The organism is Pseudomonas sp. NBRC 111143 (genome assembly GCF_001320965.1).
GTDB classification, from domain to species: Bacteria; Pseudomonadota; Gammaproteobacteria; order Pseudomonadales; family Pseudomonadaceae; genus Aquipseudomonas; species Aquipseudomonas machongensis.
In genome coordinates this window covers 55,867-107,531 of sequence record NZ_BCBT01000017.1, presented here as the reverse complement: position 1 = coordinate 107,531, position 51,665 = coordinate 55,867, and the positions used below count along the sequence as shown (strand labels likewise).

Genomic DNA, 51,665 nt, shown 5'->3' with positions numbered 1-51,665 from the left:
CTGGCGTTCGCCAGGTCGCATCGCTCCCCCCACCGACAACACCCACGCCACGGGACAAGCCTGCCTCTACAGGGTATGGTGCACCTCTATTCCTCCCTGACCCGGCCCGCATGCGCTACGACCTCACCAGCCTGGACCTGTTCATCACTGTCGCCCAAGAGCGTAATCTGACGCGCGCTGCGGGTATCAAGCACCTTGCAGTCTCCGCGATCAGCAAGCGCATCAGCGAACTTGAGGCGCAGATCGGATCGCCGCTTCTGATTCGCAACGCGCGCGGTGTCGAATTGACGCCTGCCGGCCAGTCCCTGCTCTATTACGCCCGTCAGCTCAAGCAGACCATGGCACAGCTGGACAACGAACTCAGCGAGTTCGCCGCAGGGGTCAAGGGTCATATCCGCATCCACGCCATCACTTCGGCGCTGTCGCAGTTCCTGCCCCAGGACATGGCTGGCTTCGTCCAGCTTTACCCACAGATCAAGTTCGATATCGAGGAAGGTATTGGCTCGGCGGTCGTCCGGGCTGTCGCCGACGATCACGCCGACCTCGGTATCATCTCCTCGCACACCGCTCCTCTGGGGCTTGAAACCCTGCCTTACCGGCACGATGAATTGGTGTTGGTGGTGCCGGCAGAACACGATCTGGCCAAGCGCCGCACCGTGCACTTCAGCGAGGTGCTGGCGTATGAATTCGTCGGCCCGCACCTGGACAGTACCCTGCACAGCCTGCTCACCGAACAGGCCAAAACAATGGGGCAACCGCTCAAGCTACGCATCCGTATCAGCAGCTTCGACTGCATGTGTCGCATGGTCGCCAATGGCCTAGGTATTACCGTTCTGCCGCGTAGCGCGGTTGAGCCCTACGTGCGCAGCCATCGCCTCAAGTGTGTGACCTTGTCGGAGCCCTGGGCCCATCGTTCATTGCTGCTGGTATTCAAGAAGTACGAGGTCGCCTCGCCGACGCTCAAGACCTTCATCGATCACCTGCGCGCACCCTCCGAGCCATAACATCCCTTCGAGCGTTCTCCGATGGAGAACGCTGACGTGGCAATCGATCAATTTTCACTCCGCGCTCCAGCGCCTAGCATTGGCCGACCTGCAGCGTCGTCGCCTGAACGACGACATGACAACGACAAGAAGCCGAGCGACACGCGCATGATCGACAATGCCCACCTGATGAGTCCCCTGCAGATCGACCAGGATCACTTCACCTATCTCGATCTCAAGAAACTGCTGGCTCCCACCCAATTGCAACGCCTGCCCTACGCCATCCGCATCCTTCTTGAGAATGTGGCGCGCTGCGCTCCCGAGGCGCTGGATGCCGTGCTTGCCCGCGCCGTCGGCGATGGACCGGACTGCGAGGTGCCATTCCAGCCCAACCGTCTGATGTTTCACGACACCACGTGCCTGCCGGCCTTGGCCGATTTTGCTGGAATGCGTGATGTGGTCGCCGAGCTCTGCGGCGACCCGGCGGCGATGAACCCGCTTATTCCTGCGGTGCTGACCATCGACCATTCGGTGATCGTCGAACACTACGCACAAGCCGATGCGGTGGAGCAGAACCTCGAGATCGATTTTCGTCGCAACAGCGAGCGCTATCGCTTCATCAAATGGGCGCAGAAGAGCCTGGACAATTTTGCTGTCATTCCACCGGGTACAGGCATCATCCACCAGATGAACATGGAGGCCCTGGCCAAGGTGGTGTGGGAAACCCGCACCGCCGAGGGTCAGCGTTTGCTGCACCCTGACGACATGGTTGCCACCGACAGCCACACGCCGATGATCAACGCCATCGGCGTGCTTGGCTGGGGTGTCGGCGGCCTGGAAGGGCAGGCGGCGATGGTGGGGGAGCCGGTGCCGATCAACTTCCCCCAGGTTATCGGTATTCGTGTCAGCAACGCCCTGCGCCCTGGGGTGACCGCCACCGACCTGTCGCTGCACGTGGCCGAGATCCTGCGTCAGCGTTCGGTGGTGGGCAAATTCGTCGAGTTCACAGGCCCGGGTTTATCGAACCTCGGCTGGGCTGCGCGTGGCACGGTATCGAACATGGCGCCCGAGTATGGTGCCACCGTGGTGTTCTTCCCCTTCGATGACCAGACCCTCGATTACCTCAAGCTCAGCGGTCGCTCCGCCGAGCTGTGCCTGCAGGCCGCCACCTACCTGCAGGTTCAGGGGCTCTATCGCCACGACGACCTGCCGGAGCCTGAGTTCGACGAACTGATCGAGCTCGACCTTGCCAGCATCGAGCCCAGCGTCGCAGGCCCCTACCAGCCGCACCAGCGTCAGCCGCTGTCGCGCGCCGGCGAGTCGTTCCGTGAGCAGGTGCTGGGCGCTAGCGAACTGATCGGTAACCGCTATTTCGAACCCAGCTTCGGCGAGGCCATCGACCATGGCGCGGTGGTGCTTTCGGCCATCACCAGTTGCACCAACACCGCCAACCCCGCGCAGATGATCCAGGCCGGTCTGCTGGCCCGTCGCGCGCGGCACTTGGGGCTCAAGCGCAAGCCTTGGGTGAAGACCTCGCTGTCGCCCGGTTCGCAGGTGGTGGCTGATTACCTGAGTGAAGCCGACTTGCTGCAGGACTTCTCCGCCCTGGGTTTCGACCTGGTCGGGTTCGGTTGCATGACCTGCATCGGCAACTCCGGCAAGCTCGAGACGCATGTCGAGGCCTTTGCCGATCAAGGCCTGAAGGGGGTGGTGGTGCTTTCGGGCAACCGCAACTTCGAAGGCCGGGTAAACCCCAAGGTACCTGCAGGCTACCTGGCGTCGCCTGCACTGTGCGTCGCCTTCGCCATTGCCGGGCGCATCGATATCGACCTGACCCGCGAACCGCTCGGTCAGGATAGCGGCGGTAACCCGATTCACCTGCACGACCTGATGCCCGCGGATGACGAAGTGCAGGCGCTGGTGGCCCAGGTGGTCAAGCCCGAGTTCTTCCAGCAGCGCCTGGCCACGGTGTGGGACGGCACCCATCATTGGCAGGCCCTTTCGGCCGAGGGCAGCGTGCAGTTCCCCTGGGACGCGCGCTCGACCTACCTGCGCCGCCCGCAGTACCTGGCCGATATCCGGGCCGAACCCAAGGCGAGCCTGGCAATCGAGAACGCCCGCTCGTTGATGGTGCTGGGGGACAACGTCACCACCGACCATATCTCCCCAGCCGGCGCTATTCCCGCCAGTAGCCTGGCTGGCCAGTGGCTGCTGGCTCGCGGCGAAGACCCACATGACCTCAACCAGTATTCGACCCGGCGCAGTAACCACGAAGTCATGCTGCGCGGTGCCTTCACCAACAAGTCGGTGAAAAACCGTCTGCTCGGTGATACCCAGCCTGGCGTCGGCGCCTGGGCCTGGAATGCCGACCACAGTCAGTGCCTGCCGCTTTACGAAGCCGCGCAGAGCTATGCCGGTACCCCCTTGGTGGTGTTCGCGGGTATCAACTACGGCGCAGGCTCCAGTCGCGATTGGGCGGCCAAGGCCCAGGCATTGCTCGGCGTGCGAGCCGTGGTGGCGCGCAGCATCGAGCGTATCCACCGCAGCAACCTGATCGGCATGGGTGTGCTGCCCTTGCTGTTCCCGGCAGGGCAGGGCGTCGAAGACCTTCAGCTCGACGGCAGCGAGCAGTTCGATTTCATCGGCCTGGACGAACTGAAGGTCGGTGACAACCGCATTCGCCTGCAGGTGCGCCGCGTCGATGGCGGTGTCGATGAGGCCGAGCTCATCGCACGGTTCGACTCGCAGCAGGAGATCCGCTACCTCAGCAATGGCGGTGTGCTGCCCTACGTCATTCGCAAGGTGGTGCAACGCACCCGCGGCTGAGGCCCCGGCACGAACGGTTGAACAGGGCGCGGACTTGCCTGGCAGCTCCGCGTCCCTGACCATGGGCAGCCAGCCAGGTGATCCACCTATCCGCAACTGGGAGAACGACCCTTATGTACGCCTATGTCGGTTCGCGCACCACCCGGGAGCGCAACGCCCGCGGCGATGGCATCACCGTGTACCGCCTCGATCAGGGCAACGGCAGCCTGGAGCAGGTCCAGGTCGTCGGCGACCTGGTCAACCCGTCCTTCCTGGCGCTGAATCGAGCCGGGGACCGGCTCTATACGGTGCATGGCGACCTCGACGAGGTCAGCGCCTTCACCGTCGAAAAGGCCACTGGTCGACTCACGTTCCTCAACCGGCAGCGCTGCGAAGGCAAGAATCCGGTGCACCTGGCACTGGACCCGAGCGAGCGCTTCCTGGTGGTCTCGAACCACCTCACGGGCACGCTTGCCGTGCTAAATGTCGAACAGGACGGCCGCCTCGGCACCCTCAACCAGTTGCTCGAGCTCGAGGGCCCGATCGGCCCGCACCGCATCGAGCAGCCCTTTGCCAAGCCGCACTTCAACCTCTTCGATGCCTCGGGCCAGTTCGTCCTGGTGCCGGACAAGGGGCTGGATCGGATATTCAGTTTTCGCTTCGACAACGGCCGGCTGCATCCCGCCGAGCAGCCTTTCGTCACTACCCGTGAAGGTGCCGGACCGCGTCATGTCGCGCTGCACCCGAAGGCGCCGTTCGCCTATGTGATCAATGAATTGGATTCGACCGTCACCACCTACCGCTTCGACCCCCACAGCGGGGCACTGCAGCCGTTGCAGGTACTCCCGTCGCTACCGTCGAGCTACACCGGCAACAGCCGTGCCTCGGAGATCGAGATCGACCGCAGCGGTCGCTTCGTCTACGCCTCCAACCGCGGCTATGACAGCCTTGCCGTGTATGCGGTCGATGTCGCCAGCGGCCTGCTGAGCCTGATCGAAGTGCAGCCCAGTGGCGGCAAGACCCCACGCTTCTTCGCCCTCACTCCCAATCAGCGGTTCCTCTTCGCGCTCAACGAAGACAGTGACAGCATCGTGGCTTTCGCCGTCGATCCCGAGCAGGGGAGGTTGCGCCAGACCGGTTTCTCGGTGCCCACCGGCAGCCCGGTGTGCATGGTCTTTTCTGCCTGAGCTGATGCTCGGATCGGTGAGGGCCTTTTCGCGGGCAAGCCCGGTCCCACAGCCAGTAGCTGTAATCATCAGTCCCACTCATAGCCCAGCGGAGTTCCAATGACTCTCACTATTCCCAAGGCCGTCCTCGAAGAACTCGCCCCCGATGGCGTCCTGCGTGCTGCCATCAACTACGGCAACCCGGTCCTCGCCCAACGCGGCCCTGATGGCGAGCCCCAGGGCGTCTCGGTCGCCCTGGCCAGGCAGTTGGCTGAAGAACTGGGCGTGCGCCTTGAGATGCGCACCTTCGACGCCGCGGGCAAGGTATTCGCCACGCTGGAGGAGGGCGCCTGGACCTTGGCTTTCCTCGCCATCGAACCGGTGCGCGAGACGCAGATCGCCTTCAGCGAGCCCTACGTGCTGATCGAGGGCACCTACCTGGTCAGGAAAGACGCTCCCTTCCAGCACGTCGACGAACTCGACCAAACCGGCTTGCGCCTGGCCGTCGGCAAAGGCGCGGCCTACGACCTCTACCTCAGCCGCACCTTGCAGCATGCCGAACTGTGCCGCGCCGACACCTCCGCCGCAGCCGTCGATCTGTTTGTCGAAGAAAATCTCGACGCCGCCGCGGGTGTGCGCCAGCCTTTGCAGAAGGTCGCCGACACTGATCCACGCTACCGTGTGCTCGACGGTGCGTTCACCGCGATCCGTCAGGCCATGGCTGTTCCGAGGGGCTGCGACAATTCGGCTGCATTCGTACGTGACTTTGTCGAGCGTTGCCTGCGTCAAGGCTTTGTTCGGGGGGCTTTGCTGGCCACCGGACAGACCGATGTCAGCGCACCGCGCTGACCGTCCCTGGACTCCACCCACGTCCAATCAATTGAGGTAACAAGCAAGATGGCCAAGGCCGCCGATGTCGTTGTGCAATGCCTGGAAAACGAAGGTGTCGAGTATGTGTTCGGCATTCCCGGCGAGGAGAACCTCGACCTGCTCGAATCCCTGCGCAAGTCGAAGATCAAGCTGGTACTGACCCGCCACGAGCAATCCGCAGGCTTCATGGCCGCCACCTATGGTCGCCTGACCGGCAAGACCGGCGTCAGCCTGTCGACCCTGGGCCCTGGTGCGACCAACCTGGTGACCGCCAGTGCCTACGCCTACCTGGGCGGCATGCCGATGATGATGATTACCGGCCAGAAGCCGATCAAGAAGTCCAAGCAGGGCCGTTTCCAGATCATCGACGTGTGCGGCATGATGGACCCCATCACCAAGTACACCCACCAGTTCGCCTCGGCCGACAACATCCCGGCGCGCATGCGTGAAGCCTTCCGCCTGGCCGAGGAAGAAAAGCCCGGTGCCGTGCACCTGGAACTGCCTGAAGACATCGCTGCCGAGCAGACCGACGCGCTGCCGATCCCGCGCAGCCTGCACCGCCGTCCGTTGGCCGAGCACGTGGCCATCGAAGCCGCCGTGCAGAAACTGCAGAACGCCCGCAACCCCATCCTGGTGATCGGTGCCGGTGCCAACCGCAAGATGACCGCCAAGGTCCTCAAGCAACTGATCGACAAGACCGGCATCCCGTTCATCACCACGCAGATGGGTAAAGGCGTGGTCGACGAGCGCCACCCGCGCTTCCTGGGCAACGCGGCGCTGTCGTCCGGTGACTTCGTACACCGCGCTGTCGAAGCCGCTGATCTGATCATCAACATCGGCCACGACGTGATCGAGAAGCCGCCGTTCTTCATGGTCCGTGGCGGCACCGAGGTCATTCACATCAGCTTCCGCTCCGCCGAAGTCGATGCCGTGTACTTCCCGCAGGTCGAAGTGATCGGCGACATTGCCAACGCCGTGTGGCAGATCAGTGAAGCGCTGACCGACACCTCGCACTGGGACTTCACCCGCCTGATGGCGATCCGTGAAGCCAACGAGGCGCAGATCGCCGAAGGTGCAGACGACGACCGCTTCCCGGTCTACCCGCAGCGCCTGGTTGCCGACATCCGTCGCGTGCTGCCCTCCGAAGGCATCGTCGCGCTGGACAACGGCATCTACAAGATCTGGTTCGCCCGCAACTACAAGGCGCACAAGCCCAACACCGTGCTGCTGGACAACGCCCTGGCGACCATGGGCGCCGGTCTGCCGTCGGCGATGGCTTCGCACCTGGTGTACCCGGAACGCCCGGTGATCTCGGTGTGCGGCGACGGTGGCTTCATGATGAACAGCCAGGAGCTGGAAACCGCCGTACGTCTGGGCATGCACATCACCGTAGTGATCCTGCGTGACGACGGCTACGGCATGATCCGCTGGAAGCAGGCCAACATGGGCTTCACCGACTTCGGCCTGGACTACGGCAACCCGGACTTCGTCAAGTACGCCGAAGCCTACGGCGCCAATGGCCACCGCGTGGAAAGCGCCGAAGGCCTGCTGCCGCTGCTCGAGCACTGCATCAAGACCCCGGGCGTGCATGTGATCGACTGCCCGGTCGACTACAGCGAGAACGACCGCATCCTCAACAGCGAGCTGCGTGAGCGCGCGCTGGCGGTGTAAGGCCTGAGGTGTCTTCGCGGGCAAGTCGGCTTCCCGGCAGGTTGGGGAAGCAGGCTTGCCCGCGATTGCATTGTGGCGGGCAACAAACGCTTCACCTTATTTTTCCCTGTGCTAGGGTGCACGCACATCCGCTTTTCAGGACACCCGCACCATGCTCCCGCCGCTCAGCGAAAAAGAACTCCACCGCCTCGAAGACCTCCTGATCACCTACGGCAACGATTACTCGGTACTCAACCTCGCCGAGCTCAACGGTTTCTTCACTGCGCTGGCCAGCTCCCCTGTCAGCGTAAATCCCGAGCAATGGCTGCCAGCCGTTGCCGGCGGCAAGGTGCCCAAGTTCAAGAAGCCCGCCCACGAGGAAGCCTACACTGCGCTGATGCTGCGCTACGCCGACCAGGTCGCCGAGCAGTTGGCCGAGAACCTCGACGGCTTCGAGCCGCTGTTCGAGGAAAGCGAGGGTGAGGAAGGGCCAGCGATCATTCTCGAAGAGTGGTGTTTCGGCTACATGCGCGGCACCCAGGTTGCCGAGTGGAGCGAGTTGCCAGCGCAGCAGGACGCCCTGCTCAAGGCCATTTCCCTGCATGGCCTGGAAGACAATTTCGAGCTGCTCGATGCGATGAGCTTCGACGAACATCAGGCCTGCGTGCCAGGCGTGATCGAGGCGGCCCGCGGTCTGTATCGCTATCAGAAGCTGATACGCAACTGATCACTGGCGCTTCATAGCGAAGTCGAGACTCAGAGCAACCGGTGGCCATCGACCTACCACCGCTGCCATCTATTGCGGTGGCTTCTTCGCGGGCAAGCCTGTTCCCACAGGGTTTTTGGGCAGTGCACCGCTTGTATTATTCCGATCAGCGAAATTATGGATTGCTGGCCACACGGATTCTGTTGAACGGCGAACAGGTGCAGGATTCACTCCAGCAGCGCCACTCTTGGATACCGGCGCTCAGACCTCAACCCTTTGAACCGGAGTCCAGACCATGTCCAACCCTATCAAACTCTATCACTTCCCCAAGTCCGGCCACGCTCATCGCGCCCTGCTGATGCTGTCGCTGCTCAAGCTGCAGCCGGAAGTCATCTTCGTCGACCTGGCCAAGGGCGAGCAGAAAAAGCCTGAGTTCCTGGCCCTCAACCCGTTCGGGCAGGTGCCTGTGATCGACGACAACGGCACCGTCATCGGCGACTCCAACGCCATCCTCGTCTACCTGGCCAAGACCTATGGCCAGGGCCGCTGGTTGCCCCAGGACGCTGCCGGCGAAGCCCGTGTACAACGCTGGCTGTCCATCGCCGCCGGCCCCGTCGCCTTCGGACCTGCCGCTGCCCGGCTGATCACCGTGTTCGGTGCAGGCTTCAATGCCGACGAAGTCATCGGTCGTGCCCACAACCTGCTCAAGGTGCTGGACGCTGAGCTCGGCAAGACGCCGTTCCTCACCGGCAGCGAGCCGAGCATCGCCGACGTCGCCAACTACTCCTATATCGCCCATGCGCCGGAAGGCAACGTGTCGCTGGAGGCCTACCCGAATGTGCGAGCGTGGCTGGCACGGATCGAGGCACTGGACGGTTTCGTGGCGATGCCGCGCACTGCGGTAGGGCTGCAGGCCGAGGCCTGATCCACGCGAGAGGAGATGAGTGATGAACGTCGTCGAACCGCTCGAGCAGTATGCCGCGTGGCCTGGGGACAGCTGCCCTGATATCGACACGCTCGATGTCCCGGCGCTGCCCTGTGCTGCAGAGTGTGAGGCCAGTTACCTGCTGCCGCAGGTCATCACTCATCCCGACCTACTCATTCGCCCCGGCTGCTGAAATAATCGCACATCGTTTCCAGGCAGAAGGGCAGGGCATGGACCACATCCACCTGATGAAGGTATTCGTCGCCGTCGGCGAGCTGGAAAGCTTCGCTGGCGCGGCACGGCGGCTGGACATGTCGCCCGCTGCGGTGACCCGTGCGGTCAGCGCCCTCGAAGAACGCCTGGGGGTCAAGCTGCTGCTGCGCACCACCCGCAGCGTGCGCCTTACCGAGGCCGGTGGCCGTTATCTGGAAGACTGCCGCAGCATCCTCGCCAGCATCGCCGAGGCCAACGAGGCGGCTGCCGGTGTCAACGCCACGCCCAAGGGTGAACTGGCGGTGACCGCGCCGATCCTGTTCGGCAAGAAGTTCGTCATGCCCAGCATCGTGCGTTACCTGCAGCAGTACCCTGAGGTTGACGTGTCGGCCTACTTCCTCGATCGGGTGGTGAACATGGTCGAGGAGGGCATGGATGTGGCAGTGCGCATCGGCCAGTTGCCCGACTCCGGGCTCAAGGCCCTGCGTGTGGGCAAGGTCAGGCGCATGCTCTGCGCCTCGCCCGATTACCTTGCCAGGCACGGCGTACCGACTCACCCCTCCGAACTGCACGAGCATGTGGTGATAGCCACCACCAACCTGTCGCCACGTGCAGGCTGGCGCTTCGGGGTGACCGACGAGCCGACCATGGTGCGCATGAAGCCGCGCCTGACCGTGACCAGCAACGACGGTGCCATTGCCGCAGCATGCGCAGGCCTGGGTATCGCCCGGCTGCTGTCTTACCAAGTGGTCGAGGAGATCGCCAGCGGTCGCCTGCAGGTGGTGCTCGCCGATTTCGAGGAGGCGCCCTGGCCTATCCATATCCTGCACCGCGAGAGCAAGTACGGCTCGGCCAAGGTGCGCGCGTTCATCGACATGCTCGCCGCCGACGTGCGCGCCAAGGGCCTGGACTGACTGTCCGTCAGCCTGGCAGATAACGCAGGCGCAACCCCAGGCTGGTCTGCTCACCTTGTTGCAGCAAGCGCAGCCCCGGGCGCCCGGGCAGGTGATGGGCGTTGATCGGGTGGCTGACCGGCTCGAAGCAGAAGAAGTCGCGATCCTGCGGACAGAACAACAGAAAGTGCTCGGCGCCGGTGGCCTGGCATTCCAGGCGATAACCCGCGTCGGGTTGTTCGATGGTGCACGTGCCTGTCCAGCCTGCGAAGGCGTGATCGATCTGAGTCGGTGGCAGGTGGCCGGGGCTGTCGAAGCGCCAGGCCTGCGGAATGGGCGCCAGCCGTGATGGCAGCTCACCGGTCTCGCCAAGCCACACTTGGCTGGCGGACGCCTGCAGGCGGGTGTCCGGATACCGCGGAAAGTACGGATGCAGGCCCAGCCCGTGCCAGGTCGCCTGAGCGGCAAGGTGAGTGACGTGCAGCTCCAGGTCAAGACGCCCCTCGTGCAGGTGCACATCCAGCATTGCCTGGTAGGCGAAGGGCTGCTGGCTGTCGAGGACCAGCCGTGCTCGCCGCTGGCTGTGGTGCTCCACGCGCCACGGCTGCTGCCAGGCGCTGCCGTGGATCGGGTAGGGATCGTGGTCGGTGTTCGCGGCCAGGGCCTGCCAGCCGTCCGGGCGGGCGAAGCCGCCAGCGGCGATGCGATTGGACCAGGGCACCAGCGGATAGCAGGCCAGGCGCCGGGGTGAGCCGCTGGCGCGTGCTGCGGCATCGCTGTGGCGCAACAACGCCTGGCCGGTGGCCTTGACCTGCCAGTTGACCAGGCTGGCGCCCAGCGCGGGGGCCAGGGTGAGGCGGGTCAGGCGGTCTTGCAGGTGTAGTTCGATCATTGCGCTGTTCTCCACCAGGGCCGTGATCATTTCGCCGCGGGCTGACGGCGGTACGTCAGCAGCACGATGCCACTGACCACCACCGCCCCCCCGAGCAGTTGCAGGCCGCTCAACTGTTGGTCGAGCAGGGCCCATCCCAGCAGCAGGGTGGCGATCGGTTCGATGTTCATCACTGGCGCGTTCTGCGCCATGTTCAGCCGTGGCACGCAAACGAACAGCAGGGTGAATGCTACCCCGTACAGCACCACCAGGCTGGCCAGGGCCATCCATCCTCCTGCGCTGCCCGGCAACGACAGCCCCGCCGGCACCCAACCACCAGCGCCTGCCACCAGCATGCTGGCGAACACGATCAGCAAGGTCAGCAGGCTGCGGACCGGGCCATGCACAGCGGCCAGCTTGTTGTCGGTGATCCACAACGCACAGGCGAATACGCAGGCGGCGCAGAAGGCCAGGCTGACCCCGAGGGTCCAGTGCGGATTGCTCGTGCCACTGTCGGCCAGGCGTCCCGGCACATCCAGGGCCAGCACCAGGCCGCAGAGGATCAGGGCCATGAACATCACTGTGCGCCCGGTTGGACGTACGCCGTTGAGCGCCCAGTTGAGCAGTGCCAGCAGGATCGGGAAGGTGTTGCCCACCAGCAGTGCCAACGCCACCGGGATGCGCGCCACCGCCGAGTACAGGCACAGGCTCTGGGTGGCGATCAGCAGCCCCAGCAGCAATTGCCAGCGCCGGGTGCCGCTGGGCAGCCCCAGGGCCTGGCGTTGCCAGAGCACGAGGCTGGCCAGGGCCAGGAAGGTGATGCCCGAGCGGCAGAGAATCGCCAGCAGCACGCCGGTGCCGTCATCGAAGGCGATGCGTGCGGCGATGTGGTTGCCGGCGAACGAGCAGGCCAGCAGCGCCAGGAGGGCGATGGCCAGCTTGCGCGGGAAGAGGGACGGTGAGACGGGAACAGCCATGTGCAGGATCCATTTGCAAAAGAGGTCGACAGTGGGGGCTTGCAGAAGCGGGGGCCTACGCCAAGGACACCGCACTGCATGGCACCCGCTCTGCCGGTGATCGCGGGACAAGTCGGGGCGCCGAACCGCCGCTCACACCGGGATAGAGCGGCTGTCCGCGAACTTATAGAACCACGCTTGGCAGCCACAGCGAGATGGCAGGGATGTAGGTCACCGCCATCAGTACCAGGAACAGCGCCAGGTAGAACGGCAGCAGCGCCTTGACCGTCGACTCGATACTGACCTTGCCGATCGCCGAGCCGACGAACAGTACTGCCCCCACCGGCGGGGTGATCAGGCCGATACCGAGGTTGACCAGCATGATCATGCCGAAGTGCACAGGGTCCACGCCGATGCCGGTGATCACCGGCAGCAGGATCGGGGTGAGGATCAGAATCAGCGGCGCCATGTCCATCACCGTGCCCAGCAGCAGGAGCATGAAGTTGATGCACATCAGGATCACGTAGCGGTTGTCCGACAGGGTCAGGAATGCCGTGGTGATCTTCGACGGGATCTGCATCAGCGTCATCACATAGCCGAAACTGGCTGCGAAGCCGATCAGGATCATCACGATGGAGATGGTCCGCACCGTGCGATGCATCAGCTTGGGCAGGTCGCGCCACTTGTAGTCGCGGTAGATGAACATGGTCACGAAGAACGACCACACCACCGCCACGGCCGCCGACTCGGTGGCGGTGAACACGCCCGAGAGAATGCCGCCGAGGATGATCACCATGGCCATCAGGCCCCAAAGCGCTTCACCGGCGATCTTCAGCGCCTGGCGCATCGGGATCACTTCGCCCTTGGGGTAGTTGCGCTTCTTGGCGAACAACAGGCACAGGCCCATCATCACCGCGCTGAGCAGCAGGCCAGGCATCACTCCGGCCATGAACAGCGAGGCGATCGATACCGTGCCGCCTGCGGCCAGCGAATAGAGCACCGAGTTGTGGCTTGGTGGGGTGAGCAATGCCTGCACCGAGCCGCTGACGGTCACCGCCGTGGAGAATTCACGCGGATAGCCCTTGCGCTCCATCTCCGGGATCAGCACCGAACCGACCGAGGCCGTGTCGGCCACCGAGGAGCCGGAAATCGCGCCGAAGAAGGTCGAGGCCATGATGTTGACCAGCGACAGCCCGCCACGCACGAAGCCCACCAGCACCCCGGCGAAAGCCACCAGGCGCCGCGACATGCCGCCCTCGGCCATGATCGCACCGGCCAGCACGAAGAACGGAATGGCCAGCAGCGAGAACTTGTTAACCCCGCTCGCCACCTGGATCATCATCGCCTGCAGCGGAATGTCGATCCACCAGGCACCGATCAGTGCAGAGAGCCCCAGGGCATAAGCCACCGGCATGCCCAGCAGGATGAGCGCGATGAAACTGCCCAACAGAATGAACGCATCCATTTATGCCGCTCCTTCGCTTTCTTCCACCAGGTCGAAGCGCACCACCTTGCGGTTGCTCTGATCGCCCAGCACGAGTTTTTCCAGCACGAAGATCAAGGTCAGCACGCCGCCCACCGGGATCGGCGCATAGGTCATGCCCACCCGCACACCCGGCAGCGAGGCCAGAAACTGGTTCCACGTCGTGATGCACAGCTTGGTGCCGTACCAGGTCATGAACAGGCACACCACGATCATCAGCACCTGCACCAGCACGCCAACCAGCTGGCGCAGTGGCGCGGGCATGCGATCGGTGAGCATCGCCACCGCCATGTGCGCGCCGGCGCGGTAGCTGGCGGCGGCGCCGACGAAGGTGAACACCACCATCAGCAGGATCGCGACCGGCTCCGGCCAACTGGAGCCGGTGCCGAGTACGTAACGGGCGAAGATGCCCCAGGGAATGATCAGCGACATGGTCAGGATCGACAGGCCAGCGATCCAGATGCAGCTGCTGTAGAGCCTGTCGTTCAGGCGCAGGAAAAACGTTTTCATGGGCATCACCAAGGCGGCGGCACGGCGGGCACCGTGCTGCCGGGGTCGTCTGGAAGAAGTGGCTTACTCGACCGCGTCGATACGCTTCATCAGGTCGGCGTACTGCGCACCGTATTTTTCGCGTACCGGGGCGGTGGCGTCATAGAACGGCTTGGTGTCCACGGCGATGAACTCGACACCCGCGGCCTTGAGCTTCTGTTCGCTGGCGGCAGACTTGGCGTCCCACAGTTCGCGCTCTTCCATCTGAGCTTCACGTGCGACTTTCTTCACCAGCGCCTGCTGGTCGGCCGTGAGCTTGTTCCAGGTGGTCTTGGACATCACCACCGGCTCCGGCAGGATCAGGTGGTTGGTCAGGGTGAAGTACTTGGCGCTCTGGTAGTGGTTGTGCTCGAGCAGGGTCGGCGGGTTGTTTTCGGCGCCATCGATCACCCCGGTCTGCAGGGCGCTGAAGATCTCGCCGGTGTCCATGGCGATGCCGTTGCCGCCCATGGCGTTGATCATGTCGATGAACAGCGGGTTGCCCTGTACGCGGATCTTCATGCCCTTGAGGTCATCGATGCTGCGCACCGGCTTCTTGGTGTAGATGCTGCGTGAGCCGCCATCCATCCAGGCCAGGGCCACCAGGTTGAATTCGGAGTTGGTGATCTTGTCGAGGATCTCCTGGCCGATCTCGCCGTCGATGATCTTGCGCATGTGCGCCTGGTCGCGGAACACGAACGGCATGTTGAACACGTTCACATCCGGCACCACCGGGCCGACGATGCCCAGGCTCACGCGGGTCATCTGCACCGCGCCGATCTGCGCCTGCTCGATGACTTCCTTTTCCGAGCCGAGCACCCCGCCGGCGAACATCTTGAAGGTGATATCGCCATTGCTGGCCTGTTCGAGTTTCTTGCCCATGTTCTGCTCGGCGACCACGGTCGGGTAGCCGGCTGGGTGGATCTCGGCGAACTTGATGTCCAGTGCGCTGGCGGCACTGGACAGACCGAGGGCCAAGGGGAGGGCGGCAAGAAGCAACGTGCGTTTGAAGGTCATGATGAAACTCCGTGGTTTTTATTATCTGGTTTCGGTCGTGCAGGTGTTGGTGAGGTGGGCGCTCAGCCCTGCCAGGGTGTTTCCTCCAGGCCCTTGACGCCGGGGTTCAGGGCGAACACGCCGCCGGCCAGGGGCTGGTCGGCGAGGTCGATGCCGCCGGGGCGGATCGAGGTGACGAACAAGGTATCGAGGTGGGTGCCACCGAAGGCGCACATCGCCGGCTTCTTCACCGGCACGCGCAGCGAGCGGTCCAGGCGGCCGTGCGGGGTGAAGCGGTGGATCACGCCTTCGTCGTTGCCGCAGATCCAGTAGCAGCCGTCCTGATCGACAGCCGCGCCATCGGGGCGGCCGGGATGCTCGCGCATGTCGACGAACAGCTGCCGGTTATGGGGCGTGCCACTGTCGATGTCGTAGTCGAACGACCAGATCGCCTGCACCGTCGGGTGCGAATCGGACAGGTACATGCGCGTGCCGTCCGGGCTGAAGGCCAGGCCGTTGGGCACGATCATGCCCTCGAGTTGGCGGTGCAGACGCTGGCCGTCGTATCGGTACAGCGCGCCGACCTGGGCGCCCTGCTGCATGTCCATCAGCATGGTGCCGGCCCAGAAACGGCCCTGGCGGTCGCAGCGCCCGTCGTTGAAGCGCATCCCCTCGCGGGCGTGCTCGACGCTGGCCAGGCGGGTGCCGAGCAGGCGCCCATCCTCGGTCGGGTCGAGGGTGAACAGGCCGCTCTCCATCGCCCCGACCCAGCCCTGTGCGCCATGGGCGATGCAGGCCAGCATTTCATCGCCCTGCCAGACGTCGTGGTTGCCATCGGCCAGGCGCCAGCGGTGCAGTTGGCGGGCGGGAATATCGACCCAGTACAGGGCCCGCTCGCCGGCATGCCACACCGGGCTTTCCCCGGTGGCGTTGCGCGCGTCGACGATCAGTTCACAGTGCTGCATGGTGCTGCTCCTTGCACGCAGTGGCGGTCAGTCGAAGGGGCCGGCAGCGACGAAGGCGCCGCCCTGGTAGACCATGCTTGGATCGTCGGCGGGAGGCGCGGGCCTTGATTCGACGTCGGCGCGGAACACCTCCGAACTGTCCTTGGGCTGGTAGCCCAGGTGTTCGGCGTGGCGGTTGTCCCACCAGACGGTGCGGTTGTCGGAGGCGCCATAGACCACGGTGTGGCCGACGTCAGGGGTGCGCAGGCTGCGCTCGATGAGTTGCAGCAGGTCGTCGTAGCTCAGCCAGGTGCAGAGCATTCGTGGGTTCTGCGGTTGCGGGAAGGACGAGCCGATACGGATGCTGACGGTCTCGATGCCGTAGCGGTCGAAGTAAAAGCTGGCCAGGTCCTCGCCGTAGCTCTTGGACAAGCCGTAGTAGCCATCGGGGCGGCGAGGGGAGTGGGCATCGAGCCGCTCGTCCTGACGGTAGAAACCGATCACGTGGTTGGAACTGGCGAAGACGACGCGTTTTACCCCGTGCTTGCGCGCCGCTTCGTAGATGTGGAACACCCCGCAGATATTGGGGCCGAGGATATCCTCGAAACTGTGCTCGGTGGACACCCCGCCAAAATGCAGGATGGCATCGACGCCTTCGACCAGCGCGTGTACCGCAGCCTTGTCGGCCAGGTCGCAGGTGATCACTTCTTCATGCGGACCGGCAGCAGGTGCCATCGGGGCGATATCGGAAAGGCGCAGGACTTCGGCGCTGCCTTTGAGGCGTTCGCGAAGCACCTTGCCCAGGCCGCCTGCCGCTCCGGTGAGCAGCAGGCGTTTGAAGGGAGTAGTGGTCATGGCCAGCTCTTGTCGTTGATTGTTGTAGGTTGTCGTACGACATGGGTCGATTATCGACAGCGAATTCGCGGCTTGTCAATGCATGGATGGCATCGCTCTACAGGATCGACAGCGGATAGTTGAAGATCAGCCGGTTCTCGTCGAACTCGTTATTGCTGAAGCTGCGGCGGATATTGGAGTTGCGCCACTTCACGCTGAGATCCTTGAACGGCCCGCTCTGGATCACATAGGCCAGCTCCGATTCACGCACCCACTCCTTGCCATCGCTCACCGCACCGCTGTGCACATCGCGGCCGCTGATGTAGCGGTTCATCATGCTCAGGCCGGGGATGCCGACGGTGACGAAGTTGAAGTCGTGGCGCACCTGCCAGGAGCGTTCGTTGGCGTTGTCGAAGCTGGCGTTGTAGCTGTCGTTGGCCAGGGTGCCGCCGCTGGTGCCGTTGACCCGCATCCAGGTATCGCCGCTGACCTTCTGCAGGCCGACCCAGAAGGTATGGCCGGCATAGCGCGCCGAGAACATGCCCGAGTAGGTCTTGTTATCCAGCTTGCCGGCGCGTTCGGCGCCGTCGTCCTCGCCCTGGAAGTAGCCGAGGTTGGCGCCCAGGGTCCAGTCGCCCAGTGGCTGGCTGTGGCTCAGTTGCAGGTACTGCTGCTGGTAGACATCCTTGAGTTGGGCATTCCATAGCCCGACCAGGGTGCGCTTGTCGTTGAAGCTGTACTCGCCGCCGACGAAGTTGAAGCGGTCGGACACCCCACGGCCGAAACTCATGTCCTCCATGCTCGCATCGTTGCGCGGGCTGTTGCCGCGGAACTGCCCGCCGTAGAGCGTCAGACCGGCGATCTCGCTGGAGGTTACCTGACCCCCGCGGAAGGTCTGCGGCAGCGAGCGGCCATCGTCGGAGCGCAGGATCGGCAGTACCGGCATCCACTCGCCGATCTTCAGCTCGGTCTTGGAGATGCGCGCTTTACCTGCCACGGCCAGGCGTCCGAAATCGTCTGCGGGGCGGCCGTCGTCATGGCGTGGCAGCAGGGCCGTGCCATAAGTGCCGCCACCACCGTCAAGCTTGACCGACCACAACCCCAGCACATCCACGCCGAAGCCGATCGGCCCCTCGGTGAATCCCGAGCGGGCGTCGAGGATGAAGCTTTGGGTCCATTCCTCGGCCTTGCTTTGCGGGTTGCTCGGGTCGACGAAGTTGCGGTTGATGTAGAAGTTACGCAGGTTCAGGGTCGCCTTGGAATCTTCGATGAAGCCGGCGGCCAGTGCAGCGTCGGGCAGTGTCCCCAGGGCGGTGGCGCCGAACAGGGCGAAGGGCAGGGTCTGGCGGATTTTCATTATTGTTGTGCTCCCAGCAGTGAGGCAGCCGCCTGCCAGGCGCGCGCAAGCGACCGATGACAGGGGCGGTGGGGTTGATGGCCCGTCGTGGGCCAAGGTGCAGCGCGCGGATCGGGCGCTCAGGTACCCGTCGCTGCCAGCGATGTGGCGCGGCGGCGAATGTTGGAAAGAGGGGGAGGCGAATAGCGTGGGTAGGATGTCGACATGATGGGCTTCACTGGTTGTTGTTTTTGTTGTGTGTTGTCGTACAACTGTGGCGATTATTAACAACCGATGAAAATGCTGTCAACGCTTTTGCGCAAAGGAATCGATGGGCTATACCGAGTGTTTCGGAGGTTTTTTTGCCATATTGCAAAGGAAGGGCACTAGATCGGTTACGGCAAAGAGATCCTATAACTATGATTTGTCTTCCGCAGTCCCATTGCTTTTTCGCGGGTAAACACCTGCACCCCGGTACAAGCTGGCCCCATCCCTGTGGGCGGGTTTACCCGCGAAAAAGCACAATTGCCCTACTGCTGATCAATCCCTGTCATGGCGCCAACAGGAAGCCTGTCACCTCGGCATTGAGGGCGCCGCTGCATTCCTCCGGCAGCCAGTGCCCGCAGCCTTCCAGCACTTTGCCGGTCACATCGGTGCCGTAGCGGCGCATCTGCTCGGCCTGGAACTCACCCAGGCCACCGTTGCCGCCACCACCGATGGCCAACGCCGGAATGCTGATGCGGGTCTTGCTCAGTTGCTTGTTGTCGCGGGCATTCTGGTTGAGCACGCGGTAGTACTCGAACGCTGCGTTGAGGCTATGCGGCTTGGCGTACGACTTGGCATAGAGATCGAGCAACTGCGGTGTGAACACCGACGTATTGGTTGCGTGCTGCTTGATGAAATGCTCGAAGAACACCCGCTCCTTGCCAGCGATCAGCGTCTCGGCCAGGTTGGGCTCGGCGGCGAAGAAGCTGAAATGCCAGACCAGCGACTCACCCTGCGGCGTGAAGGCGGGGAACTGGTAGAGGCTGTCGTCGGGAATCGGCGCTTCCATGTAGATCACCCGACGGATGTTCGCCTGGTTTTGTACCAGCATGGGGAAGGTGTTCCAGATACCGATGTCGTGGGCCACCAGGTCGAACTTCTGGCCATTGCTCATCTGTGCGGCGAGCTTGTACAGCAGCGGCGCCACATCCGTTGCGCGATACGACGGCGGTGTCTGCGACTGGCCAAGGCCAGGCAGGTCTGGCGCGACAACGGTGAAGTGCCTGGCGAGTTCCGGCATCAGTTGGTGCCATTCGTACCAGGTCTGGCCGAAGCCGTGGACCAGGTACACCAAGGGCCCCGAGCCGCCCTTGACGTAGTGCAGCTTCACGCCATCGACGGTCTGGTAGTGGCTGGTGAAGCCTTTGGGAACGGGGAACTCGTCGGCGGCGTGGGCGCCGACGGCAAGCGTGGTGGCGGCAGTCAAGGCCAGGGAGCGCAGTAATTGGCGAAGCATGGTGATGAACCTCTGGGGTGGTTGGAAATCGTGGCTTGATCGTTCAGTGGCCGCTGGCCACGCTGGCGCCGGCAGCGCGCGCGCCGGGGCGAAACCCGTGTGAGCGGGCAGTCCAGGCAATGGCGAAGGCGATCAGCAGCAAGATGAGTACGGCAGGTGCGAAGGCGCGTGCGCCCCAGCCGTCGAGCAGCGCGCCGCCCAGCAGCCCGGCGCCGGCGATGGCGCCATTCCAGGCGACGACATTCATCGACAGCGCCACATCCGCGCCGTCGCCTGCGCTATCGGCAAGGGCGGTCTGCAGCAGCGTCGCGGCGCCGCCGAACGACACGCCCCACACCGCAATGCCGACGAGCACGGCGAGGGGCGCGCTCGACAGCCAGACGAACATCAGTGCGACCAGCGCAAATGCGCCAAGGCTGCCCAGCACGGCGCTGCGCAGGTGCCGATCGACCAGGCGCCCGGTGATGGCGATGCCGACAAGCGCCGCAACCCCGAACACCAGCAGCACCAGGTCGACGCGCTGGAGCAGGCCGGCTTGGGCGGCGAATGGCGCGACGTAGGTGTAGAGGATGTTGTGCGCCAGCATCCAGGTGATTACCGTGGCCAGGACCGGTCGTACGCCCGGCGTGCTCAGCACGCGACGCAGCGGGATGGCCTGGCGGTCGGTCTGGCCTGGGTAGTCCGGCACTTTCGCCAGCACCCAGACGATCAGCACCAGGGTGAGGGCCGACATGATGGCAAAGGCGCTGCGCCAACCCACCGCACTGCCGAGCCAGGTGCCCAGCGGCACGCCCAGCGAGAGCGCAATCGGCGTGCCGACCATGGCAATCGCCATGGCCTTGCCCTGCTGGTGTGGCAGAACCATCCGCCGGGCATAGCCCGCCAGCAGGCTCCAGGCCAACCCCGCCGAAGCTCCGGCAAAGAATCGGGCGACCAGCGTCAGCCAGATGTCGGGTGAAAGGGCGGTGAGCGAATTGAACACCAGGAAGCCGATGATCGTGGACAGCAGCACGCTGCGACGCTTCCAGCTTCGGGTCAGGATGGTCAGCGGGATGGCGGCGACCAGCGAGCCCACTGCATAGGCGGTGACGGTCTGCCCGGCCATTGCCGAGGTGATCGACAGGCCGTCGCTGATCTGTGGCAGCAGGCCTGCGGGCAGGGTTTCGGTGACGATGCAGATGAAGCCTGTCATCGCCAGGGCCAGCAAGGCGGAGACCGGCAAGGGCTCGGCTGTGTCGAGCGTGGTGGCGGTAGAAGAGGTCACGAGAGCTCCTGTGATCGCTGGTTAAATATATCGATCGATACATAAGTGAGGCAGCACCAACCCGACGGCATCAAGCCGTCCCGGATTTACATATCGATCGGTATATAAGTTAGGAGTGCTCGCGTGTCGTTGTCAATGACTTATGTATCGAATAGTATCTATGTCATTTGGAGGAGCAGTTGATGGCGCGGATGGGCAGACCCAGAACCTTCGACCGCGATAACGCGATCGACCAGGCCATGCACCTGTTCTGGGAGCACGGCTACGAATCCACATCGCTGGCGCAATTGAAGGCGGCGATTGGCCCGGGCATTTCCGCGCCCAGCTTCTACGCAGCCTTTGGTTCTAAAGAGGCGCTGTTCCAGGAATGTGCCCAGCGCTACCTGGCGACCTATGCGCAGGTCACCGAGTGCTTGTGGAACCTGGACCTGCCACCGCGTCAGGCGCTGGAGCAGGCATTGCGCCAATCCGCCCGCATGCAGTGCGAGGACGGTCACCCGAAGGGCTGCATGGTCGGCCTGGCAGTGATGAGCGCACCCTCTGCGGAACTGGCGCAGGTCACCGCACCCTTGAACCGTTCCCGGGCACGCACCCGCGCCGGTATCGCCGGCTGCATCAGCCGTGCGCTCGAAACGGGTGAGCTGCGCCAGGACGTTGATGCCCAGGGGCTCAGCGTGATGTTCGACAGCTTTCTGGTCGGGCTTTCGACCCTGGCGCGGGACAACATCGGCATCGAAGCGATGGAGCGTGCGATCACCCAGGTGATGCGGCTGTGGGACCTTTCCACGACGGGTGTGCAAAACACCGCGTCGTGATCATTCGAGCACTTGAACATCCAGTGCCTGGCACAGGGCACGTAACTTTGGGGTCAGGTTGCCTTCCCGGATCGGCTCGAGAGCGTCGTGCTGTTTGTAGTACTTGGCGTAGATGGCTTCAGTCACAGGTCTCTGCTCACCCTCGGCGTTGAGCTCGATATCCGAGAATTTCACCACGCCAACCGGATTGAATCCGGCCCGCTCGACCATCTGCTGCATGCCGCGGGTCTTCGTGGTGACGTAACCCCAGGCCATCGCGATGTCCAGCTTCGCTGCCAGCGCATCGATGGCGTAGCCTGCGAACAGCGTGGCGCCGGTGCCCCTGTGTTGCGGTGCACACGCACCGAACTTGTTGAACAGGGTGCGGTTGACCAGATTGATCTCCAGGCACATGACGCAGATCATCTCGCCCTCGTAGACCCCGACGTAGACGATGGTGTCTTTGTCAGCTTCGCCAGCGAGCGACACGTTCTGCAAGTAGTACTGCGGGTCGCTGAAGACCCGACCGATCCCCACGCCCACATCCGGGTGCCAGCGCCTGACCAATTGGCTCAGCCGCTCGACATCGCTGCGCGACAATTGACGGTAGCTGTATTGCGCCGGGGTGACAGTGTTCTCGGGCAGCTCGTGCAGGTCTGGCCAGATCCTTTCTTGCATGTGTTCACCTTGTCTTGGACAGAGAGATTGCGACAGCGCAAAAAGCCTACCTTCCAGATGGTAGGCTGGTCAATCCATAGCGAGGCTAACGCACAGGTGCGCTCAGCCTCGCGTCGGGAAAAACAATATGAAGCGGACGGTGCCCGGCTGTGGCTGCTCCACGCTAGCCGTTCCTCCGTGCAACTGCATGATCGCGGTGACGATCGCCAGCCCCAGCCCATTGGAGTCGGAACGCTCATGGCGCGAGGCATCGCCGCGGTAGAAACGGTCGAACAGCTTGCCCAAGGTGGCTTCGCCCAGCGTCGGGCCCTGGTTCTGCACCTCGATGCGCATACCGTTCTCGACGGCACGCACCTGCATCAGGACGGTGCTGCCCTCATCGGCATAGCGGATCGCGTTGGCCACCAGGTTGCTCAACGCCCGGCGCAGCAGCAGAGGGTCGGCCAGCACCGTACCGTTGCCCGAGGTCTGCATCGACAGTTGCCGCTCTTCGGCGAGCCCTTCGAAATACCCCGCCACGCGCTGCAGTTCATCGTGCAGCGACAGCTGCTGGCGCTCCAGCACGGCCTGCGCTTCGTCGGCGCGGGCGAGGAACAGGATGCTCTCGACCATCCGCGAGATACGCTCCAGCTCCTCGAGGTTGGATGCCAGCAGGGCCTGGTATTCATCTTCACTGCGTGATTGGCGCAAGGCCACCTGGCAATGCCCCATCAGCGAGCCCACGGGGGTGCGAATCTCGTGGGCAAGGTCGGCGGAGAACTGGTTCAGGCGCTGGTAGCCGGCGGCGAGGCGGTCGAGCATGGCGTTGTACGCGTGGCTCAGGCGCAGCAGTTCGACCGGCGTGTCGTCGCTGTCCATGCGGCTGTCCAGCCGCTGCGGGGTGATCCTTGCCGCGTGCGCGGCCATCTTGCGCAACGGGCGCAGGCCACGGTACAGCGACAGGTAGCCCAGCAGTGCCGTCAACAGGAACGCCAGGCCTGCGGCCAGGTAGATGCGCTGGCGGAAGGCTTCGAGCATGGCCATTTCCTTGGTCATGATGTGCGCCGCCGTAAGCCTTACCTCACGACCGCCGGAGATCGTCATCACGCTGGCTGCACGCAACGGCACGCCAGCGGCGGTGGTGCCGTCGCGCAGGTCCTTCACCTTCAACGGCGTGTCGGGGCCCACCTCGTCCAGTTGCGGCAACACGGCCTTCAGCGGATTGACCTTGATCAGCGGTGCCTGCCCGGGCTCTTCGATGATGAAGATGTCCTCTTCATTGTTGAGCATGTTCTCCAGGATCTGCGGGTTGACCCGCAACCGGTCCAGCTCCAGGTCATAGCGCAGCAGCTTGCGAAAATGATCCAGGCGCCCGAGCACCGAGTAGTCGGTGCTCTTCATCACCGAGACGCGCATCGAGTCGTACAGGTACAGGCCGGCCCCGGCCACTACCAGCATTGCCACCAGCGAAAACGCCAGGGTCGAGCGCAGGGTCAGGGACGGGGCGCGTCGTCGGCGCATGGCCGTACCTCGCAGACATAGCCGATGCCGCGCACGGTATGGATCAGCTTCAGCGGATAGGGCAGGTCGATCTTGTTGCGCAGCCGCTTCACCGCCACGTCGACCACATTGGTGTCGCTGTCGAAATTCATGTCCCAAACCTCCGAGGCGATCTGCGCCCGCGACAGCACATCGCCTTCGCGGCGCAGGAACAGGTGCAGCAGGGCGAATTCCTTGTTGGTCAGCGCGATCACCTGCTGCTGGCGCGTGACCCGTCGGCGGATCAGGTCCAGTTCCAGGTCGGCGAGGTGGAAATGATCGGCCTCGCGCACCACGCCCCGGCGCAGGATGGTGCGGATGCGCAGCAGCAGTTCGGTGAAGGAGAACGGCTTGACCAGGTAGTCGTCGGCGCCGAGCTCCAGGCCACGGATGCGGTCCTGCAACTGGTCGCGCGCAGTGAGAAACAGCACCGGCACGTCCTGCCTTGCGCGCAGCAGCTCGATGATCTGGAAGCCGTCGATGCCTGGCAGCATCACATCCAGCACGATCAGGTCGTAGGGCGTCTCCAGCGCCTGGTGCAGGCCATCGGCGCCGTGCTGGGTCCAGTCGACGTTGAAGCCGGATTCGCCGAGGCCCTTTTTCAGGTACTCGCCGGTCTTGGTGTCGTCTTCGATCAACAGGATATGCATGGGGGCAGGGCTCGGGCCTCGGGTGGCGGGCAGGCGAAGAGGCAGTGTAACCAGCACGGCAAGCTGCTGTCGGTTACATTTCTGTCATTTGGCGGTGCCGAGGACGAATGACAGAAATGTAATCGGCCGGTCATTCTGAGGTCCCGAGGCGACACCAAAGATAGCGGCACTTCAAACCGCTGAGGATGTGTCGCAATGAAGACCAAGACTGCCCTGTCCACCGCGTTCGGCCTGTTGATGGCCGGCGCCACCGTGCTTGCCAGCGCCGCCGACATGCCTGTGATCAAGCCACTGCGTGGCGTGATTGAAGATGTCAGCAGCACCGCCCTGACTTTCAAGACCCGCACCGGCGCGCAGCAGACCATCGGCCTGACCGACAAGACCGGCGTAGTCCGTGCCTCCAAGGCCGACCTCGCCTCGATCAAGACCGACAGCTTTGTCGGTTCTGCCGCCATTCCCCAGGCCAACGGCACCCTCAAGGCCCTGGAAGTGACCGTCTTCGACGCCAGGCTCAAGGGCAGCGGCGAAGGCCATTACGGCTGGGAGAACGCCGACGGCAGCACCGGCACCATGACCAACGGCACCGTGGGCAAGCTCTCCAGCGCCAATGGCCGCACGCTGACCGTCAACTACAAGGGCGGTGAGAAACAGCTGGTGGTGCCGGATGACGTGCCGATCGCCTTCGTCGAGCCAGGCAGCGCTGCCGAGCTGGTCAAGGGCGCCAAGGTCGTGGTGTTCCCGGCTGAAGACGGCAAGAACGCACGCGGCATCGCCGTCGGCAAGGACGGCTTCCAGCCGCCGATGTAACCACCTCGGCCGCCCAGAGGCAGCGCCACGACCGCTGTCGCTGGGCGGCTGCCGTGGCCTTCGCGAAGGGGGCAGTATGAAGAATACCCGTATTCATTCCTGGCCGATCCGCCTGATGCACTGGCTCAATGCCCTGTGCATGGTGTGCATGTTCATGAGCGGCTGGGCGATCTACAACGCCTCGCCGCTGTTCGGTTTCAGGTTTCCCGCCGAACTGACCGTCGGCGGCTGGCTCGGCGGCTCGCTCGCCTGGCATTTCGCATTCATGTGGCTGCTGGCGATCAACGGCCTGGCCTATGTGCTCCATGGCCTGCTCAGCCGGCACTTCCAGCGCGACCTGCTACCGGTTTCGCCCCGTGCCGTGGCGCGTGACATGAGCGCTGCGTTGCGCCTGAAGCTGGTACACGAAAAGGGCGTCTACAACGCGGTGCAGCGCCTGATGTACTGGTTGGTGCTGGCGGCCGGTGTGCTGATCGTGCTGTCGGGGCTGGCGATCTGGAAGCCGATCCAGCTCCAGCAATTGACCGCCTTGTTCGGCGGCTACGATGCCGCGCGCTACGTTCACTTCGCCGCGATGGCGGCCATCGGCGCCTTCGTCGTGGTGCATCTGGTGCTGGTGTTGCTGGTGCCCAAGACCCTGTTGCCGATGATCACTGGCGGCACGCGGCCGATTCGAATAGGAGACCGCCAAACATGAGCGCTTCGAAAAAAGGCCCGCGCATCCAGCTCGAGCCTGGCCAACGCCTGCAACTGGAGAACATCCAGCGTCGTAACTTCCTGCGTGGCGGGCTCACGGTCGGCGCGATGGCGATGCTCAGTGGCTGCAATCTGCAGGATGGCGATCAGGTCGACCGTGTGCTGTGGGCCATGTCGCGCTGGAACGATCGGGTCCAGGCCTGGCTGTTCAGCGGCCAGCGGCTCGCCCCGACGTTCAGCAAGGCGCAGATGACCCAGCCTTTCCCTTTCAACGCCTATTACGGACAGGACGACATTCCCGAAGTGGACCTGTCCGACTACGCCCTGAGCGTCTCGGGCCGTGTGCGCGACAAGTCGCCCTGGACCCTCGACGGCCTGCGCAAGCTGCCCCAGCGCACCGACATCACCCGGCTGGTCTGCGTGGAGGGCTGGAGCGCGATCGGGCAGTGGGGCGGCGTGCCGCTGCGCATCTTCCTCGAACATATCGGGGCAGACACCACGGCCAAGTACGTCGGCTTCAAATGTGCCGATCGCTATTACTCCAGCCTGGACATGGCCACGGCGCTGCATCCCCACCCTGCTGGCGCTGGATTATGGTGAAGTCGCACTGCCGCCGGAGTATGGCTATCCGCTGCGGCTGCGGGTGCCGACCAAGCTGGGGTTCAAGAACCCCAAGCACATCGTCGAGATCTACGTCAGCAACGATAATCCTGGCGGGTATTGGGAAGATCAGGGGTACAACTGGTTCAGCGGGATCTGATCCAGGCCTCGATGCTGGTCCGCCCGCAGCATCTCGATGTAGCGTTGCACCGCCGGCGCCTTTTCGAAGCGGCGATGCAGCAGGGCCAGGCATGAGCGCGGTTGGCAATCTTCGATCGGGCGGTAGTTGACCTGCGGCAGGCTGACCCGGCGCACCATCGACTCCGGCACCACCGCGATGCCCTGGCCCAGCGACACCAGGGCGACCACCGCCACCAGGCTGCCGGGCTGCGGCCCCAGGTGCGGGGTGAAGCCGCCCTGTGCGGCTACCGCCAAGGTGCCGGAGATCTGCTCGGGCAGGATGAAGGTTTCCCCGGCCAGCCGTGCGGCGTTGATCTGCGGCAGTTCGTTGAGGCGTGAGCTGGAGGGCAGGGCGAGGACGAAGCCTTCCTCCAGCAGCGTGATGGCGTTCAGTTCTTCTGGCAGCTCCATGGGCATTCGTACATAGGCGAGGTCAAGCAGCCCGTCACGAACCAGCTCGGGCGAGGCCATCATGCCGACCTCGCGAATATTGAGCTGGACGCCGGGGCAGGATTGACTGAAGTGCGTCACCTGCTGCTGCAAAAGCCCCGAGTACGCCGCAGAAGCCACATAACCCAGCTCGATACGCCCCACATCACCCCGCCCGGCCCGCTGCGCGCCAAGTTGCGCAGCATCGAACTGGCGCACCGCCTGCAACGCCTCGACCCGCAGCGCTTCACCCGCCGCGGTGAGACGCACGGCCCGCTGGCTGCGCTGGAACAGACGCACACCCAGTTCGTTCTCCATGTCCTGGATCTGCCGGCTCAGCGTTGGCGGAGCGATGCCCAACTGCTCTGCGGCACGGGTGAAGTGACCGTGCTGGGCAACGCTCAGGAAGTAGCGGAAATGGCGGATCTCCATGGGTGCTTGTCGGCTCCGGGACGCGTAAGGGTGCTGTCACGCTACAAGGCCGTTGGTCCGGGTGCCAAGTGCCTAGGTAAAAAAACGGCGTGAAATTCGCACTTCACGCCGTGGCCGTACAGGGCGCGGCCCAATCACTTCGAACGGCTCAGCCACGGGTACTCGTTGTGCGCATGCTCTGCGTCAACCCCGCGCCTGTGCCGCTTCGAAGCATCCCGATGCACACCAGCGACAGTGCGATCGCCAGTCGACGGACAGCCGATACTACGGTCTTTATCAAAGATCTGGATGGGGTGTTCATGATGTGTCCTGGCCAATGTATTGATGACCATTCAATGCTACGGCTGGCGATCATTGTGATTCGTGAGTAATTGATGTTTACTGATCATATTTCGTGATGAGTTGAGATCCCCATGTCTTCGCATCCTTCGTCGTCGGCACTTGCGCTGGATATCGTGCTGTTGCGTACCTTCCTTTCGGTGGTCGACCTGCGCGGCTTCGCCGCTGCGGCCGATCGTCTGGCGCTGACGCCGTCAGCGGTCAGCGGCCACATCAAGCGCCTGGAGGAGAGCCTGGGGACGCGCCTGTTGCAGCGCACCACCCGCCAGCTGGACATGACGCCAGCCGGAGAGACGCTCTACACCTACGCCCGCAATATCCTCGACCTGGAGCAGGAGGTGCGGGCGCGCCTGCGAGGTGAGTCGTCCGCCGGGCGTTTGGTGATCGGTGCTTCCGAAGACTTCGCCGGCACCTGGCTTGCGCAGGTGCTGCAGGTGTTTCGCCGGGGGCATCCGGGCATCGCCATCGAGCTGCGGGTGGGCATCACTACCGAACTGCTGCGCCAACAGGCGGAGGGTGAACTGGATGTGGTGTTCGGCAAGCGCTGCGCACGCATCGAAGACGACAGTGAACTGCTGTGGGAAGAGCCTCTGGTGTGGGCCTTCGCCGAACACACCGCCTTGCCGTCCGATGAGCCTGTGCCGCTGTCGGTGTTTCCCGAGCCATGCGTGTACCGCGAGTCGGCGATCAATGCCCTGGCGGCGGCGGATATCGACTGGCGCTTGGCGTTCGAGAGCCGCAGCATGGCCGGTTGCCTGGCTGCGGCGCAGGCAGGCTTCGCCGTCAGCCCCGTGGCGCAGAGCCAGTTGCGCCACGGGCTGCGTGCGGTGGACGAAAGCGAAGGTTTGCCGCCGCTGGCGACGGCACGTTTCCACGCCTTCACCGGCAAGCCCACGCCGATGACCCGCGCCCTGGTCGATGCCGTGCGCGAGGTGGGGCGCAGGCGCCGTTTTGCCAGCGACTGACGCGCATCATCGCCGGGCGTCGTGTTGCGTGCAGAGGGAGGTATCAGCACGCCCCCGGCGATGCCGGGGGGAGATGTCTTATTGGAATGGGGGAGGAGCGGGTAGGTAGTCAGCGAGTCGATCAGGCGTCTTGCAGGGCATCGCGATAGGCGAACAACCCAGGTGTTCCGCCGGTCATGACGAACAGCAGGTTGTCGCCGCGCACATAGCGGTCGCTCTGCAGGTCGGCGATCAGGCCGGCGAATGCCTTGCCGGAATACACCGGGTCCAGCAGCAGGCCTTGATGGCGGGCCATCAGGCGCAGGGCATTGAGCATCTCGGGAGTCGGTAACCCATAGCCTTTGCCAAGGTAATTGCCATCCACCTCGATGTCGTGCGCTTCGATGTCGGCTGGCAGGCCGAGCAGGGTTTGGACATGGTGTGACAAATCCAAGGTCTGGCGTTGTGCAGTGCTCGCGTCCGGAAGTACCGCGTAGGATTTCACCAGGTTGGCGCCACGTCCGAGGGCGGCGAATCCTGCACTGAGGCCGGCATGGGTGCCGGAGCTTCCGTTGGCCGTGAGCACCCGCGTGAACTTCAGGGCCAGGGCCTGCTCCTGCTCGGCGATTTCCTGTGCGGCCCTGACATACCCCAGGCAGCCCAGGGCGGTAGAGCCGCCGGTAGGGATCACCTTGACCTTGTGGCCCGCCTTCTCCAACTGCGCTGCCCGCAGTTCGGCCGAATGCAGCGCGCTGATCCCGTCGGGGCTGATATGCACCTTGGCGCCAAAGAGCTCGTCCAGCAGCACGTTGCCGCTTTGCTCGTATTCTTCACCCTCCTTGGCGACTGCCCGCGACAACACCAGTTCGCAGGGCAGGCCCAGTGATGCGCAGGCCGCCGCGGTCAACCTCGCGTGGTTGGACTGCAGGCCTCCGACGGTGATGACATGCTCGATGCCGTCATGCAGGGCTGCGCCCAGCAGAAACTCGAGTTTCCTCAGCTTGTTGCCACCGCCACCGAGCGCCATGAAGTCGTCCCGCTTGGCGAACAGACGGATACCACGCACCTCGAGCCCCAAGATCTGTTCTAGCGCGACGAGGCGTTGAATGGGCGTGGCCTGTTCAATCAAGCACGTGCGTGGGAACTGTTCGAGCTGTGAGATGAGCGTCCTCATGATGAAGCACCGTGGTTGTGAGTTGACGACGACACGTTATTGGAAAATTATTTGTTAATAAATAAAGGTTTTGTTCAATTAATTTTAACTGAGAGTTAAATATGGATCGTCTGCGCGCAATGGAAGTCTTCGTCACCGTGGTGGAGCAAGGCAGCTTCAGCGCGGCTGCCGAGCACCTGCGGCTGTCGACCGTGATGGTCAGCAAATACATCCGGGGGTTGGAAGAAGCGCTGCAGGTGGAGTTGATCCAGCGCAGTACCCGGCGCATGCGTGTCACCGAGGCGGGAAGGGTGTTCCATGAAGAGTCTCGCCAGGCGCTGGAGCAGGTGCGCCGGGCCTACGAGCAAGTCGAGAGCTTGCAGAAGGCACCCAGCGGCCTGCTGCGAATCAGTGCACCGATGACCTTGGGCTCGGCGCTGGTGGCGCCGATCGTGGCGCAGTTTCTGCGTGAGCATCCGCAGATGCGCGTCGATCTGGTCCTGAGCAACAGTGTAGTCGACCTCATGGCCGAGGGTTTCGACCTGGCGTTTCGTATCGGCGAGCTGGGAGATGTCGATCTGGTCGCCAAGCCGCTGCGCCCCTATCGCATGGTGATCTGTGCGGCCCCGGCCTATCTGGACGAACAGGGTTGGCCCACGGTGCCGGCCGATCTCGGCAAGCACCGCTTGCTTGTCCATTCCAGTTGGACCCATCGCTTTAGCTGGCCGCTGCAGGACGCCGGGCGTGAATACTCCTGGCCGGAACACTGGACGCTCAAGAGCAACGACGGCCAGGTGCTGCGCCTGGCTGCGATCAGTGGCAACGGCATCCTCATGCAGCCGGAATTCCTGGTCGCCGATGACCTGCGCGAGGGGCGGTTGGTCTCGTTGCTCGAACCCTTCCTGCCGGCGACTCGGCCGGTCAATCTGGTCTACCTGCGCCAGCGCAGCGCGTTGTCCAAACTCGACGCCTTCGTGCGTTTCGTGATGCAGCGCGCGGGCTAGCTGTAGTTGGCTTTGAACGTTCCATTGTCGGCGCTGTGGTAGTTGACTGAAGCGTCGCCATAGAAGTAGGGAGTTTCTCGCTTTCCTCAAGGAGGTAGACGCCAACGTACCAGAGGACATGCCTGTTAATCTGGTAATGGACAACTACGCGACACACGAGACCGACAAGGTGAAAGCGTGGTTGGCAGCGTATCCGTGCTGCTCAGAATGACACCGGGTTGGCCGAGGTTCGCGGTACTTCCGAGCCCAGATAAATCCGTTCCTACAGGGGGACCGCGAACTTTCAGGCATCTGCGAAATGCTGCAAGCTCAGCTAAACCCCATGCATTCGCAAAGCCCGCTGGGCGCATTCCATCCAGCTCATCCTTCGCTTCGCTGCCACGCCAGTCTCATCTCCAGCCAGCATCACCGGCATATCCCGCATCCTCAGGCGAGCAGCAGGCGTGGTGAGCGTGCGAACGCTTGTCTCGATAGGCATTTCCTTTATCTCTACGTGATTGCCAGTTTTCTTAGGACTGGGTACGTTGGGATCACATAGATGAACGTCGGGCGGTTCAGGCTCAGCTGTTCGGACAGCGACTCCAGATTCGGGCTCCATCGGGGGCGAAAGCCGTTGTGCACCGAAGAACTGAAAGCTTTGCAATACAGCCGGATAGGTAGAAACGCACGCACTCGCTTGTCCTGAATAGCGACTTTTGCTACCCTGCCGCCAGACATTGCGCCATGAGGCGCTCTGCGTAAGCGTTAACGTCAACCAACGCAATCTTGGGGTTAATCCGCCCCTCGTCTATGCGTGGTAAAAATGACGTCTTCTACAGGGGCCATTCGAGCCCATAATTCAGTAATCACCTCCGCCCTACTGTGTGGGATCTTATTGATCGCAGCTAATCTGCGTGCGCCTATTACTGCCTTGGGACCGGTACTTTCCGAACTCCAGCAGTTCTTTTTACTAACCCCTAGCGCACTTGGGCTATTGAACGCATTGCCATTGTTGATTTTTGCATGTGCTTCTCCGATGGCATCATGGCTGACCAAATACATAAGCTTTGAAAGAGCACTTTTTGGTGGTCTTGTCGCGGTTACCGTTGGCTGCCTGCTGCGCTCAAGTGGTTTTTATTTCGGCCTTTGGGGCGGAACCATATTGATCAGCTGTGGCATCGCAGTAGGGAATGTACTTGTGGTGCCATTGATTAAACGTGACTTCCCATCGCACGTTGCTCTCTGCGTAGGGCTTTATGCTGCTACTATGGCTGTTATTGCAGCATTATCCAGTGGCTTGGCTGCTCCTCTCTCTGCTCTCACCCAATATAAATGGAAGCTATCGCTAGGTATTTGGTTTGTGGTTGCATTTCTGGCAGCGGTTGTTTGGTGGCCGCAGTTAAAGAATGAGCACTACGCCAATAAGCATGCTGACGCTCAAAAAAAACCATCTATTTGGCGAAGCGGTGTCGCTTGGCAGGTATCCATGTTCATGGCGCTGCACACTATGGTTTTTTACACTGTTATCGACTGGTTCCCGGAAATGGTAAAAGGTGTGGGTATTGACTCCACCGAGGCGGGAGCTTACCTCTTTGCGTATCAAGCTATCGCTGTTGCGGCGAACCTTTCAACATCGTTTCTGATCAAGCAGATGAAAGACCAAAAGTTGTTGGGTTTTTCATGTTCCTTGGCAATTGTAATTGGTGTGGCTGGGCTGTTGTTGAAGCCTGCCTTGGCCGTAGTGTGGCTGCTGATAGCTGGGATTGGTGCAGGCATGTCTATGGTTACCTGCCTGACATTGTTCAGCCTGCGTGCGCGTGATCACCATCAGGCAAGTGCGCTTTCTGGTATGGGGCAGTGCGTTGGCTACGGATTGGGGGCAGTTGGTCCTCTCTTGGCAGGATGGATGCATGATATCAGTGGTAGCTGGAAAGCTCCGCTCATCTCACTGGCCATAGCTGGTTGTGTTCAAATGTTCTTCGCTGTGATGGCGGGAAGATCTCGATTTGTAAGCTAATAAACACCAAACCTGGCGCAGGGAGTGTGATTAATCTTTCCCTGCGCCAATCAGTTTTGTAATTGCGCGCACAAAAATACGAGAGAGATTACTTGATGAGCTTGGCACCTGATCGTTTTGCTTTCATCAAAGCCAATTGGCATGCAGATATTGTCAGCCAAGCATTGAGCGGCTTCTGTGAAGTTATTCCTGCAGAAAATGTAGATGTATTTGAAGTGCCTGGCGCTTTCGAGCTGCCTATAGTGGCTAAGGAGCTTGCTCTTAGTGGACTATATAGAGGTATTGCTGCAGCCGCTCTAGTAGTCGACGGCGGGATTTATCGCCATGAATTTGTAGCCCAGGCTGTGGTCGGCGGCTTAATGCATGTCGGGCTTGAGACTGGCGTTCCGGTGTTTTCGATTTCGCTTACGCCCCACCATTATCAGAATTCAGATTATCACCGTTCGATCTTCTCGGCGCATTTTGTTGAAAAGGGGCGGGAAGCGGCGCAGGCCGCGATTCAATTTCTAGCTACGAAGAGCATGCTGCCAAAGAAGATGTGTCGAGAGTAGCTTCTAGGGAGTCGTGTACTGATGAGTGCTTCTTGATGAGGCGTACTTCAGCCGCACTCCTTGGCAAAGTACGCGGCGGCCTTCTTTAAGATGTCTCGCTCTTCCGTCACGCGCTTGAGTTCAGCGCGTAGCTTGCGCAGTTCGGCCTGCTGATCATCGTCTTGCTGACGCTGCTCTTGGGGCTTGCTGTAGACCTTGATCCAGGCGTAAAGGCTGTGCACGGACATGCCCAGGCGCTGGGCGACATCGGCGACAGGATTGCCTTTTTCGATCACTTGCTTGACCGCTTCGATCTTGAATTCTTCGGGGTAACGCTGACGACTCATGGCACCTCCTATTTGGGCCTCATTATGAGGCTTGGAGGTGTCTACGAAACCAGGGGCGATTCAATGTCTGGTCGCTCAGGAAGTATTGCAATCGCTATCGCATGCAGGCTGTCATACTGAACCTAGCGCCTACCCGATGATGATTGACATTCGCGATATGGGAGCGGCAGGTGTTGCTTAGTGAGGTGCGAATGAAAAGCCATCTCAGCTTTCACTGAGATGGCTTTGGTTTTGAAGGCTTGATGGGTTCAACTTATCTGAAAAAAGTTCAGTCGGGCGTGAAAACCTACGCACCAAGCGATCAATCCCAGCTCAACGCCCCACCAGTCTGATACTCGATCACGCGCGTCTCGAAGAAGTTCTTTTCTTTCTTCAAGTCCATGATCTCGCTCATCCAAGGGAACGGGTTGGTCGTCCCTGGATACTCTTCTTTCAGACCAATCTGGGTCAGGCGACGGTTGGCGATGAACTTGAGGTAATCCTCCATCATCGCCGCGTTCATCCCCAGCACGCCGCGAGGCATGGTGTCGCGGGCGTATTCGATCTCCAGCTGGGTCCCTTGCAGGATCATCTGGGTCGCTTCTTCCTTCATCGCCGCATCCCACAGGTGCGGGTTCTCGATCTTGATCTGGTTGATCACGTCGATACCGAAGTTCAGGTGCATCGACTCGTCGCGCAGGATGTACTGGAACTGCTCGGCGACGCCGGTCATCTTGTTGCGGCGGCCCATCGACAGGATCTGGGTGAAGCCGCAGTAGAAGAAGATGCCTTCCAGTACGCAGTAGTAGGCGATCAGGTTGCGCAGCAGCTCTTTGTCGGTTTCGACGGTGCCGGTGTTGAACTCCGGATCCGAGATGGCGCGGGTGTACTTGAGGCCCCAGGCGGCTTTCTTCGCGACCGACGGGATCTCGTGGTACATGTTGAAGATCTCGCCTTCATCCATGCCCAGCGACTCGATGCAGTACTGGTAGGCGTGGGTGTGGATCGCCTCTTCGAAGGCCTGGCGCAGGATGTACTGGCGGCACTCGGGGTTGGTGATCAGGCGGTACACGGCCAGGGCCAGGTTGTTGGCAACCAGCGAGTCGGCGGTGGAGAAGAAGCCGAGGTTGCGCATCACGATGCGGCGCTCGTCTTCGGTCAGGCCGTCCATGCTCTTCCACAGGGCGATGTCGGCGGTCATGTTGACCTCTTGCGGCATCCAGTGGTTGGCGCAGCCGTCGAGGTACTTCTGCCAGGCCCAGTCGTACTTGAAAGGCACGAGCTGGTTGAGGTCGGCGCGGCAGTTGATCATGCGCTTCTCGTCGACCGCGACGCGGGCCGAGGAGCCTTCGAGCTCGGCCAGGCCTTCGGCGACGTCGAGGGCGTCGAGGGCAGCCTTGGCGCGCTTGACCGCGTCGGAGTCGGTCGCGGTGGCGGCGCGGGCTTCCAGGGCGGCGGCACCGCCGGCGCTGTCGAGCTTGTCGAGGGTGGCGCTGGCATTGGCCTGCGCAGGGGTGTTGCCTTTGGCGGCGACTTCGCCGTCTTCCTTATCGAATTCGTCCCAGCTCAGCATGGTGAGGTTCTCCTGCTTGAGGGCCATCTATGGAGTATGGCCGGTGGATCTTGGTTGCGGTGCGGTGCACGCAAATCGGAAGCGCCCTTTAAGGGCTGGCCGCTGCACTGGGCGGCGGCTTTTTATGTCTGTCTGCAGGAGAGGTGGTGGCCTCTTCGCGGGCAAGCCCGCTCCTGCAGGGTGCTGTGCCGTGGCACAGAAAGTTGAGGCTTCCCGGGGGAAGCCTCAGCCAAGCCTTACTGGCAGGCTTCGCAATCCGGCTCGTCGATGGCGCAGGCCTTCGGTACCGGGGCTGGGCCTGCGGCCTGGACCGGGGCGCTGTCGCCGCCGCTGGAAACGGCGTTGAGCTTGCCGGTGTTGATGGTCGACTTCTCGGTGCTGGTCGCGGCCAGGGCACGGAGGTAGTAGGTGGTCTTCAGACCACGGTACCAGGCCATGCGGTAGGTGACGTCCAGCTTCTTGCCCGAAGCGCCGGCGATGTACAGGTTCAGCGACTGGGCCTGGTCGATCCACTTCTGGCGACGCGAGGCGGCATCGACGATCCACTTGGTGTCGACTTCGAACGCGGTGGCGTACAGGTCCTTCAGCTCTTGCGGGATACGCTCGATCTGCTGCACCGAACCGTCGTAGTACTTCAGGTCGTTGATCATGACCGAGTCCCACAGGCCACGGGCCTTCAGGTCGCGGACCAGGTACGGGTTGATCACGGTGAACTCGCCCGACAGGTTCGATTTGACGTACAGGTTCTGGTACGTCGGCTCGATCGACTGCGACACGCCGGTGATGTTGGCGATGGTTGCGGTCGGCGCGATGGCCATGATGTTCGAGTTGCGGATGCCTTTCTGTACGCGCTCGCGGACCGGAGCCCAGTCCAGCGACTCTTCCAGGTTGACGTCGATGTACTTGGCGCCACGGGCCTCGATCAGGATCTGTTGCGAGTCCAGCGGCAGGATGCCCTTGGACCACAGCGAACCCTGGAAGGTCTCGTAGGAGCCGCGCTCATCGGCCAGGTCGCACGAGGCCTGGATGGCGTAGTAGCTGACCGCTTCCATCGACTTGTCGGCGAACTCGACGGCAGCGTCCGAGCCGTACGGGATGTGCTGCAGGTACAGCGCGTCCTGGAAGCCCATGATCCCCAGGCCGACCGGGCGGTGCTTGAAGTTCGAGTTCTGTGCCTGCGGCACCGAGTAGTAGTTGATGTCGATCACGTTGTCGAGCATGCGCACGGCGGTCTTGACGGTACGCGCCAGTTTCGCGGTGTCCAGCTTGCCATCGACGATGTGGTTCGGCAGGTTGATCGAACCCAGGTTGCACACGGCGATTTCATCGGCGTTGGTGTTCAGGGTAATCTCGGTGCACAGGTTCGAGCTGTGGACCACGCCCACGTGCTGCTGCGGCGAACGCAGGTTGCACGGGTCCTTGAAGGTCAGCCATGGGTGGCCGGTCTCGAACAGCATCGACAGCATCTTGCGCCACAGGTCTTTGGCCTGGATGGTCTTGAACACCTTGATCTTGTTGTACTCGGTCAGGGCTTCGTAGTACTCGTAGCGCTCTTCGAAGGCCTTGCCGGTCAGGTCGTGCAGATCAGGAACTTCGCTTGGCGAGAACAGGGTCCACTTGCCGTCGTCGAAGACGCGCTTCATGAACAGGTCCGGGATCCAGTTGGCGGTGTTCATGTCGTGGGTACGGCGACGGTCGTCACCGGTGTTCTTGCGCAGCTCGAGGAATTCCTCGATGTCCAGGTGCCAGGTTTCCAGGTAGGCGCAGACCGCGCCCTTGCGCTTGCCGCCCTGGTTGACCGCAACGGCGGTGTCGTTGACCACTTTCAGGAACGGCACGACGCCTTGCGACTTGCCGTTGGTGCCCTTGATGTACGAGCCCAGGGCGCGTACCGGGGTCCAGTCGTTGCCCAGGCCGCCAGCGAATTTGGACAGCATGGCGTTGTCGTGGATGGCCTTGTAGATGCCCGACAGGTCGTCCGGAACGGTGGTCAGGTAGCAGCTGGACAACTGCGGACGCAGGGTGCCGGCGTTGAACAGGGTCGGGGTCGAGGCCATGTAGTCGAACGACGACAACAGGTTGTAGAACTCGATCGCACGGGCTTCGCGGTCTTTCTCCTGCAGCGCCAGGCCCATGGCGACGCGCATGAAGAACACCTGCGGCAGCTCGAAGCGCACGCCATCCTTGTGGATGAAGTAGCGGTCGTAGAGGGTCTGCAGGCCCAGGTAGGTGAACTGCTGGTCACGCTCGTGATTGATGGCCTTGCCCAGGCGCTCCAGGTCGTAGCCCTTCAGTGCGGGGTCGAGCAGCTCGAACTCGACGCCTTTCTCGACGTAGGCCGGCAGGGCCTTGGCGTACAGCTCGGCCATTTCGTGGTGGGTGGCGCTGTCGGCCACGCCCAGGAAGCCCAGGCCTTCGGCGCGCAGGGTGTCCATCAGCAGGCGGGCGGTGACGAACGAGTAGTTCGGCTCGCGCTCGACCAGGGTACGGGCGGTCATCACCAGGGCGGTGTTGACGTCCTTGATGGCCACGCCGTCGTAGAGGTTCTTCAGGGTGTCGCGCTGGATCAGGTCGCCATCGACTTCGGCCAGGCCTTCGCAGGCTTCGCTGATGATGGTGTTCAGGCGCGCCATGTCCAGCGGCGCCAGGCTGCCGTCGGCCAGGGTGATGCGGATGCTTGGGTGCGGCTCGACCACGGCGTCGGTGTGGGCGCGGGTGGCGCGCTCTTTTGCGCGCTGGTCGCGGTAGATCACGTAGTCACGGGCGACTTTCTGCTCGCCGGCGCGCATCAGGGCCAGTTCGACCTGGTCCTGGATTTCTTCGATGTGGATGGTGCCACCCGATGGCATGCGGCGCTTGAACGTGGCAGTGACCTGCTCGGTCAGGCGCGCGACGGTATCGTGGATGCGCGACGAGGCGGCGGCGGTGCCACCTTCAACTGCAAGGAACGCCTTGGTGATGGCAACGGTGATCTTGTCGTCGGTGTAGGGGACGACAGTGCCGTTGCGCTTGATCACACGCAGTTGGCCCGGAGCGGTCGCAGCCAGATCCTGGTTCGAATCAGCGGCCTGCGGCGCCTTGGCCTGCGGGTTCTCGCGAGTTGTGTCGGTTTGCATGGGTGTCTCCACAGTTTCTATATTGTTCAGGCGCCTTGTGGGCGCCCACCGTTCCATCCATCAGTTCGACCGGCCCAGGCGGGGGATGCCACGCGCACGTGCATCCGCCCGCTCGGGCTTACCGACTTCGGGACAGACTCAGGAATAAGGGGCAATCACTTGCCGCTCCCTGGCCGAAGTCAAAGATTCTGGGTCACGCCCAAAAACTGTTGCTGTCGGGTGCCAGGCGATGCCTGCAACACCCATACCCGAACAAGGCCCTGGCGGGCTTGCCTCGGTCGCGCCTCCGCAGGAGCGGTTTGGCTGCTGAAATCACCGTAAGTTCCGGCAGAAAAATCGCTTGAGTTTCTGCTTGCACTTGTGTTTGTGATTTGGGGCGAAGCCACAACATGTAGTGGTTCGCTGCAATGGGGATACAAGATAATGCGGTATTGGGGTCTTTGCAAGGCGCGCCGCTGTGGATAACTTGTGAGTACTTTGTGTGTGAAAGGTGGGTATTCGCTGTAGGCCTTGTCGCAAGAGGTTTTTGCCGGTTTCAGGCCTGTGACAGAATTTTTCGCGTGGTTGGCAGTGCCTGGGGCGGGACGTAGTATCCGGGGGATATGTTGCCCTTTGGTGAAGGGCGGCAGCAGCCCCATCGTGGGGCAAGCCTGCACCCACCGTAGCGCACCGACAACAAAAATCATGAACAGAGGTGACCGGCGATGGACCAGCCCAACAACCGCATCCTGATCGTCGAGGATGACCAGCGCCTGGCCGAACTCACAGCCGAATACCTGCAGGCCAATGGCTTCGAGGTGGCCGTGGAGGGCGATGGCGGGCGGGCGGTGCGGCGCATCATCGACAGCCAGCCTGATCTGGTGATCCTCGACCTGATGCTCCCCGGAGAGGATGGCCTGAGCATCTGCCGGCGGGTGCGCGGGCAGTTCCCCAACCCCATCCTCATGCTCACCGCGCGCAGCGATGAACTCGACCAGATCCAGGGGCTGGACCTGGGGGCTGACGACTATATCTGCAAACCGGTGCGCCCGCGCCTGCTGCTGGCACGCATCAATGCGCTGTTGCGTCGCAGCGATGCGCCGCAGGGCAAAGGGCATGATCTGAGCTTTGGAGGGCTGCGCATCGACAACCGCCTGCGCGAGGCCTGGCTGGGCGAGCAGCCGATCGATCTGACCGGTGCCGAGTTCGACCTGCTCTGGCTGCTGGCCAGCAACGCCGGGCGGGTGCTGTCGCGCGAGCAGATCTCCACCTCGCTGCGCGGGGTGGGCTATGACGGCCAGGATCGCTCCATCGATGTGCGCATCTCCAAGATTCGCCCCAAGATCGGTGACGATCCCATCCACCCGCGCCTGATCAAGACCCTGCGCAGCAAGGGTTACCTGTTCGTCGGCGATGCCACCCCATGAATTCGATCTTCCTGCGCATCTATGGCGGCATGCTCGCGGTGCTGGTGCTGGTCGCGGTGCTTGGCGTGCTGAGCCTGCACCTGGTCAACGAGGTGCGCGCAGGCCAGCACCGCGAGGGTCTGGCGCAAGGCACCTTCAGCCTGATGGCAGACAACCTGGCGATGCAGAACGAGGTGGAGCGCAAGCGGTCGCTGGTGATCTGGGAACGCTTGCTCGGGGTGCCGCTGGACCTGGCACCGCTGTCGATGCAGACCCTCGATGCCGGGCAGCGCAGCCGCCTGGCGCGTGGCCTGGTGGTGGTGGAGAAGACCGGCCCGCATGCGGCCAAGGTCTTGCGCCAGGTGGCGCACGAGGACGTTGTGCTGGTCGCGCAGGTCAAGCAGGTCAGCGAGCAGTTGGCCCGTGCCACGCTTTATCTGCTGGCTGACGAACTGGTGCGCTACCCGGTGACCGAGCAGCAGCAGCGGTTGGCACAGATCAGGCAGAGCAAGGGGTTCGGGTTCGACATCGCCCTGCAGCGGATCGAGCGGGTAGGGCTGGACGACGATCAGCGGCGCCGGGTAGAGGAAGGCGACACGGTGATGGCGCTGGGGCGCGATGGTGACTCGATCCGCGTATTCGCCGGTTTGTCCGGTTCGCCATGGGTGCTGGAAATCGGCCCGCTGTACCAGCTCAACCCTTATCCACCGCAATTGTTGATCCTGATCGCCTTTCTCGGCCTGTGCCTGATCGGGTTGGTGGTGTACCTGCTGGTGCGCCAGCTCGAGCGCCGTGTCTCGGGGTTGGAGATGGCGGCCTCGCGCATCGCCCAGGGCAGCCTGGAAACCCGCGTGCCGGCGGGCGATGCGGACTCGGTCGGGCGTCTGGCGGCGGCGTTCAATGGCATGGCCGAGCATTTGCAGCGTTCGCTGAGCATGCAGCGTGAGCTGGTGCGGGCGGTGTCCCACGAATTGCGCACGCCGGTGGCGCGCCTGCGCTTCGGCCTGGAGATGATCGAGAGCGCCAGCACCGAGCAGGCGCGGAGCAAACACCTGGCGGGCATGGACAGCGATATCCAGGACCTGGACCGACTGGTCGACGAGATGCTGACCTACGCGCGCCTTGAGCAGGGCGCGCCGGCCCTGAAGTTCCAGCGCGTCGACCTGGACAGCCTGCTGGATCGGGTGATCGATGAACTGGCGCCGCTACGCGCGGATGTGCGGGTGACTCGCGGGGCGTGTCAGCTGGGCGAAGACCAGTTGGCCTGGGTCGAGGCCGAACCGCGCTACCTGCATCGGGCGCTGCAGAACCTGGTGAGCAATGCCATGCGCCACGCCGAGTCCGAGGTGCGCCTGAGCTTTCAGCTCGGCCAGCAACGTTGCCGCATCGAGGTCGAGGACGACGGTCCGGGGATTCCCGAAGGCGTCTGGGACCGCATCTTCACGCCCTTCACGCGCCTGGATGACAGCCGTACCCGTGCCTCGGGAGGGCATGGCCTGGGCCTGTCGATCGTGCGGCGGATCATCTATTGGCACGGTGGACGGGCGCAGGTGGGGCGCAGCGAGGCGCTGGGTGGCGCCTGCTTCAGCCTGAACTGGCCACGACAGCAGGCGCCGGGGTGAGGCTCAGGCGCTGATCAGGCTGAGCAGGTGGCCGTCCTGCAGGCAGAACTGGCCATCCAGTTCGCGGCCGTGGTGCCACTCGCTCGACAGGTCGGTGAGCAGGCGCAGGCGTGCGTGGCCCATGGCGTCCCACTCGAGCACTTCGGCGTGTTCGAAGTAGAAGCGCTTGAGGGTCAGGGGGTAGAGGGCCTTGAACAGGCTTTCCTTGAGCGAGAAGGTCAGGGTCACACCGAGGCCGATCCTTGAACGGTCCAGGCGCTGCAACTCGTCGGCGGTGAGGATCTCACCCGCCAGGCGCTCGGCGCGCTCGTCGTCGAGCAGGCTTTCCTGGTCCAGGCCGATGCCCTGGCAGGCGCCTTCATGGGCGACCACGGCAGCGGCCCAGCCCTGGCCATGGGTGATCGAACCTCGGATGCCGACGGGCCAGACCGGTGAGCGGTCTTCGTGGCTGTCCGGAACATAGTCGCGGCCATCCAGACGTTGCAGCGCCGCGCGGGCACAGACCCGGCCGGCCAGGTACTCGGCCTGGCGCTTGGCCACCGAGCGCTGCAGGCTGGGGCTCTGAGCAATGCCCGCGCGCTGGAAGTCGTCCGCGGCCAGGCGCTTGGGATCGAAGGCGCAACTGACCAGCACCGCGCCGGGGAGGGGCTGGGGCAGGGGCCAGTGGTGCTGGAGTGGGGTGCAGCAGGTGGGGAGTCTGTCCATGGGCGGTATTGTGCCAGTTCCGGCCCTTTCGCGGGCAAGCCCGCTCCTCCAGATGCGCAAAGAACTCGTAGGGGCTTGGGCCCCTACTTGAACGCCTGCTTGAAGAACGCCTGCATGTCCTTCCAGGAGCTTTCATCTGCCGCCTTGTCATAGCCGATGTCCGGCCCGCCATGCGCGCCATGACTCAAGCGGTCCGCATCCGGGTTGGTAAAGCCATGCTTGGCCCCGGGAATGCCAACGAACTGCATGTCTGCCCCGGCATCCTTCATTTCTTTCTTGAAGGCTTCGACCTGTTCGGCCGTGACCATGCTGTCGGCCTCGCCATGCTCGACCAGGATCTTCGCCCTGACCACGCCCGGTTTGGCCGGTGTCTGGGTGACCAGCGCGCCGTGGAAACTCACTACGCCATCGAGCTTCTCGCCCCGGCGTGCAGCGTCGAGCACTACCTTGCCGCCGAAGCAGTAGCCGACGGCGCCCAGCTGGTGCTTGTTGGTGTTGGGTTGCAGCTTGAGCAGCTCCAGCCCGGCGTCGAAGCGTCGCGCCGCTGCTGCTGGATCCTTGAGCGCTGCCGCCATGAACGCCTGGGCGTCCTGCGGGTGCTCGGTGTGCTTGCCGTCGCCATACATGTCGATGGCCAGCGCGTTGTAGCCCAGCGCCGCGAGGTCGCGGGCGCGGCGTTTGGCGTAGTCGTTCAGCCCCCACCATTCATGCACCACGACCACACCGGGGCGCTTGCCCTCGATGGCGTCGTCGTAGGCGTAGTAGCCGATCAGCGCAGTGCCGTCGGCGTCCTGGTAGCGGATCTCGCGGGTCTGTACCGCCGCCTGGGCGAAGGCGGCGCTGCACATCAGGGCCAGGGCAAGCAGTGAACGCATGAGGGGGTCTCCAGGAAAGATGCAGCCGTATCGGGTTCGTTCAGCCAAGGTTCAGCCGGGGTTCAGGAGCGGTTCAGGGCGCCCTGCTTACTCTAGCCCCCAGACCGAAACAGCGCACCTACTGGAGTAACAAAGCATGAAAGCACTCAACACCCTGATGGTTGCCATGGCTGTTTGCGCAGCTGGCGTTACCGCCACCGCCCAGGCCGACGACACCTTCGCCAGCCTGACCTACGGCCAGACCAGCGACAAGGTCCGCAAGTCCGGCCTGCTGCAACGCAACACCGACAACTTCAACGCTGACGGCATCATCGGCAAGGACAGCACCTGGGGCCTGCGTGTCGGCCAGATCAATGATCAAGGCCGTTACTACCTGACCTACGACAACGTTTCCGGCGATCACAGCGGCGTCAAGCTGCGTCAGGAAAATCTGCTTGGCAGCTACGATGTGTTCCTGCCGATCACCGACACCACCAAGCTGTTCGGCGGTGGCAGCGTTGGCGTCACCAAGCTGACCCAGACTTCCTCCGGTTATAGCCGCGACACCGACTATGGCTACGCAGTCGGCCTGCAGGCCGGTGTTCTGCAACAGGTCACCGACAATACCTCGGTGGAACTGGGCTACCGTTACCTGACCAGCAATGCCGCCACCGAACTGTCTTCGCACGGTGGCCCGAAGGATGGCACCCTGCGCCTGAAGAGCAGCGCCCAGACCTACCTCGCCGCCAGCTACAAGTTCTAAGGTCGAGGCTCATCGAACCGGCAGGGGTTTCCCGTGCCGGTTCGCTGTTATGCTGTGCCGGCCCTGATCGCTCGGCGATTCGGGAGATTTAGACAAAGGAGATGCGGCATGAAATTGCTGGTGGTCGAGGACGAGGCGCTACTGCGCCATCACCTGTATACGCGTCTTGGCGAGACCGGGCATGTGGTGCAGGCGGTGGGCGATGCCGAAGAGGCGCTTTACCAGGCCGAGCAGTACAACCATGACCTCGCCGTGATCGACCTGGGCTTGCCAGGCATGAGCGGGCTGGACCTGATCCGCCAGTTGCGCAGCCAGGACAAGACCTTTCCCATCCTGATTCTCACCGCCCGCGGCAACTGGCAGGACAAGGTCGAAGGCCTGGCCGCCGGTGCCGACGACTATGTGGTCAAGCCTTTCCAGTTCGAAGAGCTGGAGGCGCGCCTGAACGCGTTGCTGCGTCGTTCCAGCGGCTTTACCCAGTCCACTATCGCTGCAGGCCCGCTGGTGCTTGACCTCAATCGCAAGCAGGCAACGCTGGACGAGCAGCCGCTGGCGCTCACCGCCTATGAATACCGGATTCTCGAATACCTCATGCGCCATCACCAGCAGGTGGTGGCCAAGGACCGTCTGATGGAACAGCTCTACCCGGACGACGAGGAGCGCGATCCCAACGTCATCGAAGTATTGGTCGGCCGCCTGCGCCGCAAGCTCGAGGGCGACAACGGCTTCAAACCCATCGACACCGTGCGCGGCCTGGGCTACCTGTTCACCGAGCGCTGCCGATGATCCGCTCGCTGCGCCTGCGCCTGATGCTGGCCGCAGCGCTGCTGGCCCTGCTGTTCATGCTGGCGCTGCTGCCGGCGCTGCAGAAGGCCTTCAGCCTGGCCCTGCAGGAGTCGATCGAGCAGCGCCTGGCCTCGGATGTCACCACCATGATCTCGGCGGCGCGCATCGAGCATGGGCATCTGCAGATGCCCGAGCTACTGCCCGACGAGCGCTACAACCTGCCCAACATGGGCCTGCTTGGCTACATCTTCGACCGCGAGGGCCGGCTGGTCTGGCGTTCACGCGCCACCGCCGACAAGCACATCAACTATCAACCCCGCTATGACGGTCGCGGCAACGAATTCGCGCGGATCCGCCAGGACGACGGCGACGAGTTCTTCGTCTATGACGTCGAGGTCAAGCTGCTCGGCGGCAAGAGTGCGGCGTTCAGCATCGTCGCGCTGCAACCTGTGCGCGAGTATCAGCACACCCTCGATGGCCTGCGCGAGAAGCTCTACCTGGGCTTTGGTGCGGCCTTGCTGGCGTTGATGGTGCTGCTCTGGGCCGGCCTGACCTGGGGGCTGCGATCGTTGCGTCGCCTGAGCCGAGAGCTGGACGAGGTGGAAAGTGGCGCCCGTGAAGGGCTGAGCCGTGAGCACCCACGCGAGCTGCTGCGCCTGACCGGCTCGTTGAACCGCCTGCTGCACAGCGAGCGCGAGCAACGTCAGCGTTATCGCGACTCGCTGGATGACCTGGCGCATAGCCTCAAGACTCCGCTGGCGGTACTGCAGGGGGTTGGCGAAAGCATGGGCCAGCGCAGCGACGAGCGCGAGCAGGCGCGGGTGCTGCAAAGCCAGATCGAGCGCATGAGCCAGCAGATCGACTACCAGCTGCAACGTGCCAGCCTGCGCAAGAGTGGCCTGGTGCGGCACAAGGTGCGCCTTGCGCCGGTGCTCGAAAGCCTGTGCAACACGCTGGACAAGGTCTATCGCGACAAGCGTGTCACCGTGACCTTGAGCATTCCCGAACAGGCATGGGTGCCGATCGAGGAGGGCGCCCTGCTCGAATTGCTCGGCAACTTGCTGGAGAACGCCTATCGCTTGTGCCTGGGGCAGGTGCGGGTAAGCCTGGAGCAGTTGCCTGGGCAGCAGGTCTTGTGTGTCGAAGATGACGGCCCCGGTGTGCCGCCCGGCCAGCGCATGCGTATTCTGCAGCGCGGCGAGCGCCTGGACAGGCAACATCCGGGGCAGGGGATCGGGCTTGCGGTGGTCAAGGACATCATCGACAGCTTCGATGCCCGGCTTACGCTGGATGATTCGCCCCTGGGCGGGGCGGCATTCAGGATCGTGTTCAACCTGGAGTGATCTTGCGGGCGGGGGCCTCATCGCGGGCAAGCCCCCTCCTGGATAGCTGATGAATCCAACCCCTGGGGGCTTGCCCGCGAAGCCCCAAGCGTATGCCCGCATCGGGCGGATTCCCGCCATCGTCCTTGTACGAATCTCGCCACCGGGCGGAAATCCGCCAATCCATCCCTGTCGATTCGCCCTGTCCTTGGGCAGAAATTTCCCGAAAACACGGGCCTTGCACCTGATTCGGGCATTTTGGCATCACCCTTGCTAAAGATCTGGCAGAGGCCTGCTCAGGCAGCTCGAACACAACGACAAATCCCTCCAGGTGCAGGAGGGTTCGCGCTTTAGGTGCCTCGCCCTGGGAAGGGTGAAACGGCACACTTGAGGATAATTAAGCCATGACGAAACGTCAGCCGCTGTACAAGTCCCTGTATGTCCAGGTGATCGTTGCAATCACCATCGGCATTCTGCTCGGCCACTACTACCCCGAAACCGGTGTCGCCCTCAAACCCCTGGGTGACGGCTTCGTCAAACTGATCAAGATGGTCATCGCCCCGATCATCTTCTGTACTGTGGTCAGCGGCATCGCCGGCATGCAGAGCATGAAGTCGGTCGGCAAGACCGGCGGCTATGCACTCCTGTACTTCGAGATCGTCTCCACCATCGCCCTGATCATCGGTCTGGTCGTCGTCAACGTGGTTCAGCCTGGCGCTGGCATGCACGTCGACGTCAGCACCCTGAACGCCAGCAGCGTCGCAGCCTACGCCGCCGCCGGTGCACAGCAGACCACCGTCGGCTTCCTGCTCAACGTCATCCCTAACACCGTGGTCGGCGCCTTCGCCAACGGCGACATCCTCCAGGTGCTGATGTTCTCGGTGCTGTTCGGCTTCGCCCTGCACCGCCTGGGCAGCTACGGCAAGCCAGTGCTCGAGCTGATCGACCGCTTCGCCCATGTCATGTTCAACATCATCAACATGATCATGAAGCTGGCGCCGGTCGGTGCCTTCGGTGCCATGGCCTTCACCATCGGCCAGTACGGCGTGGGTTCGCTGGTGCAGCTGGGCTACCTGATGGCCTGCTTCTACATCACCTGCCTGGCGTTCATCCTGATCGTCCTCGGCGGTATCTGCCGCGCCCACGGCTTCAGCGTCCTCAAGCTGATCCGCTACATCCGTGAAGAACTGCTGATCGTACTGGGTACTTCCTCCTCGGAATCGGCCCTGCCACGCATGCTGACCAAGATGGAGCGCCTGGGCGCGAAGAAATCCGTCGTCGGCCTGGTGATCCCGACCGGCTACTCGTTCAACCTGGACGGCACCTCGATCTACCTGACCATGGCTGCGGTGTTCATCGCCCAGGCCACCGACACCACCATGGACATCACTCACCAGATCACCCTGCTGCTGGTGCTGCTGGTTGCGTCCAAAGGTGCTGCTGGCGTTACCGGTTCGGGCTTCATCGTCCTGGCCGCCACCCTGTCCGCCGTTGGCCACCTGCCGGTTGCCGGCCTGGCGCTGATCCTGGGTATCGACCGCTTCATGTCCGAAGCCCGCGCCCTGACCAACCTGATCGGCAACGCCGTTGCCACCGTGGTCGTGGCCAAGTGGGTGAAGGAGCTGGACACCGACAAGCTGCAATCGGAACTGGCTTCCGGTGGTGCACCGCTGGTTGAAACCCGTCCGACCGACGACCTGGGCGTTGCTGAAGGCCCGGCTACTCGCTGATAGCGGTTGTAGCGATATGAGAAAGGCGACCTTCGGGTCGCCTTTTTTAATGCTCGGTTTTTGCGGTGATCAGACAGGCCCGCGAATGCATTGGGTCATTCGACGCGTGTCTCGCCGCTGTACACCAGGATCTCCCGGCAGCGCCGGCACAGATAGCGTCGCCCTTGGCGTACCAGCTTGTGCCGCTGGGCGCTGAACGCAAAGTCGCTGTCTGCGCAGGGGCAGCGGTAGATGTAGCGGGTTGCCACGCGGCGCTGCACCTCATAGTTGTGGCAGCGGTTGGGCGGCAGTTCGTAGACCCCGCGCATGATCAGTTGCCACTCCTCGCCATGGGCCTGGATGCGGTCACCGAACAGTTGATGGGCGATCAGGTGGGCGACTTCATGGGCCACGGTCTGGCGCAGGAAGTCATCCTGGTTCTCGCGGTACAGCTGCAGGTTGAAGCGCAGCAGGTTCTCGTGCAGATGAGCGACACCGGCCTTCTGGCCGCGCAGCTTGAAGCTGACTTCCGGGCGCGGGAAGGGGCGTTTGAAGAAGGTTTCGGCTTGCTGGTAACAGGTTTCGACGCGTTGCTTGAGTAGCTCGGGCATGGCGGGATGATTCTCCTGACGCGCCATTATGCCGCAAGCCCTGCACGCTTGCCGAGCCGCCGGTCAGCACGAAGCCAGAGGCCGCCAAAACGGCGGCCTCTGGCCGACGCCCCAGTGTTGGTGTTTCTAATTGGTGTAGACCGGCCCCACGCCAAGCCCCCAGATGATCACGGTGGCGGCCATGATCGCCACCAGCACCACCAGGCCCACCGCCAGCACGGAGCTGGAGAACAGGAAGCCTTCGTCGGTGGGGATGTTCATGAAGGTCGGTAGCCCGACATACAGCAGGTAGACCGTGTAGCAGATGGCCGCTGTGCCCAGCAGCATGCCCAGCCACAGGTGTGGATAGAGCGCCGCCAGGCCGCCAAGGAACAGTGGGGTGGCGGTGTAGGTGGCAAAGGCGATGCACTGTGCCATCGAGGGGTTGGCATCGTAGGTGCGCGCCATCCAGTGGATGAAGGCCCCCATCACCGCCACCCCGGCAAGCATCGCCAGGTAGGACATGACGCTCATCCACAGCGCGCTTTCCATGGTCAGCATCACCGGTGGTCGATCACCGATCACCCAGCCGACCTGGGTGGTGCCGATAAAGGCGGACACCGCCGGAATCGCTGCCAGGATCAGGGTGTGGGTCAGGTACATGTGGCTGATGCTTTCTTCTTCACCGCGAATCTCCCGCCATTCCTGGTCGGGATGGGTAAACAGCCCCAGAACGTGATGGATCATGCCGGTCACTCCTATCGTCGTCGCCAAACGCCCCCCAAGCGGAGCGCCTGTGGCCGAGGCCAGGCAACCGATCAAGCGGTAATATGGCCTTATGTCGCAGTATAGGAAGCAGAACCCGGCACAAACCCGGCTTTTTAGAGCAAATCGCGCTGTCGGCGGCGCTGTTGATTCTTTATCGGAATGGCCTACGCCTGTGCTCGGTTTGTGCGTAAAATAGCCGGCTTTTGTCACACCTCGCGGATCCAAGCGCTATGGGCACCCTCTCGGTCAACCAGAACAAACTGCAAAAACGCCTGCGTCGTCTCGCCGGCGAAGCCATCACCGACTACAACATGATCGAGGATGGCGACAAGGTCATGGTCTGCCTGTCCGGCGGCAAGGACAGCTACACCATGCTCGATGTTCTGCTGCACCTGCAGAAGGTGGCGCCGATTTCGTTCCAGATCGTCGCGGTGAACATGGACCAGAAGCAGCCAGGCTTCCCCGAGCATGTGCTGCCGGCCTACCTCAAGACCCTCGGCGTCGAGTACCACATCGTCGAGAAGGACACTTACTCGGTGGTCAAGGAACTGATCCCCGAAGGCAAGACCACCTGCTCGCTGTGTTCTCGCCTGCGCCGTGGCACGCTGTACACCTTCGCCGACGAGATCGGTGCGACCAAGATGGCGCTGGGCCACCACCGCGACGACATCGTCGAGACCTTCTTCCTCAACATGTTCTTCAACGGCGCGCTCAAGGGCATGCCGCCCAAGCTGCGCGCCGACGATGGCCGCAACGTGGTTATCCGTCCGCTGGCCTACTGCAGCGAGAAGGATATCCAGGCTTACTCGGACATGAAGGAATTCCCGATCATCCCGTGCAACCTGTGCGGTTCGCAGGAGAACCTGCAGCGCCAGGTGGTCAAGGACATGCTGGTGGAGTGGGAGCGCAAGCACCCGGGCCGTACCGAGAGCATCTTCCGCGCCCTGCAGAACGTCGCGCCCTCGCAGCTGGCCGACCGCGACCTGTTCGACTTCACCAGCCTGAAGATCGACGAGAGCGCCACCCCGCGCTTCCTCGACGTGCTGAACATCTGACCTCATGCGCGACTATCAGTGGCTGCATGAGTACTGCATCAATCGCTTCGGCTCGGCCAAGGCGCTCGAAGCGTTCCTGCCGCAACCGCGCACGCCGGCGCAGTTGCGCGACATCACTGACGATCGCTACCTGTCGACCCTGGCCCTGCGCGTGTTCCGCGCCGGGCTCAAGCACAGCCTGGTGGACGCCAAGTGGCCAGCGTTCGAACAGGTGTTCTTCGGTTTCGACCCGGAGAAGGTTGTACTGATGGGCGCAGAGCATCTGGAGCGCCTGATGCAGGACGAGCGCATCATCCGCCACCTGGGCAAGCTCAAGAGCGTGCCGCGCAATGCGCAGATGATCCTCGACGTGACGAAGGAGAAGGGCAGTTTCGGCGCCTTCATCGCCGACTGGCCCGAGACCGATATCGTCGGCTTGTGGAAGTACCTGGCCAAGCATGGCAACCAGCTCGGTGGCCTGTCGGCGCCGCGCTTCCTGCGCATGGTCGGCAAGGATACCTTCATCCCCACCGAGGACATGGCAGCAGCCTTGATCGCACAGAAGGTGATCGACAAGCAGCCCACCAGCCAGCGCGACCTGGCGCTGGTGCAGCAGGCGTTCAACCAGTGGCATGAAGAGAGTGGCCGGCCGCTGTGCCAGTTGTCGGTGATGCTGGCGCATACCGTCAATCATTGAGTCCTGCGGCGCCTGATTCGCGGGCAAGTCGCAGCGGCGGTTCGCCGCTGCGACTTGCCCGCGAATGCCGTATCAGTTGCCCTATTCCCCCGCCATCCGCCGCTCGAACTGAAACTTCCAGCGCACGTACAGCAACCCGCTGACGAACAACCCCAGGCTCACCAGCACCTCGATCCAGCCAAGCAGCGCCCGGGCCGGGTCGAACGCTGCCAGCACGCCCTTGATGAAATAGATGTTCACCACAAAGCAGGTCCAGGCATGCGCCCGGGCGCTGCCGCTGAGCATGCCTGGCAGTAACAGCAGTAGCGGAATCAGCTCGATGGCCAGGATCACTTCGACCCGCGCCCCATGCAGGTCGGCGAACCACAGGTTGTTCACCACCAGCAAGGCGATCAGGCCGAAGAAGCAGGCCAGGCTCAGCGCCCGGGTCAGGCGCAGGCGCGGGGCAAGCCAGTCGAGTGCAGGCAGGACCTTGGGCTTTCTAGCCACGCTCGCCACCCAGGGCCTTGGCCGTGTTGGCCAGGCGTTGGCCGAGCGCCCTGCACAGGGCGATCTCGTGTTGGTCCAGCTCGCGCTTGCCGTCGGCACCGGCATGATGGCTGGCGCCGTAGGGCGTGCCGCCGCCACGGGTTTCGAGCAGGGCCGATTCGCTGTAGGGCAGGCCGGTGACCAGCATGCCGTGGTGCATCAGCGGCAGCAGCATCGACAGCAGGGTGGTTTCCTGGCCGCCGTGCAGGCTGG

The 51,665-nt window shown here is 63.0% G+C and carries 47 protein-coding genes and 3 pseudogenes (1 of these 50 running past the window's edge); 26 read left to right on the top strand and 24 right to left on the bottom strand.

All coding sequences use genetic code 11. The features are described 5' to 3' along the window. The first annotated feature begins 110 nt into the window (after positions 1–110). The 9 genes from APH44_RS12205 to APH44_RS12170 all read left to right on the top strand — a co-directional run bounded on the left by APH44_RS12205 (position 111) and on the right by APH44_RS12170 (position 10,232). Complete coding sequence (locus APH44_RS12205; RefSeq protein WP_054892951.1) at positions 111–1,004, top strand: LysR family transcriptional regulator; 894 nt, start codon at positions 111–113, stop codon at positions 1,002–1,004. A gap of 147 nt (positions 1,005–1,151) precedes the next feature. Beyond that, complete coding sequence (gene acnA / locus APH44_RS12200; RefSeq protein ID WP_054892950.1) at positions 1,152–3,809, top strand: aconitate hydratase AcnA; 2,658 nt, start codon at positions 1,152–1,154, stop codon at positions 3,807–3,809. A 113-nt stretch (positions 3,810–3,922) separates the two neighbouring features. Then, positions 3,923–4,975, top strand: a complete 1,053-nt coding sequence (locus APH44_RS12195; RefSeq protein ID WP_054892949.1) for a lactonase family protein — start codon at positions 3,923–3,925, stop codon at positions 4,973–4,975. 99 nt (positions 4,976–5,074) lie between these two features. Beyond that, the gene (locus APH44_RS12190; protein WP_054892948.1) at positions 5,075–5,803 is read left to right on the top strand and encodes a transporter substrate-binding domain-containing protein; all 729 of its coding nucleotides are present in this window, start codon (positions 5,075–5,077) and stop codon (positions 5,801–5,803) included. Positions 5,804–5,851: 48 nt separating this feature from the next. After that, complete coding sequence (locus APH44_RS12185; protein WP_054892947.1) at positions 5,852–7,495, top strand: acetolactate synthase large subunit; 1,644 nt, start codon at positions 5,852–5,854, stop codon at positions 7,493–7,495. Between the two features lie 151 nt (positions 7,496–7,646). Next, positions 7,647–8,201: a UPF0149 family protein gene (locus tag APH44_RS12180; RefSeq protein WP_054892946.1), complete on the top strand. Its 555-nt coding sequence runs from the start codon at positions 7,647–7,649 to the stop codon at positions 8,199–8,201. A gap of 274 nt (positions 8,202–8,475) precedes the next feature. Next, positions 8,476–9,105 (top strand): glutathione S-transferase family protein, encoded by a 630-nt coding sequence (locus APH44_RS12175; RefSeq protein ID WP_054892945.1) that lies wholly within the window; start codon positions 8,476–8,478, stop codon positions 9,103–9,105. Between the two features lie 22 nt (positions 9,106–9,127). Then, positions 9,128–9,298, top strand: coding sequence for a hypothetical protein (locus APH44_RS29730; protein WP_156343746.1), 171 nt, complete (start codon positions 9,128–9,130; stop codon positions 9,296–9,298). Between the two features lie 37 nt (positions 9,299–9,335). Continuing rightward, entirely contained in the window at positions 9,336–10,232 is an 897-nt protein-coding gene (locus APH44_RS12170; protein WP_054892944.1) for a LysR family transcriptional regulator, read from the top strand. Positions 10,233–10,239: 7 nt separating this feature from the next. Here APH44_RS12170 and APH44_RS12165 read toward each other — a convergent pair whose 3' ends face one another. The 10 genes from APH44_RS12165 to APH44_RS12120 form a co-directional block, all read right to left on the bottom strand. Further along, positions 10,240–11,103, bottom strand: coding sequence for an aldose 1-epimerase (locus APH44_RS12165; RefSeq protein ID WP_256216495.1), 864 nt, complete (start codon positions 11,101–11,103; stop codon positions 10,240–10,242). Positions 11,104–11,129: 26 nt separating this feature from the next. Further along, positions 11,130–12,059, bottom strand: a complete 930-nt coding sequence (locus tag APH44_RS12160; RefSeq protein WP_054892942.1) for a DMT family transporter — start codon at positions 12,057–12,059, stop codon at positions 11,130–11,132. Positions 12,060–12,222: 163 nt separating this feature from the next. Further along, positions 12,223–13,503 carry a TRAP transporter large permease gene (locus APH44_RS12155; protein ID WP_054892941.1) on the bottom strand — a complete coding sequence of 427 codons (1,281 nt, stop codon included), beginning with the start codon at positions 13,501–13,503 and terminating at the stop codon, positions 12,223–12,225. After that, the gene (locus tag APH44_RS12150; protein WP_054892940.1) at positions 13,504–14,031 is read right to left on the bottom strand and encodes a TRAP transporter small permease; all 528 of its coding nucleotides are present in this window, start codon (positions 14,029–14,031) and stop codon (positions 13,504–13,506) included. A gap of 63 nt (positions 14,032–14,094) precedes the next feature. Next, positions 14,095–15,066 carry a TRAP transporter substrate-binding protein gene (locus APH44_RS12145; RefSeq protein ID WP_054892939.1) on the bottom strand — a complete coding sequence of 324 codons (972 nt, stop codon included), beginning with the start codon at positions 15,064–15,066 and terminating at the stop codon, positions 14,095–14,097. A 62-nt stretch (positions 15,067–15,128) separates the two neighbouring features. Beyond that, on the bottom strand, positions 15,129–16,010 hold the full coding sequence (locus APH44_RS12140; protein WP_054892938.1) for an SMP-30/gluconolactonase/LRE family protein: 882 nt from the start codon (positions 16,008–16,010) through the stop codon (positions 15,129–15,131). 27 nt (positions 16,011–16,037) lie between these two features. Continuing rightward, on the bottom strand, positions 16,038–16,844 hold the full coding sequence (locus APH44_RS12135) for an NAD(P)-dependent oxidoreductase (RefSeq protein WP_054892937.1): 807 nt from the start codon (positions 16,842–16,844) through the stop codon (positions 16,038–16,040). Between the two features lie 97 nt (positions 16,845–16,941). Next, positions 16,942–18,180, bottom strand: a complete 1,239-nt coding sequence (locus APH44_RS12130) for an OprD family porin (RefSeq protein WP_054892936.1) — start codon at positions 18,178–18,180, stop codon at positions 16,942–16,944. A gap of 529 nt (positions 18,181–18,709) precedes the next feature. Further along, the gene (locus APH44_RS12125) at positions 18,710–19,660 is read right to left on the bottom strand and encodes an alpha/beta fold hydrolase (RefSeq protein ID WP_054892935.1); all 951 of its coding nucleotides are present in this window, start codon (positions 19,658–19,660) and stop codon (positions 18,710–18,712) included. A 43-nt stretch (positions 19,661–19,703) separates the two neighbouring features. Next, positions 19,704–20,924 carry an MFS transporter gene (locus tag APH44_RS12120; protein WP_054892934.1) on the bottom strand — a complete coding sequence of 407 codons (1,221 nt, stop codon included), beginning with the start codon at positions 20,922–20,924 and terminating at the stop codon, positions 19,704–19,706. A 182-nt stretch (positions 20,925–21,106) separates the two neighbouring features. On the opposite strand from APH44_RS12120, the gene APH44_RS12115 reads away from it, so the two are divergent. Beyond that, entirely contained in the window at positions 21,107–21,739 is a 633-nt protein-coding gene (locus APH44_RS12115; protein ID WP_054892933.1) for a TetR/AcrR family transcriptional regulator, read from the top strand. Here APH44_RS12115 and APH44_RS12110 read toward each other — a convergent pair whose 3' ends face one another. From APH44_RS12110 to APH44_RS12100, 3 genes are all read right to left on the bottom strand, one after another. Next, a complete protein-coding gene (locus APH44_RS12110; protein WP_054892932.1) occupies positions 21,740–22,396 on the bottom strand; it encodes a hypothetical protein in 657 nt (218 codons plus the stop codon). It lies immediately after the preceding gene. Positions 22,397–22,498: 102 nt separating this feature from the next. Continuing rightward, positions 22,499–23,896: a heavy metal sensor histidine kinase gene (locus tag APH44_RS12105; RefSeq protein WP_054892931.1), complete on the bottom strand. Its 1,398-nt coding sequence runs from the start codon at positions 23,894–23,896 to the stop codon at positions 22,499–22,501. Then, positions 23,869–24,564: a heavy metal response regulator transcription factor gene (locus APH44_RS12100; protein WP_054892930.1), complete on the bottom strand. Its 696-nt coding sequence runs from the start codon at positions 24,562–24,564 to the stop codon at positions 23,869–23,871. The genes APH44_RS12105 and APH44_RS12100 overlap by 28 nt, the downstream gene beginning before the upstream one ends. Before the next feature lie 195 nt (positions 24,565–24,759). Between APH44_RS12100 and APH44_RS12095 the strand changes: the two genes are divergently transcribed. The 3 genes and pseudogenes from APH44_RS12095 to APH44_RS12085 all read left to right on the top strand — a co-directional run bounded on the left by APH44_RS12095 (position 24,760) and on the right by APH44_RS12085 (position 26,827). Continuing rightward, positions 24,760–25,371, top strand: a complete 612-nt coding sequence (locus APH44_RS12095; RefSeq protein ID WP_054892929.1) for a hypothetical protein — start codon at positions 24,760–24,762, stop codon at positions 25,369–25,371. 76 nt (positions 25,372–25,447) lie between these two features. Further along, positions 25,448–26,068 (top strand): cytochrome b/b6 domain-containing protein, encoded by a 621-nt coding sequence (locus APH44_RS12090; protein ID WP_054892928.1) that lies wholly within the window; start codon positions 25,448–25,450, stop codon positions 26,066–26,068. Next, positions 26,065–26,827: pseudogene (locus APH44_RS12085) on the top strand (molybdopterin-dependent oxidoreductase). The gene APH44_RS12090 and the pseudogene APH44_RS12085 overlap by 4 nt, the downstream one beginning before the upstream one ends. Here the strand turns inward: APH44_RS12085 and APH44_RS12080 are convergent. After that, positions 26,797–27,708: a LysR family transcriptional regulator gene (locus APH44_RS12080; RefSeq protein ID WP_054892927.1), complete on the bottom strand. Its 912-nt coding sequence runs from the start codon at positions 27,706–27,708 to the stop codon at positions 26,797–26,799. The pseudogene APH44_RS12085 and the gene APH44_RS12080 sit on opposite strands and share 31 nt — an antisense overlap. Positions 27,709–28,121: 413 nt before the next feature. On the opposite strand from APH44_RS12080, the gene APH44_RS12075 reads away from it, so the two are divergent. After that, the gene (locus tag APH44_RS12075; protein ID WP_054892926.1) at positions 28,122–29,012 is read left to right on the top strand and encodes a LysR substrate-binding domain-containing protein; all 891 of its coding nucleotides are present in this window, start codon (positions 28,122–28,124) and stop codon (positions 29,010–29,012) included. 121 nt (positions 29,013–29,133) lie between these two features. Here APH44_RS12075 and APH44_RS12070 read toward each other — a convergent pair whose 3' ends face one another. Then, the gene (locus APH44_RS12070; RefSeq protein WP_054892925.1) at positions 29,134–30,165 is read right to left on the bottom strand and encodes a D-cysteine desulfhydrase family protein; all 1,032 of its coding nucleotides are present in this window, start codon (positions 30,163–30,165) and stop codon (positions 29,134–29,136) included. A 101-nt stretch (positions 30,166–30,266) separates the two neighbouring features. Between APH44_RS12070 and APH44_RS12065 the strand changes: the two genes are divergently transcribed. The 4 genes and pseudogenes from APH44_RS12065 to APH44_RS12055 all read left to right on the top strand — a co-directional run bounded on the left by APH44_RS12065 (position 30,267) and on the right by APH44_RS12055 (position 33,695). After that, positions 30,267–31,148: a LysR substrate-binding domain-containing protein gene (locus tag APH44_RS12065; RefSeq protein ID WP_054892924.1), complete on the top strand. Its 882-nt coding sequence runs from the start codon at positions 30,267–30,269 to the stop codon at positions 31,146–31,148. Positions 31,149–31,194: 46 nt separating this feature from the next. Beyond that, positions 31,195–31,344 (top strand): annotated as a pseudogene (locus APH44_RS29725) (IS630 family transposase); the annotation flags it as partial. 606 nt (positions 31,345–31,950) lie between these two features. After that, a complete protein-coding gene (locus tag APH44_RS12060) occupies positions 31,951–33,144 on the top strand; it encodes an MFS transporter (RefSeq protein ID WP_054892923.1) in 1,194 nt (397 codons plus the stop codon). A gap of 95 nt (positions 33,145–33,239) precedes the next feature. Then, the gene (locus APH44_RS12055) at positions 33,240–33,695 is read left to right on the top strand and encodes a 6,7-dimethyl-8-ribityllumazine synthase (RefSeq protein WP_054892922.1); all 456 of its coding nucleotides are present in this window, start codon (positions 33,240–33,242) and stop codon (positions 33,693–33,695) included. Between the two features lie 39 nt (positions 33,696–33,734). Here APH44_RS12055 and APH44_RS30370 read toward each other — a convergent pair. The 3 genes and pseudogenes from APH44_RS30370 to APH44_RS12040 all read right to left on the bottom strand — a co-directional run. Further along, positions 33,735–34,021 (bottom strand): annotated as a pseudogene (locus APH44_RS30370) (transposase); the annotation flags it as partial. Between the two features lie 301 nt (positions 34,022–34,322). Continuing rightward, entirely contained in the window at positions 34,323–35,573 is a 1,251-nt protein-coding gene (locus APH44_RS12045) for a ribonucleotide-diphosphate reductase subunit beta (RefSeq protein WP_054892954.1), read from the bottom strand. A 236-nt stretch (positions 35,574–35,809) separates the two neighbouring features. Next, positions 35,810–38,689 (bottom strand): ribonucleoside-diphosphate reductase subunit alpha, encoded by a 2,880-nt coding sequence (locus APH44_RS12040; protein WP_054892920.1) that lies wholly within the window; start codon positions 38,687–38,689, stop codon positions 35,810–35,812. A gap of 704 nt (positions 38,690–39,393) precedes the next feature. Between APH44_RS12040 and APH44_RS12035 the strand changes: the two genes are divergently transcribed. Then, positions 39,394–40,095 carry a response regulator transcription factor gene (locus APH44_RS12035; protein WP_054892919.1) on the top strand — a complete coding sequence of 234 codons (702 nt, stop codon included), beginning with the start codon at positions 39,394–39,396 and terminating at the stop codon, positions 40,093–40,095. Next, positions 40,092–41,696: an ATP-binding protein gene (locus tag APH44_RS12030; protein ID WP_054892918.1), complete on the top strand. Its 1,605-nt coding sequence runs from the start codon at positions 40,092–40,094 to the stop codon at positions 41,694–41,696. Before APH44_RS12035 ends, APH44_RS12030 begins: the two co-directional genes overlap by 4 nt. A gap of 3 nt (positions 41,697–41,699) precedes the next feature. Here APH44_RS12030 and APH44_RS12025 read toward each other — a convergent pair whose 3' ends face one another. Both APH44_RS12025 and APH44_RS12020 read right to left on the bottom strand, forming a co-directional pair. Next, the gene (locus tag APH44_RS12025; protein ID WP_054892917.1) at positions 41,700–42,401 is read right to left on the bottom strand and encodes a 4'-phosphopantetheinyl transferase; all 702 of its coding nucleotides are present in this window, start codon (positions 42,399–42,401) and stop codon (positions 41,700–41,702) included. Positions 42,402–42,484: 83 nt separating this feature from the next. Next, positions 42,485–43,276, bottom strand: a complete 792-nt coding sequence (locus APH44_RS12020; protein ID WP_054892916.1) for a dienelactone hydrolase family protein — start codon at positions 43,274–43,276, stop codon at positions 42,485–42,487. Between the two features lie 136 nt (positions 43,277–43,412). Here APH44_RS12020 and APH44_RS12015 point away from each other — a divergent pair, with 136 nt between their 5' ends. The 4 genes from APH44_RS12015 (at position 43,413) to APH44_RS12000 (ending at position 47,856) form a co-directional block, all read left to right on the top strand. Then, positions 43,413–44,018 carry an outer membrane protein gene (locus APH44_RS12015; RefSeq protein WP_054892915.1) on the top strand — a complete coding sequence of 202 codons (606 nt, stop codon included), beginning with the start codon at positions 43,413–43,415 and terminating at the stop codon, positions 44,016–44,018. Between the two features lie 108 nt (positions 44,019–44,126). Beyond that, positions 44,127–44,804 (top strand): response regulator, encoded by a 678-nt coding sequence (locus APH44_RS12010; protein WP_054892914.1) that lies wholly within the window; start codon positions 44,127–44,129, stop codon positions 44,802–44,804. Then, positions 44,801–46,147, top strand: a complete 1,347-nt coding sequence (locus APH44_RS12005) for an ATP-binding protein (protein WP_054892913.1) — start codon at positions 44,801–44,803, stop codon at positions 46,145–46,147. Before APH44_RS12010 ends, APH44_RS12005 begins: the two co-directional genes overlap by 4 nt. A gap of 383 nt (positions 46,148–46,530) precedes the next feature. After that, positions 46,531–47,856 (top strand): dicarboxylate/amino acid:cation symporter, encoded by a 1,326-nt coding sequence (locus APH44_RS12000; protein WP_054892912.1) that lies wholly within the window; start codon positions 46,531–46,533, stop codon positions 47,854–47,856. A 95-nt stretch (positions 47,857–47,951) separates the two neighbouring features. Here APH44_RS12000 and APH44_RS11995 read toward each other — a convergent pair whose 3' ends face one another. Together APH44_RS11995 and APH44_RS11990 are read right to left on the bottom strand one after the other, a co-directional pair. Next, positions 47,952–48,446 carry a SprT family zinc-dependent metalloprotease gene (locus APH44_RS11995; RefSeq protein ID WP_054892911.1) on the bottom strand — a complete coding sequence of 165 codons (495 nt, stop codon included), beginning with the start codon at positions 48,444–48,446 and terminating at the stop codon, positions 47,952–47,954. A gap of 126 nt (positions 48,447–48,572) precedes the next feature. Continuing rightward, on the bottom strand, positions 48,573–49,172 hold the full coding sequence (locus tag APH44_RS11990) for a Yip1 family protein (protein ID WP_054892910.1): 600 nt from the start codon (positions 49,170–49,172) through the stop codon (positions 48,573–48,575). 251 nt (positions 49,173–49,423) lie between these two features. Between APH44_RS11990 and ttcA the strand changes: the two genes are divergently transcribed. Both ttcA and APH44_RS11980 read left to right on the top strand, forming a co-directional pair. Further along, on the top strand, positions 49,424–50,248 hold the full coding sequence (gene ttcA, locus APH44_RS11985) for a tRNA 2-thiocytidine(32) synthetase TtcA (RefSeq protein ID WP_054892909.1): 825 nt from the start codon (positions 49,424–49,426) through the stop codon (positions 50,246–50,248). Positions 50,249–50,252: 4 nt separating this feature from the next. Beyond that, entirely contained in the window at positions 50,253–50,924 is a 672-nt protein-coding gene (locus APH44_RS11980; protein ID WP_054892908.1) for a DNA-3-methyladenine glycosylase I, read from the top strand. 81 nt (positions 50,925–51,005) lie between these two features. On the opposite strand, the gene APH44_RS11975 is transcribed toward APH44_RS11980, so the two are convergent. Both APH44_RS11975 and wrbA read right to left on the bottom strand, forming a co-directional pair. Then, a complete protein-coding gene (locus APH44_RS11975; protein WP_054892953.1) occupies positions 51,006–51,413 on the bottom strand; it encodes a DUF2069 domain-containing protein in 408 nt (135 codons plus the stop codon). Beyond that, positions 51,406–51,665 carry the final stretch of an NAD(P)H:quinone oxidoreductase gene (gene wrbA, locus APH44_RS11970; RefSeq protein ID WP_054892907.1) on the bottom strand. It continues 346 nt past the right edge of the window, so only the last 260 of its 606 coding nucleotides appear in the window; its start codon lies beyond the right edge, outside the window; its stop codon occupies positions 51,406–51,408. Before wrbA ends, APH44_RS11975 begins: the two co-directional genes overlap by 8 nt.

Bases quoted from the DNA above. Each gene is read 5' to 3' on its own strand.
- APH44_RS12205 (WP_054892951.1), top strand. From the start codon at position 111: ATGCGCTACGACCTCACCAGCCTGGACCTGTTCATCACTGTCGCCCAA.
- acnA (WP_054892950.1), top strand. From the start codon at position 1,152: ATGATCGACAATGCCCACCTGATGAGTCCCCTGCAGATCGACCAGGAT.
- APH44_RS12195 (WP_054892949.1), top strand. From the start codon at position 3,923: ATGTACGCCTATGTCGGTTCGCGCACCACCCGGGAGCGCAACGCCCGC.
- APH44_RS12190 (WP_054892948.1), top strand. From the start codon at position 5,075: ATGACTCTCACTATTCCCAAGGCCGTCCTCGAAGAACTCGCCCCCGAT.
- APH44_RS12185 (WP_054892947.1), top strand. From the start codon at position 5,852: ATGGCCAAGGCCGCCGATGTCGTTGTGCAATGCCTGGAAAACGAAGGT.
- APH44_RS12180 (WP_054892946.1), top strand. From the start codon at position 7,647: ATGCTCCCGCCGCTCAGCGAAAAAGAACTCCACCGCCTCGAAGACCTC.
- APH44_RS12175 (WP_054892945.1), top strand. From the start codon at position 8,476: ATGTCCAACCCTATCAAACTCTATCACTTCCCCAAGTCCGGCCACGCT.
- APH44_RS29730 (WP_156343746.1), top strand. From the start codon at position 9,128: ATGAACGTCGTCGAACCGCTCGAGCAGTATGCCGCGTGGCCTGGGGAC.
- APH44_RS12170 (WP_054892944.1), top strand. From the start codon at position 9,336: ATGGACCACATCCACCTGATGAAGGTATTCGTCGCCGTCGGCGAGCTG.
- APH44_RS12165 (WP_256216495.1), bottom strand. From the start codon at position 11,103: ATGATCGAACTACACCTGCAAGACCGCCTGACCCGCCTCACCCTGGCC.
- APH44_RS12160 (WP_054892942.1), bottom strand. From the start codon at position 12,059: ATGGCTGTTCCCGTCTCACCGTCCCTCTTCCCGCGCAAGCTGGCCATC.
- APH44_RS12155 (WP_054892941.1), bottom strand. From the start codon at position 13,503: ATGGATGCGTTCATTCTGTTGGGCAGTTTCATCGCGCTCATCCTGCTG.
- APH44_RS12150 (WP_054892940.1), bottom strand. From the start codon at position 14,031: ATGAAAACGTTTTTCCTGCGCCTGAACGACAGGCTCTACAGCAGCTGC.
- APH44_RS12145 (WP_054892939.1), bottom strand. From the start codon at position 15,066: ATGACCTTCAAACGCACGTTGCTTCTTGCCGCCCTCCCCTTGGCCCTC.
- APH44_RS12140 (WP_054892938.1), bottom strand. From the start codon at position 16,010: ATGCAGCACTGTGAACTGATCGTCGACGCGCGCAACGCCACCGGGGAA.
- APH44_RS12135 (WP_054892937.1), bottom strand. From the start codon at position 16,844: ATGACCACTACTCCCTTCAAACGCCTGCTGCTCACCGGAGCGGCAGGC.
- APH44_RS12130 (WP_054892936.1), bottom strand. From the start codon at position 18,180: ATGAAAATCCGCCAGACCCTGCCCTTCGCCCTGTTCGGCGCCACCGCC.
- APH44_RS12125 (WP_054892935.1), bottom strand. From the start codon at position 19,660: ATGCTTCGCCAATTACTGCGCTCCCTGGCCTTGACTGCCGCCACCACG.
- APH44_RS12115 (WP_054892933.1), top strand. From the start codon at position 21,107: ATGGCGCGGATGGGCAGACCCAGAACCTTCGACCGCGATAACGCGATC.
- APH44_RS12110 (WP_054892932.1), bottom strand. From the start codon at position 22,396: ATGCAAGAAAGGATCTGGCCAGACCTGCACGAGCTGCCCGAGAACACT.
- APH44_RS12105 (WP_054892931.1), bottom strand. From the start codon at position 23,896: ATGCGCCGACGACGCGCCCCGTCCCTGACCCTGCGCTCGACCCTGGCG.
- APH44_RS12100 (WP_054892930.1), bottom strand. From the start codon at position 24,564: ATGCATATCCTGTTGATCGAAGACGACACCAAGACCGGCGAGTACCTG.
- APH44_RS12095 (WP_054892929.1), top strand. From the start codon at position 24,760: ATGAAGACCAAGACTGCCCTGTCCACCGCGTTCGGCCTGTTGATGGCC.
- APH44_RS12090 (WP_054892928.1), top strand. From the start codon at position 25,448: ATGAAGAATACCCGTATTCATTCCTGGCCGATCCGCCTGATGCACTGG.
- APH44_RS12080 (WP_054892927.1), bottom strand. From the start codon at position 27,708: ATGGAGATCCGCCATTTCCGCTACTTCCTGAGCGTTGCCCAGCACGGT.
- APH44_RS12075 (WP_054892926.1), top strand. From the start codon at position 28,122: ATGTCTTCGCATCCTTCGTCGTCGGCACTTGCGCTGGATATCGTGCTG.
- APH44_RS12070 (WP_054892925.1), bottom strand. From the start codon at position 30,165: ATGAGGACGCTCATCTCACAGCTCGAACAGTTCCCACGCACGTGCTTG.
- APH44_RS12065 (WP_054892924.1), top strand. From the start codon at position 30,267: ATGGATCGTCTGCGCGCAATGGAAGTCTTCGTCACCGTGGTGGAGCAA.
- APH44_RS12060 (WP_054892923.1), top strand. From the start codon at position 31,951: ATGACGTCTTCTACAGGGGCCATTCGAGCCCATAATTCAGTAATCACC.
- APH44_RS12055 (WP_054892922.1), top strand. From the start codon at position 33,240: ATGAGCTTGGCACCTGATCGTTTTGCTTTCATCAAAGCCAATTGGCAT.
- APH44_RS12045 (WP_054892954.1), bottom strand. From the start codon at position 35,573: ATGCTGAGCTGGGACGAATTCGATAAGGAAGACGGCGAAGTCGCCGCC.
- APH44_RS12040 (WP_054892920.1), bottom strand. From the start codon at position 38,689: ATGCAAACCGACACAACTCGCGAGAACCCGCAGGCCAAGGCGCCGCAG.
- APH44_RS12035 (WP_054892919.1), top strand. From the start codon at position 39,394: ATGGACCAGCCCAACAACCGCATCCTGATCGTCGAGGATGACCAGCGC.
- APH44_RS12030 (WP_054892918.1), top strand. From the start codon at position 40,092: ATGAATTCGATCTTCCTGCGCATCTATGGCGGCATGCTCGCGGTGCTG.
- APH44_RS12025 (WP_054892917.1), bottom strand. From the start codon at position 42,401: ATGGACAGACTCCCCACCTGCTGCACCCCACTCCAGCACCACTGGCCC.
- APH44_RS12020 (WP_054892916.1), bottom strand. From the start codon at position 43,276: ATGCGTTCACTGCTTGCCCTGGCCCTGATGTGCAGCGCCGCCTTCGCC.
- APH44_RS12015 (WP_054892915.1), top strand. From the start codon at position 43,413: ATGAAAGCACTCAACACCCTGATGGTTGCCATGGCTGTTTGCGCAGCT.
- APH44_RS12010 (WP_054892914.1), top strand. From the start codon at position 44,127: ATGAAATTGCTGGTGGTCGAGGACGAGGCGCTACTGCGCCATCACCTG.
- APH44_RS12005 (WP_054892913.1), top strand. From the start codon at position 44,801: ATGATCCGCTCGCTGCGCCTGCGCCTGATGCTGGCCGCAGCGCTGCTG.
- APH44_RS12000 (WP_054892912.1), top strand. From the start codon at position 46,531: ATGACGAAACGTCAGCCGCTGTACAAGTCCCTGTATGTCCAGGTGATC.
- APH44_RS11995 (WP_054892911.1), bottom strand. From the start codon at position 48,446: ATGCCCGAGCTACTCAAGCAACGCGTCGAAACCTGTTACCAGCAAGCC.
- APH44_RS11990 (WP_054892910.1), bottom strand. From the start codon at position 49,172: ATGATCCATCACGTTCTGGGGCTGTTTACCCATCCCGACCAGGAATGG.
- ttcA (WP_054892909.1), top strand. From the start codon at position 49,424: ATGGGCACCCTCTCGGTCAACCAGAACAAACTGCAAAAACGCCTGCGT.
- APH44_RS11980 (WP_054892908.1), top strand. From the start codon at position 50,253: ATGCGCGACTATCAGTGGCTGCATGAGTACTGCATCAATCGCTTCGGC.